This is a genomic window from Streptomyces sp. NPDC096013 (assembly GCF_044763565.1).
Taxonomy (GTDB): domain Bacteria; phylum Actinomycetota; class Actinomycetes; order Streptomycetales; family Streptomycetaceae; genus Streptomyces.
In genome coordinates, this window is record NZ_JBIWGK010000006.1 from 55,880 (window position 1) to 109,992 (window position 54,113).

Consider the following 54,113-nt stretch of genomic DNA (forward strand, 5'->3'; position numbering starts at 1 on the left):
TTCGCCAAGCTCGACCTGTCCCCCACGGACCAGGTCGACCGACGGGTCGCGGCGGTCCTGCGCTATCTGGAGGACCTACGACGGCAGGGGTGACCGGCCTTCGGGCCACGGCCCTCGGTACAGCAGGCTGTACGGCGGACCGGCCCGTGCGCTGGATCGATCACGGCGTGCCGTCTTCCTAGGTTGGTGAACACACCGAGAGTCCGGAGCGCCTGAGCACCGGAGCCCGGAGCCTCGGACCACCAACTCCAGCGGAGGCAGCTCATGTTGATGCACCGTCACCTCATTGCCCTGTCCGCCCTGGCCGCGCTGACCGCCGTAGGGCTGGGTCTGGCGACGCCCATGGCGAGCGCCACGGAGTCCCGGCACCGAAGCACGCTCCAGCAGAGCGTGGACGCCATCGAGAAGACCGGAACCGTCGCCGTCGTGGCCCAGTCGACGGGTCCGCACGGCCGGCGGTACGCCACCACCGGGGTCTCCGACACCGCGACCGGCCGGGCGGCCCGGGTCACCGACAAGTTCCGGATCGCCAGCAGCACCAAGGCGTTCGTGTCGACGGTGATGCTCCAACTGGTCGGCGAGGGACGGGTGTCACTGGACGACACGGTCGAACACTGGCTGCCCGGCCTGGTGGACGGCAACGGGAACGACGGAAACGCCATCACCGTACGGCAGTTGCTGAACCACACCAGCGGACTGTTCAACTACACGGCGGACTTCCCGGTGCTCACGACGGCGGCGGGCTTCGAGGCCGACCGCTACACGACGTGGACCCCGCGGCAGCTGGTGGGCATCGCGCTGCGGCACGCCCCGGAGTTCGCGCCGGGCACGCGGTGGGAGTACTCCAACACCAACTACATCGTCGCCGGGATGATCATCCAGAAGGCGACGGGCCACACCTGGCAGCAGGAGGTGACCCGGCGGATCATCCGCCCCCTGTCCCTGCGCGACACCTCCGCACCCGACACCTCCGCCCGCATCCCCGGCCAACACCTGCACGGATACTCCGACTTCGGCGAGAGCGGCCCGGTCATCGACGTCACCGACTTCAACCCGTCGGCCGCGGGTTCGGCGGGCGCGATGATCAGCACGACGGGTGACCTGACGCGCTTCTTCTCGGCCCTCCTCGGCGGCAGGCTCCTGCGCCCGGCCCAGCTCGCCGAGATGAAGACGACCGTACGAGCCGCCTCCCTCGACCCCGTCTGGCCCGGCGCCCGCTACGGCCTCGGCCTGATGGAGATCCCCCTGACCTGCGGAGGCGTCTACTACAGCCACGCCGGTGACCTCTCCGGCTACTCCACCCGCGACGGCGTCAGCGCGGACGGCCGCCACGCGGTGGTGCTGGAGGCCACGGGGGACGGGGCGTCCGATCTGTCGACGGAGGTGGCGCAGAACGCGCTGATCGACACGGAGCTGTGCGGGGCCGGGGGGAAGTCGGGGTCCTAGGGGATGTGGGGGTGCTCGGGGATGTGGGGGTCCTCGGGGAGGTCGGGGTCGTAGGGGATGTAGGGGTAGCCGGGACCGTCGGGGCCCCAGGGGATATCAGGGGCCTAGGGGTAGCCGGGGCCGTAGGGGAGGTCGGGGTCGTAGGGGATGTCAGGGCCCCAGGGGATTTCGGGGTCCTAGGGGGACGGGTTCGGCGGGCGGCGCCCAGTGTTTGGGGGCGCCGCCCGCCGCGTTCGGCTGCGCTGTGCCACCGGCTCGATGACGCCCTTCGCGGGTCACCGCAAGGGCGTCATGGAGGTGCGACGGTGCTGGCGGCTGAACCGGCGGCTGAACCGGCGGCTGCCTGAACGCATCCTGCGTGCCGCGGGGCGCCGTCTTCGTCTACAGTTCGGCAGACCGTCTACATGACTGTAGTCACCATGGTCACGGCAGTCAGCACAGGGAGGACCATGCGCCCGGCCATCCTGGTCGTCGAGGACGATCACACCCTGCGGGACGTGCTGATGCGCGGGCTGCGCGACGAGGACTTCGACACCGTGCCCGCGCCGGACGGGGCGACCGCGCTGCGGCTGGCCGGAGCGGGCATCGCCGCCGCCGTGCTCGACATCGGGCTGCCCGACGCGGATGGGCGGGACGTGTGCCAGGCGATGCGGGCGAACGGCTTCCGCTCCCCCGTCGTCTTCCTGACCGCCCAACACCGCCTGCACGACCGGCTGTCAGGGTTCTCGGCGGGCGGCGACGACTATCTCACCAAGCCGTTCCATCTCGTCGAACTCGCGGCCCGGCTGCGGGCGGCGCTGCAACGGACCGCGCGTCCGCCCGCCGCGCCGGAGGAAGAGATGCAGGAGGGAGACCTGGTCCTGGACGCCGTCCGGCACGCGGTCGGCGTCCGGGACACCCGGGTCGGGCTGACCCCGACCGAGTTCCGCCTGCTGGCCGCGCTCATGGCGGCGTCGGGCGGGCTCGTGGGCCGCCGCGAACTGGTCCGCGCGGCCTGGCCCGAGGGCGCGCGCGTCCACGACAACACCCTCGACCAGTACCTGACCCGCCTCCGCCGCAAACTCCGCGAGGCGGGCAGCACCCGCACGATCGGCACGGCACGCGGGATCGGGCACCGCCTGTCATGAGCGGCGCCCGCCCGGGCCCACTCGGCACCGTGACCGCCCTCTCCCGTCGACCGGCGCCCCGCATCCTCCGCGCGCTCCCCCAGCGCCTCACCCCCCGCACCCTCCGCGGCCGTCTCTCCCTCGTCGCGCTCACCACCGCCGCCCTGCTGATGCTCGTCCTCACCGTCGCCTTCAACTCCGTCGCCGGGCACCGGCTTCAGCACCAGGCGGACGACGAGCTGCGCACCCGGGCCGCCGCCGTCGCCACGACCGTGGACACCGGCGGACCGGCCGTCCGCGTCCTGGAGACCTCGCACGACGCCCTCCTCGACGCCAACGCGTGGATCTACGACGGACGCCGGCTGCTGGAGGGCCCGCCGGGCGACGGCCCCGTGAACCGGGTCGCGGACGCGCTCGCCGCGCGGAGCGGACAGCACTGCGTCACCGCCGACCTGCACGGCCCCCTGCGACTGTGCTCCCAGCCGGTGCCCGGCGGGCGGAGCGCGGCCACCGTGGTCACCGCGCTGGACCTGTCCCCGTACCGGAGTTCGGCCCACACCCTGCTCATGGGCTCGCTCGCGCTGGACGCGATCATGCTCGCCTGCGCCTACGGCCTGACCCGGCTCGCGGTCGGCCGTGCGCTGCGGCCCGTGCGGACGATGACCGAGCAGGCCGCGCTGTGGAGCGCCGTGGCGTCCGGGGAACGGTTCGGCGGCATGCGGCAACCGGCCGAACTCGCCGCGCTCGGGGCGTCGTTGGACTCCATACTCGACCGCATCCGGTCCGTCCTGCGCCACGAACGGCAGCTCACCGGGGAGCTGTCGCACGAGCTGCGCACCCCGCTGAGCCGGATCGTCGCCGAACTCGACTGGTGGCGGACGCGCCCACGCACCGCCGACCAGACCCGCGCCACCCACCAGATCATCGGGGACGCCGCCGAGTCCATGCGGACCATCTGCGACACCCTCCTGGCCGACGCCCGCGAGGACACCCCGACCGCTCCGGGCAGCGCGGAGGTCCTGCCCACACTGCACCGGCTCGTCGAACTCCTGGATGTGCCAAGCCACTTGACGGTCGTCGTCGACGGACCGCCGCTGACGGCGGGCATCCCGCCCGCCCGCCTCGAACGCATCGTCAGCCCGCTCCTCACCAACGCCTGCCGCTACGCCCGCACCACCGTCACCCTCCGCGCGCACCGCGCACCCGACGGCCTACGCCTCGACGTCCTCGACGACGGGCCCGGCGTACCCCCCGCGTTCACAGGGCAGCTCTTCGAACCCGGCCGCCGCGCAGACCCCGGCGACGGCCATACCGGCGCGGGCCTGGGGCTACCCCTGGCCCGCCGCCTGGCCCGCTCGGCGGGCGGCGAGGTCTCCTACGACCCCGGGCACACACCCGGAGCCCGATTCGTGATCACCCTGCCGACGGGGTAGCGGCGCCACCGTCGGGCGGCACCGGGGAGCACCCCGTCGCAGCGCCCGGCGAAGCGCCCGGCCGTGACGCGGCCCCGAACTCCCTGGCTCTGTACGGCGGATGGCCCGCACGGGCCGCTCGGGCCAGGCGGACCGGTTGGGCCGGGCGGACCGGTTGGGCCGGGCGGACCGGTTGGGCCGGGCGGACCGAACGAGCCGGGAGGACCTGTTGGACCGGCTGGACCGGTTGGACCGGACGAGCCGGTTGGACCAGGCGGACCGGACAAGCCAGTTGGGCAGGGCGGGACGAACGGGCCGGGCGGACCGGTTGCTCCGCGAGGGCCGGTTGAACCGGGAGGACCCGGAGGACCCGGAGGACCCAGAGGACCGGGCGGACCGGGCGGACCGGGCGGACCGGGCGGACCGGGCGGACCGGTTGAGCCATACGAGCCGGTTGCGCCGCGCGGGCCGGTTGGGCCAGGCGAGCCGGGCGGACCGGTTGGGCCAGGCGGACCTGGCGGGCCGGTTGGGCCGGGCGGGCCGGAGAAGTCGGGTGGGCCGGGCCGGCCGGACAGGTCGGTTGGGCCGGGTGGGCCGACGTCGTGCCGCCGTGTCACACCGTGGCGTCCCGCCGTACGTCCTTGCCCGAGGCCGCCAGGTATCCGACGAAGCCGAGGATCGCCACCGTCCAGGCGGCCGTGACCGGGCCGAGGCCCATCGCGAGCCCGCCCCGGGCGTGGCTGAGGGCCATCCAGTCGGCGACGGAGGCGCCGAGCGGGCGGGTGATGACGTAGGCGGACCAGAAGGCGAGGACCGCGCCCATCCGGCCCGAACGGTGGGCTACGGCGGGGACGGCGATCGCGACGGCGTACAGGACCGCGGAGCCGAGGTAGCCGAGGCCGATCGTGGCGGTGAGGTCACCCGCGGCGGTGCCGAGCGCGAAGGTGGCGAGGACGGCGGCCCAGTAGAAGGTCTCGCGGCGGCGGGTGGTGATGCTGTGGATGGACAGGGTGCGCTCGCTCGCGTACCAGAGCGCGAAGACGGCGGCCAGCGCGATCATGAAGAACGGCGTGGAGAGGGCGTACGGCACCCCGAGCCCGACGTGCAGCACGTCCGCGGCCATCGTGCCGAAGACGCTGACCATGACGATCGCCGTCCAGTAGATCCAGGCGACGTAGCGGCGGGCGGCGAACTGGACCACCAGCGCCGCCACGAAAGCGAGCCCGCCGAGACCGACCGCCGGGATCGGGCCGAACATGTGGGCGAGGAAGTCGGAGGCCGTCTCGCCCATGCCGGTGGTCAGCACCTTGATGATCCAGAAGTAGACGGTCACCTCCGGAACCTTGCTCGCCGCGTGCGGGATGCGGCGCGGAGGCCGGTTGTGGGTGAGGTGATCTGTCGTCATGGCGGCACCCTGACACGATCTCCAACCCTGCCCCCAGCCCCCTTTGCCAGAGTTTTTACGCTTCCGGTGCATGAATTGCCCAAGGCCCGCACGGACCTGAAAGCAACCTGAACGGGACCACGGAAGCGCTGGTCAGCGGCGCGTGCGGGGTGCTATCTGCGCCCGCGGACCGCCTCTGCCGTCCGAGTCGGCCCGGCCAACCTCCCCTAGGGGACAAGCAACTCCACCTGACTCCACCCCACCTCCTCCACCCACTCCGCCCACTCCGCACGGTCGCCCGGAGTACAGAACACGCAACTCTCATCATGAGAGTGGACTTGCATAAAGAGAGCCGACCCCCTACCTTCATGAGAGCCAGCTCTCAGCACGCGAGAACACGAGAACAAGCGACAAGGACCCCACCATGACCACGCCTGCCTCCAGCCCCGCATCCACCCCGGCCTCCACCCGCACTGTCGCCCTCCCCGGCGGCCTCTCGGTCACCGTCCAGGAGTTCGGCGAGAACACCGAGGGCACCGGCGTCCTGGTGCTGCACGGCGGCGCCGGCCCGCGCACGGTGGCCGGCATCTCCGCGGCCCTGTCCGAGCACGTCTACGTCGTGGCGCCGACCCACCCCGGTTTCGACGGCACGCCCCGCCCGGACCGCTTCGACTCGATCGCCGACCTGGCCATCGCCTACCTGGACCTGCTCGACGCGCTGGACATCAAGGACGTCATGGTGATCGGCAACTCGGTCGGCGGCTGGATCGCGGCGGAGATGGCCCTCCGCGACAACAAGGGCCGCATCGGCGCCCTGACCCTCCTGAACGCGGTCGGCATCCACGCCCACATGGTCGAGAACCGTGTCGTCGACCCGCGCACCATGGCCCCGGCCGACATCAGCCAACTCTCCTTCGCCAAGGCCGAGTTCCGCCCGGACTTCACCTCCTTCACCGACGCCCAGCGAGCCACCACCGCCGCCAACCAGCAGACCCTCGCGATCTACGGCGGCGACCACTTCACCTACGACCCGAAGCTCCGCGCCCGCCTCCACCGCGTGACCGTCCCCGTCCTGGTCGTCTGGGGCGAGGAGGACGGCATAGCCCCCCTCAAGTACGGCCGCGGCTACGCCGACGCCTTCCCGAACAGCACGTTCGCCCCCATCCCGGACGCGGCCCACTTCCCCCAGATCGAGGCGCTCGGCGCGACGCTGGGAGCGATCGGCGAATTCGTGAGCACGGTGGTGAAGCCGGGGTCGACGGACTGAAGTTGCTCCAGCCGCACGACCGAGGCCCGGGTCATCGACCTGGGCCTCGCCGTCCTGAACGGGCGGACGAGCGGGCCCCGTCGGAACTCCCCTGTCGGAACTCGTTCATCCGCAGACGCCGGGACGCCACGCCACACCACGCTCGCCACGCTCGCCCACAACTTCGCCTCCCCGTACCGCATTTGAGCGGCACAGAGGGTCAGGTCCACAAGGTTGGTCATACGGCGTGCCACGGCAGTCGGCGCGTGATCAGCTTGTGGCGTGGAGACCATCATCGCCAGTGGCATAGCCGTCCTGGGGACTCTGCTCGGTTCGGGGATCACGCTGGCGTTCCAGCAGCGCACCACCGACCGGAGCCACGAGTTCGCGCGCCGCGAGAAACTCCGGCAGGAGCGACTCGACGCCTACTCCGTCTACGCCGGGGCGCTGCTCAACTACCGCCGCTGCCTGGTCCACCTCTGGTTCTGCGAGCACGAACAGCCACCACCGGAGGACGCCGACGCCGTCCGCATCCGGGCGTACGACCTGCGTTCCCACGCCCAAGAGGCCCTGTTCCGGGTGCAGATGCTCACGGATGACGAGGCGCTGAGCAGGACCGCGGAGGACGTCCTCGCCGACATCACCGTGCTGCCCAAGGCCGCCGACCAGGTCGAGTTCGACGCGCTCAGGGCGCGAACTCGCGATGCCATCAGCCGACTTGTCGGTCAGGGCAAGCAACACCTCTGAGGCGTACGCCGGACAAGGAGCGCGCCGACCCCTCTCACCGGAACGCCCCCACATTGCGCTCCGCCCACTCGGCGAACGAACGCGGTGCTCGCCCCAACACCCTTTCCACGTCGGGGCTGATGTGGAGTTCGGCCGGGGTGGGGGCGCCGAGGATGGCGAGGGTGTCTTCGGCCAGCTCTGGGGGCATGGCCTGGGACAAGGCGGACTTGGCCTCGGCTCGGGTGAGGTCGTGGAAGTGGACCGGGGTGCCCAGGGCGGCGGCGATGGCGTTCGTCTGGGCGCGCGGGGTGATCACCTCCGGGCCGGTCAACTCGCACGTCTTGCCGGTGTGTTGGTCGGTCAGCAGGCAGGCCGCCGCCACCTCGGCGATGTCCACGGGGTCGATGATCGGTAGGCCTACGTCGCCGAAGGGCGCGGCCACGACTCGTTGGGTGCGGACGGACTCGGACCACCACAGGGCGTTGGAGGCGAAGCCGCCGGGGCGGAGGATGGTCCACTCCAGGGTGGAGTCCCGTAGGACGTCCTCCAGGGCGCGCATCGCTACGCGGGTCGCACCGAAGGGCCTGGTCGAGACGCCCTGGGTGGAGAGGAGGACGACGCGCCGGACTCCGGCACTGTCGGCCGCGCGAATGATGTCGGCGGGGTTGGAATCAGGGGCGTGCAGGTCGCCGGAGAGCAGGAGGAACAGTGCCTTCGCTCCGGTCAATGTGTCTGTCAGGCTTGCCGGTTGGGCCAGGTCGGCGACCACGTGGCGGACGCCGTCCGGCACGGTTGCCGTGTGCCTGGACACCGCCGTCACCTCCTGGCCCGCCTCCGCCAACACCCTGGTCAGCGGCCTGCCGATGTTGCCGGTGGCCCCGGTCACCACGATCATGTTCAGCTCCTTGTCGCCCGTACTTCTGTGGGCCTCACGCTAGGAGCCGGGCTAACTTTCGGTAAGGACATACCCCGAGGTAAGCTCCCGACGTGACTGAAGGCTTCCAGCGCAGACAGGTCGAGGCCGGGGCTCGGTATGAGGTGTTTCACACCGACTGCCTCGCGCGGGACATGGTCGACCACGTCACCAGCCGGTGGGGGATCTGGGTGCTGATCTCCCTGCGCCGCAACAGCCTCCGCTTCTTCGAACTGCGGGAGAGCATCCAGGGGATCAGCGAGAAGATGCTCGCCCAGACCCTGCGCGCCCTGCTCGCCGACGGCCTGATCTGGCGCGAGGTCGAGCCGACCACCCCACCCCAAGTCACCTACGGCCTCACCGAGTTCGGGCGCGACGTCGGCGAACCGCTGTCGGAGCTCTTCGACCGGATCACCCGGCGCCTGTCGGAGCGGGACGCGCAGAACACCTAGGGCCTGCGGCTCGCTGCACCTACAGCCCGCCGCCCCGGATGCGCTGACCGATGAAGAACGCGGCCCGGTCCAGCGCCTCGTCCGCCTCGTCCAGGACGCCCGCGAAGGCCTGGAAGACGTGCGGGACGTCGGCGGTGATGTCCAGGACGACGTCCACCCCGGCCTCCCTGGCGCGCGTGGCCATGCGGGTGGAGTCGTCCAGGAGAACTTCGTTGGTGCCCGCCTGTAGAAGCATCGGGGGGAGGCCGGTCAGGTCGGCGGAGACGGCGGGGCTGAGCAGGGGGTGGTGGGGGTCCTGTCCCGCGCGGTACATCGCGCCGGTGTACTCCAGGCCCTCGCGGGTGAAGTACGGGTCGGCGCCCGCCTTGGTGTCCATGCTCTCGCCGGTGCGGGTCGCGTCGAGGCCGGCGGAGAACGCGACGATCGCGGCGGGCAGGGGCAGGCCCGCGTCGCGGGCGGTGAGGCAGGTGGTGACCGCGAGGCCGCCGCCCGCGGAGTCGCCGGCGACCACGATCGTCGTAGGGTCCTCGCCGCTGTCGAGAAGTGCGCGGTACGCGCTCAGGCCGTCGTCGATCGCGGCCGGGAACGGGTGCTCGGGGGCGAGCCGGTAGTCCAGCGAGTACGACCTGAACCCGGTGCGGGTCACCAGGTTCCCCGTAAGGGACATCGCCGTCTCCGGTGAGCCGACCACGTAGGAGCCGCCGTGGAAGTAGAGGATCGTGCCGGATCGCCGGGTGCCGGTCGGTTCGACCAGCAGGGCGGGGCGGTCGCCGAGGGTCGTGGTGCGCGTGTCGAGCCCGGCCGGGACGAGCATCTCGGCCATCAACACCCGGAATCCGGCCCGGAGTTCCTCCACCGACGCCGGGGCCTCCGGTTCGGCGCCCGCTGGCCGGGGCCGCCGTACCATCGCGTCGATCTTCGCGCGCTGCTGCCTGCTCATGGTCGCCTCCGTCGCACGTACAGCCCAAGAACCGCATGCCCAGGAATTACCTTCCTGGGCATGTAGATTAGACTATATGCCATGGCATCCAAGTCAAGCCGTGACCCGGTCGACCTCCCGGGCTTCTTCTCCGACCTCGTCCGCTGCGAGACCCGCCTCTACAACGCGCTCAACGACCGCCTCCGCGAGCGGCACGGGATCGTCACCTCGCAGTACGAGTCCCTGCGCTTCCTGCGCGACCACCCCGGGTCCCGGGTCGCGGACCTCGCCACCGAGTTCGCCATCGGCATCGGCGCGAGCAGCAAGGCGGTCGACCGGCTGGAGAAGCAGGGGTGGGTCGTACGGCGGACCAATCCGTCGGATCGCCGCTCGTCACTGCTGGACCTGACCGCCGCGGGGCGGCACCTCGTCGAGGCGGCGGAGGGCACCTTCACCACGACCCTGACCGAGCTGACCGCGGACATCCTCGTCGGCTCGTCGGGAACGGCCGCCGTGCAGGTTCTCTCAGAACTCCGGGCCACCCTCGAACGCCACCAGGTCGGGCTGCCTACGGGCTGATCGGCGCGCCCGCCCTGTGCGACCGCCCGTTCCGATGGCGAGCGAGACGGCGGCCGAGTGACCGGCTGACTGACATTCAGTCACATTACCTAACCGTAACCTACCGACGGGTATCACGAGTAACTTACCCGTAGGTAAGTTCAAGACGAACCACTTCCCCAGCGGCGCCGGCGCACCCGTGGGACGCGGGTGCGCCGGCGTGCCGCCGCTTCCTGCCGGCCGCTTCACAGGAGGTTCGTCATGCCCACCCCACCTGTCATGACCACCACATCAGCCGAGCCCACCCCCTCTGCCGGGCCCGCACGCCAACGGCGCCTGCTCGGCGCCTCGTTGACCATCGCCGTCTGCCTCACCGCCCAGGCCGTCGCCCTCACCAGCGCCACCGCCGCGACCGACGCATCCCCCTCCGCCACGGCCGACGTCGTGTCCCGGGGTGTCACCATCCCCGAGTTCTACGACCCGCCCGCCACCCTCCCCGCCGCCGACGGCGCCCTCGTCCGCAGCGAGCCGCTCCCCCTCGCGCTGAGCCTGCCGGGGCTCGACGGCTCCACGCTGCCCGGCACCGCGACCCGCCTGATGTACAAGTCCACGGACTCGAACGGGCAGCCCGTCGCCGTCACCGGCGCCTACATCGAGCCGTCCGCCGACTGGTCGGGCAGCGGTCCGCGCCCCCTCGTCGCGGTCGCCCCCGGCACCCTGGGACAGGGCGACCAGTGCTCCGCGTCGATGGGGCTCGAACACCCGCTGTCCCTCAACAGCCAGACCGTGACCGTGGGTTATGAGGATCTGGCGATCTACCGGCTCCTCGCCAGGGGCGTCGCCGTCGTCGTCACCGACTATGTCGGGCTGGGTGCGACCGACCGGCTGCACACCTATGTCAACCGGATCGACGAGGCGCACGCGGTGCTGGACGCGGTGCGTGCCGCGCGGTCGGTCGGCGGGGCCTCGGTCACCGCCGGATCGCCGGTCGGGCTCTACGGCTACAGCCAGGGCGGCGGGGCGACCGCGGCCGCCGCCGAACTCCAGGCGTCCTACGCCCCCGACGTCACCCTCGCCGGGACCTACGCCGGTGCCCCGCCCGCCGATCTGACCTCCGTCACCAAGGCCATCGACGGCAGCGAACTCGCGGGCGCGCTGGGCTGGTCGCTCAACGGGTTCCTACAGTCCGACCCGTCCCTGAGGCCGCTCGCCGAGGCGCATCTCAACGACGCCGGGAAGGCCGCGCTCACCGACCTGTCGACCATGTGCGTCGGCGACGCGCTGTTCGGCTACGCCTATACGAAGAGCACCAGGTGGACCACGGACGGGGAGTCCCTGAGCGAGATCATCGCGTCAACTCCCGCGCTCCAGAGGTTCCTCGACAGTCAGCGCATCGGCACGACGAAGCCGTCGGGCCCGGTCCGGCTCGCCACCGGCGTCAGCGACAACCTCGTCCCGCACGCCCAGGCCCGCCAACTCGCCCTCGACTGGTGCGCGAAGGGCGCCGACGTCACGTACAAGCCCGTCGTCCTGCCCAGTGTCGGCAGCGCGCTCCTCAACCACTTCGCGCCGCTGCTCACCGACCAGGGCGCCGCCATCTCCTGGCTCACCGACCGTCTCGCCGGCAAGGCCACGACCTCCAACTGCTGGACCATGCCGGTACAGCCCTGACCGGCCGGCCTCGACCCGAACTAGGCCCAGGTCACCGGGAGTTCCCGCAGCCCGTACACGATCGCGTCCTGGTTGTACGTGAGCCGGTCCGCCGGAACGGCCAGGCGCAGGGCGGGCAGGCGGCGGAGCAACGTGGTCAAGATGATCTGGAGTTCCACCCGGGCCAGGGTCTGGCCCAGGCACTGGTGGACGCCGTAGCCGAAGGCGAGGTGGCGGCGGGCGTCGCGGGTGAGGTCGAAGTCGGCGCCGGACGCGAAGAGTCGCTCGTCGCGGTTGGCCGTGGACAGCATGCAGATCACGCCCTCGCCCGCCGGGATCGTCACCTCGCCCACCCGCACGGTCTCGGTCGCCGCCCGGCCGAGACCGAGGTGGATGATCGTGAGGTGCCGGAGAAGTTCTTCCACGGCCCCGCGCACCAACTCCGGTTGCGCGCGCAGGAGTTCCGCCTGGTCGGGGCGGCGGAGCAGGGCCAGCACGCTGACGGCGGTCATGTTCGCGGTCGACTCGTGCCCGGTGACCAGCAGCAGGAAGCCGAGTGACGCGGTCTCCTGGTCGGTGAGGTCGTCCCGGGCGACGAGCCGGCTGAGGATGTCGTCACCGGGCTCGCGCCGCTTCCGCTCCGCCAACTCGGCCAGATAGCCCATGAGTTCGGCGTGCGCCCGCTCCGCCTCCGGGCGGCTGGTGCGGTTGTCGAGAAGGGTGCGGCTGAGCGACTGGAACAGGTCGTGGTCCTCGTACGGCACCCCGAGCATCAGGCAGATGACCAGCGACGGGATCGGCAGCGCGAAGTCCGCCACCAGGTCGGCCGACTCGCGCCCCTCGGTCATGCGGTCCACGGCGCGGTCGACGATGGCCTGGATGCCGGGGCGCAGTTCCTCGATCCGCCTGACCAGGAAGTCCTTGGTGACCATGCGGCGCAGCCGGGCGTGCTCGGGGTCGTCCATGCGGATGAAACTCGGCTTGGCGGTGGCCAGTTCGCGCTGCCCGGCGGAGAGGAACGGGAAGCCCGGGGTGCGCGCGTCCGCGCTGAAGCGGGCGTCGGCCAGCACGGCACGGACCTCGTCGTAGCCGGTGACCAGCCAGCACGCGGTGCCGTCCGGGAGCGTGGCGCGGGAGACGGCGGCCTCGCGGGCGGCGGCGGTGTAGGCGGGCGGCGGGTCGAAGGGACACCTCCCGTAGGGGGCGGGGAGGGTGAGGGCGGGCAGCGTGGTGGCGGTCATGAGTGGGCGGTCTCCTCGTGGTCGACGAGTGTGATGGCGCCGCTCGGGCACAGGTCGGCGGCGAAGCGCACCTCGTCGGCGTAGCGCGCGTCCGGGTCCGGGACGAGCAGGGTGACCCGGCCGTCCGACGCGTCCTGCTCGAACACCTCGGGCGCCACGTCCACGCACTGGCCCGCGCCGCGGCAGCGGTCCCGTTCCAGGAGCACGGTGAGCGAGGGCTGCCGGTCGGAGGGGGTGCGGAGGGTGTTGAGCGTCGTGCACATGGTGGCGGTCTGGCCGGCCAGGACCAGGAGTTCGACGAGTTGCTCGGGGGTGAGGGAGCGGGCCAGTCGGTCCCACAGGCCGCCGGGGATCGGGGAGTTGGCGGCCAGCAGGTCGGCCGCCTCCAGGAGGGCGCGGTCCTCCGGCTGCCAGGGGTGGACGGCCAGGTCGGCCGCCGTCGCGTCGATCTCCACGCCCGTCAGCCCGGCTTCCTCGGCCGGGACGCGGTGGCGCCCGTGGACGTAGGGCGCGTCGAGCCGGTGCGCGACCCGCAGCACGATCAGCTCGCGTCTTCGATGGCCGAGGGTGCCCTCGTGGGTGAGGACACGGGCGAGGGAGAGCCAGGCGTGGGCGAGGACGGGGTGGTGGGCGAGCGTGCCGAACAGGTTCTCCCGGCCGGGACCGTCCTGGCGGGAGTCGGCGAGCAACGACCGCAGGACCGGGGGCCATTGGGCGGGCGGGAGGGGAGGGATGCGCGGGGTGCGGGTCGCGGTCATGTGGCTCTCACCTTCTTGCGGTGCCGGAGTCTGGGGAACTGTCGTGGTTGCCGGGCACCTTCACCAGCGGCACACGACCACCCCCGCGCTCGCCCCGCTCGCGAAGCCGAACATGCCCACCAGATCGCCGCGTTGGAGGCGTCCGCTGTCGAGGGCGGCGGCGAGCTGGAGCGGGATGGTGTTGGTCGCGACGTTGCCGTGGGTGGGGAAGGTGGCCAGGATGCGGCCCGGGTCCACGCCCACCCAGTCGCAGACGACCTTGGTGAACGGCACCGACGGCTGGTGCACACAGACGAGGTCGAGGTCGTCGCCCTCGACGCCCAACTCCCGCAGCGCGCCCCGCACTTTGCCGGGCAGCCCGTCGAATGACCCGACCAACTCGGCCGAGTCGATGCGGAGATGGCCGAGTGTGCGGTGCTGCGCGTACGGGTTGGGGAGGGTCGCCGCGCGCCAGCCCCAGGAGTTGGCGAAGAACCGGGAGCCGAGGATGCCGGGCCGCTCCCCCGCCTCCACCAGCAGCGCCGAGCCCATGTCGCCGGTGCTGAGGCTGGGCAGCGCGGTCGACAGGTCGGCGGGGTCGTCCAGTTCCCAGCGGCTCTCCCGGGTGCTCACCTCGGCGGTGGTCACCAGCACCCGCCGGTACTGGCCGCTCCGGATGAACGCGTCGGCGACCTCCAGCGCGTTGAGGACGCCGTTGCACGCGTTCTTCAGGTCGAACACCGGGCAGCCCAGGCCGAGTTTGTCGGCGACGACATGGGCGGTCGCCGGCTCCTCCATGTCGGCGAGGATTCCGGCGTAGAGCAGCAGGTCGACGGCGCCCGGGTCGGTGCCGGTGTCCGCGAACAGGCGCCGGGCCGCGTGGGCGGCCAGGTCGGAGGGCTGCTCCAGGTCGTCGGCCACCGTGCGCTCGGCCAGCCCATACATACGCTGGAGCACGCCTCGGGAGAGCGGAACGCCGGGGCTGCCCGCGCGGAACCGGTCCTCCACCGCGGCCACGGTCTGGCGTCCCTCGGGGACGTGGACGGCGGCGTGAACGATCCTGCTGTGAACGGTCATGGGTCCCTCCTCGGTCGTGGTCGTCGGTCCTGGGTCCTGGGTCCTGGGTATCGGCCCCCGGCGATCGGTGATCAGCCCCGGGTGTCAAGTCCCCGGCGTTTGCTCCCCCGTGTTCAGTCCTCGCCGGTGAGGACCAGCACCACGTTGTGGCCGCCGAAGCCGAAGGAGTGGCTGGCGGCGGCCCGGACGCGCTGGGCGCGGGGGCGGCCCGTGACGCAGTCCAGGTCGAAGGGGAGGGCGGCCGGGGTGAGGTTGGCGATCGGCGGGACGGTGGCGCGGTGCACGGTCAGGGCGGTGAGCGCCGCCTCGATCGCACCGGCCGCGCCGAGGCTGTGCCCCAGAACTCCCTTGGCGGCGGTGACACTCGGCCGGTGCGGCAGCACCCGCTGGATCAACTCCGCCTCGGTCAGGTCGTTGAGCGGTGTCGAGGTCCCGTGCGCGTTGACGTGATCGATGTCCCCGGGCCCGAGCCCCGCCTCCGTGAGCGCCGCCCGCAGCGCCGCCTCGGCGTGAACTCCGCCCGGTGCGGGGGCAGTCGGGTGATACGCGTCGGACGTCTGACCGACGCCCGCGAGACGGGCGTAGCGCCGCTGTCCACGGGCGCGGGCGTCCGCCTCGCGTTCCAGGACGAGGATCGCGGCGCCCTCGGAGATGACGAAGCCGTCCCGGTCCGCCGCGAAGGGGCGTGAGGCGGTCTCGGGGGTGTCGACGCGGGACGACAGCGCCCCCATCCGCTGGAACCCGGAGGTGATCACCGGGGTGACGGCCGCCTCCGTACCGCCCGCCACCGCGATGTCGCACAGCCCGGCGAGCAGCAGTCCCCGCGCCACGGCCAGGGCGCTCGCGCCGGAGGCACACGCGCTCTCGGTCGCGAGGGACGGGCCACGGGCGCCGAGGTCCAACAGCACTTCCCCGGCAGCCATGTTGGAGATCAGCATGGGCACCAGCGCGGGCGACACCAGCTCGGGTCCGCCCTGGTGGTGGCGGAGGGTCTGGTCCTCCAGATGCGCGGCTCCGGCGAGCCCCGAACCGATCACCACGGCGACCCGCGCGCCGTCCCATCCGGCCGGGTCGAGTCCGGCGTCGGCGACGGCCTCGCGCGCCGCGAGTACGGCGAGCTGGCTGAACCGGCCCATGCGCCACGCCTTGCCGCCGCCGATCCGGGCCTGCTCCGGGGTCATCAGCGGGGTGCGGCAGGACAAGTCGACGGCGCAGCCCTTGAGTTCGGGGTCGGTGGCGGCGGTGGACCGCCCGCTCAGGACCCCCTGCCAGGTCTCCTCGCGGCCGACCCCGGCCGGGGTGATGAGCCCCAGGCCGGTGACGGAGACGGGAGTGCGGGAGGCCTGCATCACGCGCGCTTGGCGTTCAGCGTGGCGACCAGCTCGCCCACGGTGCTGTGCTTGGCGGCCTCGTCCTCCGCCACCGGAACCCCCAGCGTCTCCTGGAGCGCCAGGGCGAGTTCGGCGAGCGCGAGCGAGTCCAGGTCGAGGCTCTCCAGCGTGGCCTCGGAACGGATGTGCTCGGGGCTGACCTCGAACTTCTCGGTGAGTACGGCGGTCACGGCGGACTGGACGGGGGACATGGGGTTCCTTTCGAGGGGTGGGGTCGGCGGATGGATCGGCGGATGGGAAAAGTGGCTGAATCGGGGGGCTGGATCGGGGGGCTGGATCAGCGGGCGGGATCGGTGGGCGGGCGGATAAACGGACAGCGGAACGAGGTCGTCCGACCTGTTTCGCGCGTATCCGGCGCCGAGTGCCGGGGGGCGGCGTCGCGCCCCGGCACCGGCAAGGGTTCGGGCGGGGTTTCCGGCGAAGGTTCGGGCGGGGTCTCGTGCGGTGCTTCGGACGTGCGGCGGTTCGGGTGTGCGGTGATTCGGACGTGCGGTGTCTCAGGCGACCGGGGTCGCCCGTGGGGCGGGATGATCGAGATCGTCGATCCGGGGTACGGCCGGCAGCTCCGGCCAGACCAGGGCCGCCGAGCCCCAGGTGAGTCCGGCGCCGAAGGCGGTGAGCAACACCCGTTCGCCGGGCCGGAGTTCACCTCGCGACTGGGCGTCGGCGAGGGCCAGCGGGATGGAGGCGGCGCCGGTGTTGCCGACCCGCTCGATGTTGGTGACGTGCCGTTCGCCGGGGACCGGGATGCGGTCGCCGACGGCGGACAGGATCCGGGCGTTCGCCTGATGGGCGCAGAACCGGTCCACATCCTCGGCCGCCCAGTGCGCGCGCTTGAGCACGGTGTGGGCCGACTGGGTCATACGCGAGACCGCGTGCTGGAACACCTCACGTCCCCGCATGCGGAAGTAGCGGTCGTCCGGGCCGTAGTCGGCGGGGCGGGAGCGTTCCCGCGCACCGCCGCCGGGCACCTGGATCAGTTCGTCGCCGGAGCCGTCGCCGCCGAGGTCCAGGGCGAGGACGGCGCCGGGTTCGTCCCGTTCGCCGCGCCGCAGCACGACCGCCCCGGCGCCGTCCCCGAACAGGATTCCGGCGGAACGGTCCTGCGGGTCGAGCAGTGTCGAGTACACCTCGGCCGAGACCAGCAGGACGCGGTCGGCGCACCCCGAGGTCAGGGCGCCGACGGCGGCGGCGAGGCCGTAGACGAAGCCGCTGCACGCGGCGGAGACGTCCCAGGCGGCGATCTCGCCGAGGCCGAGGCGGTTGGCGAGGCGGGGGGCCATGGCGGGCATCGGGCGGTCGGGGGTGGAGGTGGTGACGATCACGGCGTCGACCAGGGGGTCCCCGGCGACGGCGAGTGCGCGGGCGGCGGCCGTCAGGGCGAGGTCGCCGGTGGTGACGCCGGGTGCGGCGCGGCGGCGTTCGCCGATGCCGGTGCGTCTGCGGACCCAGGCGTCGTCGACGTCCCACGCGACGGGCAGGGCGTCGTTCGACACCGCGTCCGGGGGGACGAAACCGGCGAGACCCTCGAGGACGGCCGTCTGCGGCGTCTTCAAGGGCGGGGCTGCGCTGGGCAGTCGGAAGGTCACACACGCCTCGATGGGAAGTGATCTTGGACGAGCGGCACGACTGTAATTCGGATCACGTGGGGGGCGTGGGCGTGACGCGCTTCGAATACGTGCGCAGTTTCGCGCGCTCGTCCGCAAAACCCCAGCTCAGCGACCGAAGTGAGGAAACGTTACGTCTGTTATGCCGTCCCGAGATCACCCGAAAGGGGGCGCTGGGGGCGGCCGTTCGACACACAACCGCCCCCGGGGTCATGTCAGTTCGTGAAGTCGAGCGTCAAGTGCCCCGGCGCCAGCGAGGTGAGGAAGTCGCGCGGGTCCGCGAGGGCACCGGCGGTGACCACCCCGGACGGCCGGTGCGGGTCGGCGAGCACACGGCGGGCCGCCTCCACCACGAGGGGCGCGGTGACGGCGTAGATGTCCTGGCCGGAGGCGACGGCACGGCGGGTCTCGCCGTCGCGGGTCGCCACGACCTCGACGAGGAAGGTCTGCGCGGAGCGCCCGGACTCGTCCACGGCGACGGGCCCTGATGGGTCGGCAGAGCGCAGGTCGTCCACGGCGGACACCGTCATGCAGGTGTCAATGTCCTTTACGGCCAGGTGAGTTGGGATGGTCGCGCTGTCGGCCATGGTGAACTCGCCCACGACGGGCCGGGTTCCGATCGGGTCCGGGAACGTCCAGTCGGCGCGGGGGGCGTCACCGGACCGGGTCCGCAGGCGGCCGTCCGCGTAGAGGATGCGGCCGCCGGAGCGCCGGGCCGACGACACCTGGCCCGTGATCCGCGTGCCGTCGGTGGGGCGCCAGCCGCTGAGGGCGTAGGCGATGCTGATCCTGTCCACGGCGGTGCCCGTGTCCGCGTCTCCGGTCGTCCAGTCGCCGGCCGCCGCCGTCGCGAGGAGGTCGCCGAGGCCGCCGTAGAACGCGACCGCCGGGACGATCAGGCCGCCGGCCGCGCGGGCTCGGTCGCCGTAGGCGGCGAGCGTGTCGAGGACCACCTCGGTCTCCGCCGTGACATCGAGATACGGCACGTGCGCGCGCAGGGCCGCGTCGATCACCGGGGCCGCCGTCGAGGCGAACGGGCCCGCGCAGTTGATCACCGCGGAAGCACCGGCGAGAGCGCGGTCGAGGGAGTCGGGGTCGTCGACCGTGGCCGGGCGGGTCTCCAGGTCCGGGTGCAACTCTCCCAGTGCGGCGAGCCGTTGGGGGGTGCGTCCGGACAGGATCGGTACGAGGCCATGACGCCGGAGTTCCGCGACGACGAAGCGGCCGGTGTGGCCGTAGGCCCCCATGACGGTGACGCGGGCGGGGGTCGCGGGGGTGGCGTGCGGCCGGGTGCGGTGATCGGTGGTCATGGGGCAAGGTTCGCGGTCGGGCGCCCCGCGCTCCAGTGGCCGGAACGACGATGCCCGTACAGTTTCGGACATGGGTACGGACGGAAAGCCCGCGGGACACACGGTGGCCCTGGCCGTCGCGGACGGCACCCCGCTCTTCGAACTCTCCTCCGCCTACGAGGTGTTCGGCGTGGACCGGGGGATCGCCGAGCCCTGGTACGAGCTGACCGTGTGCGGTCCGGCCGCGGCCGGGGTCGGGGGGTGGCTGCGGGCGGACACCCGGCACGGGCTCGACGCGCTGGCCACGGCCCGGACGGTCGTCGTCCCGGCCTGCCACGACGTCGACGAGGAGCCGATGCCCGCGCTGGTGGAGGCGGTTCGGGCGGCGCACGACGCGGGCGCCCGGATCGTCTCGCTCTGCACGGGTGCCTTCGTGCTGGCCGCCGCCGGACTGCTGAACGGGCGGCGCGCCACGACCCACTGGGCGCACACCGACGTCCTGGCCGCCCGCCATCCCGAGGTGCGGGTCGAACCCGACGTGCTCTACGTCGACGAGGGCACCGTGCTCACCTCGGCGGGCAAGTCGGCGGCGATGGACCTGTGCCTGCACGTCGTCCGCACCGATCACGGCGCCGCGGTGGCCAACACGCTCGCCCGCACCCTGGTCGTACCGCCCCACCGGCTGGGCGGGCAGGCGCAGTTCATCCCGGCACCGGTGTCGCACGGCACGCGCGACGGGACGGAACACGTCCTCACGGAGGTGCTGGCCTGGGCGGCGGCCCGCCTCGACGAGCCGCTCACCGTCACCGCTCTCGCCCGGCGCGCGGCGATGAGCCCGCGCACCCTCACCCGCCACTTCCACGCGGTCACCGGCACCAGTCCCCTGCGATGGCTTCTGGCCCAACGGGTCAACCGCGCGCAGGAGTTGCTGGAACGGACCGACCAGGGCATCGACCAGGTCGCCGCCGGCTGCGGGCTGGGCAGCGGGGCGACGTTGCGGCGGCACTTCAACCGGGTTCTGGGGGTGCCGCCGGAGACGTACCGGCGGACCTTCCGGGAGGGTCTGCGGCCCTGAGGACCCACCTGCTGAACAATGGGCCCCATGAGCATCGTCAAGATCAACGTACTCACCGTCCCCGAGGAGCAGCGCGAGACGCTGGAGAAGCGGTTCGTGAACCGGGCCGGGACGGTGGACAGCTCGGACGGGTTCGAGTGGTTCGAGCTGCTGCGTCCCGTCGAGGGCACCGACACCTACCTCGTGTACACGCGCTGGCGTGCCGAGGAGGACTTCCAGAACTGGATGTCCGGCATGGGGGGCCGCGCCGCCCACCGGGGCCCGGCCCAGGAGGGCGGCGCGCAGGGTTCCGCTCAGGATTCCCCGCAGGGTGAGCGGCCCCGGCCCGCCGCCACGGACTCGACGCTGTGGACGTTCGAGGTGGTGCAGCAGGCGGGGCCCAGGGAGAGCTGAGGACCGTGGGGCGGCTCAGGTCCTGACCGTCAGGTAGAGCCAGCCGCCCCAGGTGGTGACGTTGGTGGTGTCCTGCGCGCTCGCCACGTACTCGGTGCGCACCCGGAACTTCTGCCCGACCGCGTTCGTGAGGCTCAGGCGAGTCACCCCGACACTGTCCGGGGTCATGGAGAAGCAGCTGGACGTGGTGAGCGTGTGCCAGGCGCTGTGGACGTACTCCTGGGCCTGGAACCGCATGCACTGCCCGGACTTGGCCGGCGACACCGTGCCGGACACCTGCGGCTTCACCGTGTGGTGGTAGACGCGGTAGGTGACCGTGCCGTACTTGGTGCTGGTGTAGTAGCCGCCCAGCTTCTCCGCGATGCCGACCTGGCCGTGGACGGTACGGGTGGCGGTGGCCGGGGCGTAGCGGTAGTCGCCCGCGAAGGACGCCGTGAACGTCGTGTTGCGGGTGGTCCTGAAGGTCGCCTTCAGGTTGCCCTTGCTGTCCACGGCCGCTGTCTTCACCAGCGTCTTCCTGCCGCCGGCGGGCGTCGCGTAGATCGACACCGTACGGCTGTTGTACGTCGTGCCGAGGTGCGCGGTGACGGTGGCCGTCGCGCCGTAGGCGTACGTCGACGCGTCGCTGGTGACGGAGACGGCCGTCGCGGCGCGGGACACCTGGACGGTCGCCGAGGCCGTGGCTGCCTGGTGCGCGGCGTCGCCCGGGTAGCTCACGGTATAGGTGTCGGCGCCGCCGGTGGTCGGGGTGTCCTTGACGGTGATCCCGCCGTCGGTGCCCACAGGAACCGTCCAGGTGACGGGAGTTGTGGTGTGGGCCGCGTCCTTGCGGGACACGGTGACCGTCTCGCCGGTGGGGTAGGGGCCGTCGCCGAGCGTGCCGCCGAAGGTGAGGGCGGCGGCGCGGGTGGCGGTCGCCGGGGGCTTGAGGGCGAGGGCCGGGGCGTACGGCGCGACCTGCACGGACGCGTCGGCGGCGGTCAGGTCGTGCGTCGCGTCGCCCGCGTAGAAGAGGTGGTACGTGAACCGGCCCGCGCTGTGCGGAGCGTCGGCGACCGTGAACTCCGTCGTCGCCGGATCGACCGCGACGGACGGGAGTTGGACCGTCTGCTGGGTGTCCTCGTCGGTCCGGGACACCTGGACGCTGGTGCCCTGGGGGAGGCTGCCGAGGTGGGACTCGGTGATCAGCGATCCTGTGAAGACGACCGAGTCGGGCGTCGCCGAGCTGAGGTCCGGGCCGGTGATGCCGGTCGACAGCAGTGCCACGTGCACCGTCAGCGAGAGCGTCGCGGGCCGGTGCGTGGCGTCTCCGTCGTACGACACCGTGTACGTGTACGCGCCCGCGTCCGGCCGGGTGTCGCTGACGGAGAACGTGCCGTCCGCGCCGACCACGGCATCCGGCAACTCGGCGCCGTCACGGGTGACATGGAGCTTCGCGCCCGTCGGCAGGAACCCGTCGGTGGTCAGCGAGCCCGCGATCGTGAACTGCTGCGTGGGGACGGCTCGCTGAGATGCCGTCAGCCACACGCGGCTGTCGGTGAGTTTGGCGTCGCCCAGTACGTGGAGGAGGTAGGCGCCCGAGGAGGGGTCCCGCGCGACGGCGTAGAGCGTCGTGCCGTCGCCCGCCCACGCCAGGCCGTCCGGGGCCAGGGTCCGGGACGGGAAGACGTAGTGGTGCTCGGCGGCGGTGGAACCGGCGTAGAGGTACACCTGCCCGTCCGCACCGGCCGATCCGCTGACCGCGATGGTCCCGTCGGTGTCCAGGGCGAGCGCGCCGGGCGCGGAGTTGCCGCCACCGGTGTTGTACACGGCCGGTGCGGCGGAGAGCAGGTCCGAGGTGCGGAAGGCCCGCAGTGCGGGCTGCTGCGGCGCCGCGAGCAGCACCTCGGTGCCGTCGCCGGTGACCTGGAAGCCGGTCGCCGTACCGCCGTAGACAGTCGTGTTCGCCTTGACCGTCGCCGTTCCGGAGGACACGTCGAAGGTGGCCACATGGCTGAGGCTCTGCTGCGGCTCCTCGGCCGCGAGCACGCCGCCGCCCGTCGCGAGCAGCGGCGCTCTCCCCCAACTGGCCATGCCGGACTGGGGTGTTGCGACCGGTGCGGCGGCGGCCGGGTCCACGGACCCGATGCCGCCCCCGCCGTCCGCCGTGTATCCGTACCAGAGCTTCCCGCCCGCCACCGCGACGGAGACGGGCCCGCTGCCGGTGCCGGTCGCGTAGCGCGCGGACTCGGTCAGCGTCGCCGTGTCGATCGCGGCGACCGCGTCACCGTCCGTGAGCGCCGCGTACAGGGTGGCGCCGTCCGGGGACAACGCCAGCCCCGTGGCGCCCTGTTCGCCGGTGAGGGTGGTGACCGGGTCGCCTGCCAGGTCCGTCACCAGGATGCCGGTCGAACCGGCGCCCTGGCTGAAGAAGAGGTGCTGGTGGGCGCTGTCGACCAGCATGTGCGCGTAGTGGGACAGCGGCAGCGCGGCCGTACTGTCGGCCCGGGCGGCGGTGCCGGTGAGGCCGACGGTCGCGGTGGCCAGCCCGGCGACGACCGATATCGCCGCCGTGAGCGAGACCTGCTTGAGGCGCATGAAGCTCCTGTGAGAAGTGTGAACAAGCAGATCGGACGATAACTCCCCGCGCGCACCGGGCTGACCTGCCGGAATTCCATCTCCTGGCAAAACCGTCGCTACGACGTCCTCGCGCGGAGCCCGCCCGCGCCAAAAAAGAGGCGCTCCCGATGTTTGGATCGCCGGGAAGCGGTCAGGCGAGCCGAATGCGTGCTTCTCCCACCGCCTCCACAGGGGGCTCCGCCTCCGCCGGGGCCCTCGGCTCCGCCCGGCCCTCCCCCGCGCCCGCCGCCGTCCCCCCGGCGGAGCGCACCCCGGGAAAGCAACGCGACCCGTTCTTCGACAACGCCAAGTACCTGGCGATCGTGCTGGTGGCGATCGGCCACTCCTGGGAGCCGCTGCGGTCGGGCAGCCGTAGCGTCACCGCGTTGTACACGCTGGTGTACGCGGTGCACATGCCGGCGTTCATCGTGATCTCCGGGTACTTCTCGCGGAGCTTCCGGGCGACGCCGCCGCAGATCCGGCGGCTGCTGGGGGGAGTCGTGGTGCCGTACGTCGTCTTCGAGACGGCGTACACGCTGTACACGCGGTGGACGGACCACCAACCCGACCGCGCCATCAGCCTGTTGGACCCGCTGTATCTGACGTGGTTCCTGGCGGCGCTGTTCGTGTGGCGGCTGACCACGCCGATCTGGAAGCACATACGGCAGCCGCTGCCGGTGGCGCTGGTGATCGCGATGCTGGCGACGCTCTCTCCCTCCATCGGCAACGACCTCGATCTGCAACGGGTGTTGCAGTTCCTGCCGTACTTCGTGCTCGGGCTGTGTCTGAAGCCGGAGCACTTCCAGCTCGTACGGCGGCCCGAGGTACGGCAGTTGGCGGTGCCGGTGTTCGCCGTCGCGCTCGCGGTCGCGTACTGGTCGGTGCCGCGCTTCGACTACTCCTGGTTCTTCCACAACGCGAGCGCCGAGCAACTCGGCGCGCCCGCCTGGCAAGGGCCGCTGATGACGCTGGCCCTGTTCGCCTGCTCGACGCTCCTCGTCGCCTGCTTCCTGGCCTGGGTGCCGCGCCGCCGCACCTGGTTCACCGCGCTGGGCGCGGGCACGCTCTACGGCTATCTGCTGCACGGGTTCGTCGCCCAGGGCGCCAAGTCCTGGGGCTGGTACGACCCTTCGTGGATGCATGGCCCCCTCGGCGAGGTCACGGTGACGGTGGTTGCCGCCGTCGTCGTGACCGCGCTGTGCACCGCGCCGGTGCGGCGGGTGTTCCGGGGCGTGATGGAACCGGAGTTGCGGTGGGCGTTCCGCCGTGCCGCGGACGAACTGGCCCGCACCCCTTAGCGAGGGTTGTGGTGGATCAGCGGGCCAGTTCATGAATTCGCGCTGAATCACGGCTGACACTTCGCGGCGATATGCCACCCGGACGCAAGGACGCACAACCAAGAACAGCGAGGGAGGGTCAGACGATGTGCCGGAATCCGGATTCCTCGTTCTGACCCAACTCCCCATACGTTCCACGGAGGTTGTGCCATGTCTTCTCGTTCCGCCCGTCGCCGTACCCTGCGTTCCGCCGCGGCGCTGACGCTCGCGGCCGGCACCGCGCTGGTCGCCCCGCTGCTCCTCGCCGGTACGGCGGGCGCGGCCACCGCGCCGGCCACCGCCGCGCTCGACTCCGGCGGCCAGCAGGTCGTCTACACCGCCGCCGCGGGCCAGGCCAACAAGGTGGCCGTCACCGCGACCTGGGTGACCGGCACCGGCAACATCACGTACGTCATCGACGACGTGGTCACCATCAAGCCGGGCGCGGGCTGCGCGTACCCCAGCGCCTCGGACCACACCAAGGTCTCCTGCACGGTCACCACGCTGGACAGCCAGGACCCTTACCCCACCCTTCAGTTGACGCTCGGCAACGGCAACGACACGCTCGCCTACCACAACAGGACCGGGCAGACCTACTACTTCGCCTCGGCCAACCTCGGCGCGGGCAACGACAAGGCCACCGACGACGGCAGCGTCGACGGCAACTACATCGCGGGCGGCACCGGCAACGACACCCTCACCCTCGGCAAGTACTCCGTGGGCTGGGGCGACGACGGCAACGACACCCTCAAGGGCGGCGCCGAGACCATCGCGCAGGGCGGCAACGGGAACGACACCATCACGACCTCGGGCGCCGCGGCCGACGGCGGAGCGGGCAACGACGTCATCACCGGTGGCGCGGCCGCCCAGAGCCTGACCGGCGGCGCGGGCAACGACAGGATTCACGGCGGCGCCGGAAACGACTTCATCTACGGCGGCACGGGCAACGACGTCCTCTACGGCGACGCGGGCGCCGACACGATCTACGGCAACTCCGGCAACGACACCCTCTGGGGCGGCGCGGGCACGGACGTCCTGTCGGGCGGGCCGGGCCGCAACGTCGTCCACCAGAACTGACGTAGACAGACGTCCCAGGACCGGCTCAGGGCGTGGTGCGGGACACCACGACCCGGGCCGGTACACGGCGTCGTACCGGGTGGACAGTTCCACGGGGACGGGCACGTCGGCACGGCCGGTCGACGTGACCCGGGCGGCGCCCTCCCGGCGGCCTCCCCCGTGACAAACTCCTTTCCCCACTGTCACAGGCATGTCATAGGCTGCTCCGAGCAGCCGCGCCCCGCGCGTCACCGCGTCTCTCATCCGCGGTCATGTCCGGGTGCTGCGCGGCGCTCTCAACTCCCGGTCCCCGGACCGGTTTTCCTTGTGGGGGGAACAGCTCGTGCGGATGCGCAGCATCTCGACCGCGACAGCGCTCGCGGTCCTTTTCGGTTCGGCGGCGCTCAGCGTCGTGGCGACGGGTACGGCCTCGGCCGCGCCCGCCAACATCACCTCTCCCGGCGGGCTCGTCGCGGACGGCGCCCTCAAGCGGGTGTTCGTCGGCGACAGTTCGACCGGCTGGGTCGTGGGCACCGACTACTCGGGCAATGTCGTCGCCTCGGTGAGCGGCATCAGCGGGGTCAGCGCCCTGACCGTCTCCGACGACGGAACCACCGTCTACGCGGCGGCCCAGGGCACCCACGAGATCGTGGCGCTCGACGCGACCACCCTCGATGTGAAGGCCCGCTACCCGGTCGCCACCGGCCAGGGCCCGCGCAATCTCGCCTTCTCCGCCGGCAAGGTGTGGTTCACCTACGGCGACCAGTCGGGCGGCGGCCTCGGTTCCTTCGACCCGGCGACGGACCCGGCGAGCGGCACCGACCCGGTCACGCTCGGCCTGATGCCGGACGGCGTCTCGATCTACGGCATTGGGCTCCTCGACACCGCCGCGTCCCGGCCGGGCGTGCTGGCCGTCGGCGAGACCGGCATCTCGACGGACTCGATGGCCGTCCTGGACGTCTCGGGCGCCACCCCGCAGAAGATCGCCTATTACCACGGCGACTACACGCTCAACAGCGGTATCTGGGACATCGACCTGGTGCCCGGCGCCGACGAGGTGCTGGTCAACGGCTCGGTGCGGGACGCCTACGCAGGCGGCACGTTCACCGGGGCCGGGACCTACCCGGGCGGGTTGCCCGCCGACATCGCCCCGGACGGGACGGTCGCGGTGGCGAGCGGCACCTCGATCGCGACGTACAAGCCGAACGCCACGAAGGCGATCCGCACCTACGCCCTCGGCACGTTCGACATGGCCGCCCTGACCTGGGCGCCGGACAACTCACGGATCTTCGCGCTGGTCGGGAAGTCCGGCGGCGGCTACACGCTCAAGGCGCTGACCGACCCGGAGAAGAACGTGCCGACCCTCACGGTCAGCGCCCCCTCCTCCGCCGCCCGCGCCAAGAAGCTCACCGTCACCGGCAAGCTCTCGGCGACGGTCGCGCTGCCCGCCGGAGTGAAGCTCCAGGTCACGCGCACCGACCTGGAGTCCACCAAGGGCAAGGCGCTGCCCAGCGTCACGGTGAAGGCGAACGGCACCTACTCCTTCACGGACACCCCGCCGGTCGGTGGCACCGTCACGTACAAGGTGAGCTACGCGGGCGACGCCGGGCACGCGGCGGTCAGCGCCTCCGACAAGGTCGCCGTCTCCCGCGCGGCCACGACCCTGAGCCTGAACAACAACGGCAAGCTGTACGGCTACGGCGCCGACGTGAAGTTCACCGCGCACCTCGGCACGACCTACAAGAACCGCACGGTCGCGATCTACTCGGACCCCTTCGGCGGCGACAAGCCGAAGAAGCTGGTCAAGACCGGCAAGGTCAACTCCAGCGGCAACATCTCCGTGACCGTGGACATGACCCGCGACACGGCCGTCTCCGCGGTCTTCGCCGGTGACGCCCGCTACGCGTCCAAGACGGTGAAGGTCACGGCGTACGCCAAGGTCAAGGTGTCCACCGCGATCAGCAGGCACTACAAGACGGCGAAGATCGGCTCGACGTCGTACTACTGGTTCCACAAGAACTCGGCGCCGGTCGTCACGACGACGATGACGTACTACAAGAACCGCCAGGAGCGGCTCGACCTTCAGGTCTACTACAACGGCAGGTGGTACGACTCCGACTCGGAGTACTTCGCCCTGGGCACGAACGGCAAGGTCGCCGTGGACCTCGGCGCCCCCGGCCAGTCCGGGATCAAGGCCCGCGTCCGGTCCGCGTACATCAACGGTTCGTCCGGGGACACGGTCAACTCGACCACGTACACCGGGTGGAAGTACCTGTACTTCTCCAACTGAGTGTCAGGTCCCTCCCCCATCGAGCGTCAGGCGTAGGGCAGCCCGGTCATGAGCTGCCCGTACGCCCGCTCCGCGGCCGTCACGGCATCGGCGTACGCCTCGTCGGCGGTGCGTCCCGACGTGATCGTCCGCCAGTTCTCCTGCCCCAACTCCTGCTGTACGGCGATCAGATGGGCCGCGGCCAGGTGTCTCACGACGGGTGGGGTGCCGCCGGGGTCGTGCGGATCGGCCGGGAGGGCGTCGGCGAGTGCGTCGACGTCCTCGCTGGTGTAGCGCAGGCGCATGCCGATGCGAAGGCTGGGCGTGCGGTAGATGAGGTCCTGGAAGGAGAGGACCTCGGGGTGGTCGTTCAGACCCGTGATCGGATCGCGGGCGGCCAGGCCGGCCAGGAAGTGGTCGCGCAGGGCGGCCGTCGGGGTCACACCGGCGGGGCGCGCCCGCACCACCCGGGCCGCCTCGCCGAGATGGTCGGCGAAGCGGTGCAGGACCAGGTCCTCCTTGGTCGGGAAGTACCGGAACAGCGTGGCCTTGGAGACCTCCGCCGCGGCCGCGACCTCGACCACGGACACCTCGTCGAAGCCCTGCGCACGGAAGAGGCGTAGGGCTTCCTGCGCGATGAGATTCCGCGTGCGTTCCTTTTTCCGCTCGCGCAGGCCTGCGGGTTCGTCCATGCCGGACAGTCTACACGAGAGGTGAGTCTCGGGCTCGAATGAGGCCAGGAAACCTTTGATACCAAGACTCTCATGAGTCCGGGGCACTTCTGAGGTCGAGAAACTTCTGAGACCTGGTTGCATTTTCTCGTCGGACGATGTTCCATGGACGCACGACGACGAGAGGGGCCGCCATGACCGACGGCGTGGCACGGGACGAGGATGTGCTGATCGTGGGCGCCGGGCCGACCGGGCTCACGCTCGCCGTCGAGCTGGCCCGGCGCGGTGCGGGGGTGCGGATCGTGGACGCGGCGCCGGCCCCGCACCGGGAGTCCCGGGGCAAGGGGCTCCAGCCGCGCACGCTCGAGGTCCTGGAGGACGTCGGCATCACCGAGGGCGCCCTCGCCGCCGGGACGACCCGGCTGCCGTTCCGCAAGTACTTCGACGGCGCGCACGTGAACGACACGGACCCCTTCGCCGACGCCCGCCCCACACCGGACGCGCCGTACGAGCGGGGGCTCCTCATAGGGCAGTGGCAGGTGGAGCGGCTCCTGCGCGAGCGGCTCGCGGAGTTCGGCGTCGGCGTCGAGTCCGGCACGGAGGTCACCGGGTTCGAGCAGGACGAGGACGGTGTCACGGCGCTCCTCGCCGACGGCGGGCACATCAGGGCCGGTTACCTCGTCGGCTGCGACGGCGGGCGCAGCCGGGTGCGCAGGGCGATGGGGGTGCGCTTCGACGGGACGACGGACGAGACCCAGTCGATGGTCGTCGGCGACGTCGAGGCCGAGGGGATCAGCCGGGACGTCTGGCACCAGTGGTTCGCGTCGGACGGGGCCGGTGTGATGCTCTGCCCGATGCCCGGCACGAACTCCTTCCAGTTCCAGTCAGGACCCGAACTCGACGCGGACGGCGAGCCGTTGCCACCGTCGCTGGAGAGCTTCCAGCGGATCTTCGAGCGGTACGCGGGCGTGCCCGGCGTCACGCTCACCAACCCGACCTGGCTCTCCGTCTGGCGGGTCAACGTCCGCATGGCCGACCGGTTGCGCGTCGGCCGGGTCCTCCTGGCCGGGGACGCGGCCCACATCCACCCGATCGCCGGCGGCCTCGGCATGAACACGGGCATCCAGGATGCCTACAACCTGGGCTGGAAGCTCGCCCTCACGGCCGCCGGACTGGCGGACCCCGGGCTCCTGGACACCTACGAGGAGGAGCGCCTCCCGGTGGCCGCCTGGACCCTGGGGATCAGCACCGATCTGTACGCCCGGGTGCGCGAGGCGGTCAGGGAACCCGGCACCGGCGTCGAGGCCGCCGCCCCGCCGCCGATGGGCACGGGGTACCGCTGGAGCTCCCTCGCCCGGGGTTCCCTCGCCGATCCCGTCGCCGCCGATCCCGCGACCGTCGGTGACCCCGACGTCCTGCGCCCCGGCGACCGCGCCCCGGACGCTCCGTGTCTGGACGCCGCGGGCGACCCGGTGCGGCTGTTCCAGGTGTACGCGGACCCGCGGTTCACGCTGCTCGGCTTCGGTGCCGAAGTCGCGGGCGCGGTGGGCAAGTTGGAGGCCGAGCACGAGGGGCTGGTGCAGGCGTTCGCGGTGGACGGCGGTGACCTGCGGGACCACGAGGGGCACGCGCATCGGGCGTACGGCGTCACCGACCCGGCGCTCGTCCTGGTCCGGCCCGACAACCACGTGGCACTGCTGACCCGGGACCCCGACGAGGTGAAGGAATACATGACCCGAATCGCACAAATTACGCCCAAAGAGTGATACTCGGAGTATGAGCATGGCAACGTACGAAGTACTGGCCGCGTCGCACAACACGCTCGACGTGGGCGCTGCTTTTCTCGGTGGCCTGCTGATCGCAGGCGCGCTGGTCTGGGCCATCCATTTCGGTATGAAGGTCCGGGACCAGGAATCCCCCCGGCCGCTCCCCGAGGAGCAGCCCCACCTCCCCGTGGGCGGGGCCGTCCGCGAGGTGCGCGAGATGCGCGAGCCCGACGAGATGCCCGTCGCCACCGAGGAGGGGGAGCGGCTGATGCCCTACCAGCTCCATCCTTCCGGGACGAGAACGGGAAAGGACCAGAGCCGGTTGCGCTGGCTGCCGGGACGAAGCGGTTCCTTCGGGGGCGGCGGCATAGGCCACGTGTGACGGGTCGGCCCGCGGGGTGACAGGCGGCCCCGCGGGTGACGGCTGGGCTCGCGAAGTACGGGGTTCGGCTCACCGAGTCACCGGTGGGCTCAGGCCCCCGCGGCCGTTCACCGGTGGGCTCAGGCCTCCGCGGCCGGGCTCAGGCCTCCGCGGCCGGGAGGATGACCTCGAAGCGGCAGCCGCCCGAGACGTTCCGTACGGCGGCCCGGCCCTCGTGGGCCTCGACGATGCCGCGCACGATCGCGAGGCCGAGACCGGCCCCGGCCGGTGGAGTTCTGGCGTGGGTGCCGCGCCAGCCGGTGTCGAAGACCCGGGGCAGATCGTCCTCGGGGATACCGCCGCAGCCGTCCGTGACGGAGAGGACGACCCCGTCGGCGGAGCGTTCGGCGGCGATGGCGACGGTGCCGTCGGCGGGGGTCCGACGAATGGCGTTGACCAGCAGGTTTCCCAGGACGCGGCTCATCTCCTTGCCGTCCACCTCGACGGGCACCGGTTCGATGCGGTCGCCGACGAGCCGGACGCCCAGCTCGCGGGCGAGGGGGTCCGCCCCGGCGAGGGCGTCGCCGATCAGGTCGTAGAGGGACATGCGGGAGCGGGTGAGGGCGAGGGAACCCGCGTGGATGCGGGAGAGTTCGAAGAGGTCGCCGACCATGTCGTTGAGGCGTTCGACCTCGGTGCGGATCTGGCGGAGGTAGCGGTCGGGGTCGGCGGCGACGCCGTCCTCCAGGGCCTCGGACATCGCACGGAGACCGGCCAGCGGGGTGCGCAGGTCGTGGGAGATCCAGGCGACGAGTTCACGGCGGGATGACTCCAACGCCCGTTCGCGGTCGCGGGATTCGGCGAGCTTCGCGCTGGTGGCGGCCAACTCGCGGCTGAGGTCGGCGAGTTCGGCGGTGGCGGGGCCGACCGGGGCGGAGAAGTCACCGCCGTCGCCGAAGTCACGGGCGGCGAGGGCGAGTTCACGGCTGCGGGCGACGACCCAGCGGCCCAGCAGGAGGGCGGTGAGGAGGGAGACGACGGCGGCCATCGCGACGACGGTCGTGACGACGGACAGATCGTGCGAGGAGAGGAACATGGCCTGGGCCACCGCCAGGGTTCCGGCGAGCATCGCGGTCACGGCGACGGCGGCGACCACGGCGACGGACGCGGTCAGCGAGCGCCGGCGCAGCAGCCACAGGGCACCGGCGCCGAGCACCCCGGCGGCGGCGGCCCCGAGGAAGGCGAACAGGGCGATGAGCAGGGCGTCGTACATCGGTCAGCCCTCGTCGCTCTGCTGGGGGTCGAAGCGGTAGCCGATGCCCCACACGGTCTGGATGTAGCGCGGGCGGCCGGGATCGTCCTCGACCTTGCCGCGCAGCCGCCGCACATGCACGGTGACGGTCGACAGGTCGCCGAAGTCCCAGCCCCACACCTCGCGCATCAGGTCCTCGCGTCCGTAGACCCGCCCCGGGTGCCGGAGGAAGAAGGTGAGGAGGTCGAACTCGCGGTGGGTGAGGGAGAGCGGGACACCGTCCTTGCTGGCGCGGCGGGCGGCGGGGTCGACGGCCAGGCCGCCGGCGTTCAGCGGGGCGGCCGAGCCGACCGGGGTGCGGGAGCGGCGCAGTACGGAGTCGACGCGCAGGACCAGTTCCCGGGGGCTGAAGGGCTTGGTGACGTAGTCGTCGGCGCCGACCTCCAGGCCCAGGATGCGGTCGTCCTCGTCGCCCCGGGCGGTGAGCATGATGACCGGGACGGGCCCGCGGCCCCGCATCCGGCGGCAGACCTCCAGGCCGTCCATGCCGGGCAGCATCAGGTCGAGCACCACCAGGTCGGGCCAGTGGGCGTCGGCCCGGGCCAGTGCCTGGGGGCCGTCCCCGGCCCGTTCGACGATGTATCCGGCGCGGTCGAGATATCCGGAGACGACTTCGGCGACGGTCGGGTCGTCGTCGACGACCAGCACACGGGCGCCGCCGGCTCCGCCGGGCTCACCCGTGTCCTCGACCCGTCCGGCCTTCCCGGGCCTCTCCTGCGGCTGCTGCATGCTGCCAGCCTCGCACCCCGCCGACCTCCGGTGCCGCCCCGCACCGGCTCAGGGCGCCGGACGTCCCCAATTCGTAAGAACCGTCCGGCGCCCCGCACCGTCCCGCTCACCGCGTCGCCCGCCGACCGGCCCGCTGGCCCGGCCGGCCCGCTCACCGGTGTGCTTACTGGCGTACGCCCGCCCGCTCCGGGTTGTACGTCGCCAGGGCCCAGATCACGAACACGTCGACCGCGATCATGATCACCGACCAGACCGGGGCGTACGGCAGGAACATGAACTGGAGGATGGCGCTGAGGCTGGCGAGGACGATGCCGCAGACGCGGGCCCAGCTCATGCCGCGCAGGATGCCCCAGCCGGTGACCACGCCGACGGCGCCGAGGCAGAGGAAAATGACGCCCCAGCCGGTGAGGTTGATGCTGTAGACGTACGAGCCGACGCGAGTGTAGACGTCGTCCTTCGCGAGGGCGGATATGCCCTGGAGGATGGCGATGACGCCGTTCATCAGCATCAGGACGCCGGCGAAGACCGCGCCGCCCATCGCGAGGCCGCCGCCGGGCGGGGGCGGGACGTGGCCCCGGGTGCCGGGGGCCTGACCGGAGTCGTTCCAGACCGGAGGCGTCTCCTGGCCGGGGGCCGTCGAGTGCGGCTGCTGCGTCGAATGCGGCTGCTGGGTCATGGCCGTGCCCCACCTCTCTGTGGTGTGTGGTGCTTCGACCATCCGGCCGCGTCACCCCCGCCACCAGGGGGGTTACGCCAAACGGGTGACACCCGACGCGGCCCCCGGCCCCGGGTCCGGTCCGGGATCGGCGCGGTGCGGTGCGGTGCGGTGCGGTGCGGTCGGTGGCCGACGGTGCCGCGGGCGCCGCTCCGCCTCCAGTACGGCGACCCGCGCCCGCAGCCGTTCCAGTTCCCCGGCGCCGCTGTCCGTCACCCGCTCCTCCTCCGCCGACGCCGACACCCGTGACTGCCGGGGCCCTTCAGTGCGGCCGGACCTTCGCGAACTCCCGTAGGAACAGCGCCTCCACGTGCGCCATGTGCTCGATCTCGGTCGGGTCGACGCTCTCGTTCGGGGCGTGGATGAGGCAGCGCGGTTCCTCGACGCCCATGAGGATGATCTCGGCGCGGGGGTAGGTCTCGGCGAGGACGTTGCACAGCGGGATGGAGCCGCCCTGACCGAGGTAGGCGAGGGGTTTGCCGTAGACCTCCTTCATCGCGGTGCCGAGCGCGGTGTACGCCGGGCCGTCGGTGGCGGCGCGGAACGGGGAGCCGGTGCCCTCCGTCTCGACGGTGACCTTCGCGCCCCAGGGAGCCGCGCCCTTCAGGTGCCTGGTGAGGGCCTCGCGGGCCGCTCCCGGGTCCGTGCCGGGCGGGACGCGCAGGCTGACGCGGGCGCGGGCGGTCGCCGGTACGGCCGCCGCCGAGCCGACCACCGGCGGGCAGTCGATGCCGAGGACGGTGACGGCGGGGCGGGACCAGAGGCGGTCGGCGACGGTTCCGGTGCCGGTCAGGTGGACGCCGTCCAGGACGCCCGCGTCCGTGCGGAACTGCTGCTCGTCGTAGCCGACGCCGTCCCACGTGCCCTCGCAGTCAAGGCCGTTGATCATCGTGGCGCCGGTCTCCGGGTCGCGGAGCGAGGCGAGGAGCTGGATCAGCGCGGCGAGCGCGTCCGGGGCCGGGCCGCCGAACATGCCCGAATGGACCTCGCCCTCAAGGGTGTCGACCGTGACGACGACGTTGGCGAGGCCGCGCAGGGTCGTGGTCGCGGTGCCGACGCCGACCGCCGCGTTGCCGGTGTCGCACACCAGCAGGGCGTCGGCGAGGAACTTCTCCGGGTGCTGGGCGACGTACTGCTCAAGTCCGCCCGTGCCCTGTTCCTCCGAGCCCTCGGCGACGAACTTCACCCCGACCGGGAGGTCCTCGCCGAGTGCGCGCAGGGCGGTGAGGTGCATGACGATGTTGCCCTTGCAGTCGGCGGTGCCGCGTCCGTACCAGCGGCCGTCGCGCTCGGTGAGCGTGAAGGGCGGGGTCGTCCAGGCCTTGTCGTCGAGCGGGGGCTGGACGTCGTAGTGGCAGTAGAGCAGGACGGTGGGGGCGCCGGGCGGGGGCGGGCGGTGGCCGATGACGGCGTGGCTGCCGTCCGGGGTCTCCGCGAGGTGCACATCGCGCAGGCCCGCCTCGGTGAAGGCGTCGGCGACCCACTGGGCGGCCTTGTGGCACTCCTCGGGCGGGTACTGGCGGGGGTCGGCAACGGACGGGATCGCGACGAGTTCGGTCAGGTCGGCCTGGGCGCGGGGCATCAACGCGGCGATACGGGAAGCGAGTTCGGTCATCGTGGTCACTGCCTCACCGTGTTGTCGGTCTTCAGGTCGTCGACCTTGTCCTGGATCTTGTGCAGCTTGTCGGGGCAGTAGATCTCCAGGATCTTGATCTCGGCGCGCAGCGCGGCCGTGTCGCCGATGACCGGGCGCTGGCCGACGAACGCGGCGCCGTTGGAGACGTTGATCTTCCACAGGGCCGACTTCAGGGCGCTGCCGGGGCTCTTGCAGACGATCCCGCCGTCGGTGCCGAGCGCGCGGGCGATCGTCTTGGTGTCGGGCCGGGGATAGCCGGCCGCCACCGCCGCGTCGGTGAGCTGGTTCGCCTTCTCCGTGGCCCTGTTGGTGGTTTTCACGCTGTTGTACTGGATGACGCCGACGACGGCGAGCGCGACCAGCAGGACGACCGCGCCGACGTAGATCCACCGGTGCTCGGAGGCGAACTTGGTGGGGCTCATGCGGCACCACCGGCCGTCGCGTCCTCCGTGGGCGCCTCTGTGCGCCAGCCCGGTTTGCGGAAGGTGAGGAACGCCCACGGGATCAGCAGCCCGAGGATGACGAGCCCGCCGCCGATGATGCCGATGTACGCCCAGATGCTGCCGCCGCCGAACTGCGAGGGCGGGACGAAACCGATCGCGAGGGCGGCGATCGACGCCAACAGGCCGACCGTGCACAGGAGATGGAGCGCGGGGACTCGGTAGCCGCGCGGATGGTCGGGCTGGGTCTTCCGCAGGCGCATGGCCGCGACGAACATCAGCAGGTAGACGATCAGGTACACCTGCGTGGTGATGGTCGAGAAGATCCAGTACACGTTGGAGACGTTGGGGAGCAGCGCGTAGCCGAGGGCGATGACGGTGGTCACGATGCCCTGGGTGACGAGGATGTTCTGCTGCACCCCGAACTTGTTCAGCTTCTGGAGGAACGGCGGGAGATAGCCCTCGCTGCGGGAGATCTCCAGCAGGCCCTTGGACGGTCCGGCCAGCCAGGTGAGCATGCCGCCCAGCGAGGCGGAGACCAGCATCACGGCGGCGATGGGGGTCATCCAGCCGATGTGGAAGTACGAGAAGAACGCGTTGAACGCCTGCATCACACCGGCGGTGAGGCTCGTCTGGTTCGACGGCACGACCCAGCTGATCGCCAGGGCGGGGAGGATGAAGATGAGCAGCACCAGCCCCATCGCCAGGAACATCGACTTGGGGTACTCCTTCGCCGGGTCCTTCAGCGAGGAGACGTGGACGGCGTTCATCTCCATGCCGGAGTAGGAGAGGAAGTTGTTGACGATGAGGACGAGGCTCGCGAGGCCCGTCCACTCGGGCAGCAGGTGGCTCGACGTCATCGGGGCGGCCGACGGGTTGCCCTGGGCGAGGAAGACCATGCCGAGGACGACAAGGATCGTGCCCGGTACGAGCGTTCCGATGATCAGGCCCCAACTGGACAGCCCCGCGAGGGCTTTGGTGCCACGCGAGGACACCCACACGCCGGTCCAGTACAGGACCATGATGACGATCGCGGTGTAGAGGCCGTTCGAGGCGAGGGCCGGGTCGATGACGTACGAGATGGTGCTCGCGACGAAGGCGAGCAGGCTCGGGTAGTAGAAGATCGTCATCGCGAACTGGCACCACACGGCGAGGAATCCGAGCGGTTTCGACAGCCCCTCGCTGACCCAGCGGTAGACGCCGCCGCTCCAGCCGGAGGCGAGTTCCGCCGAGACCAGCGCGGTCGGCAGCAGGAACACGATCGCCGGGACGAGGTACAGGAACACGCAGGCCAGGCCGTACACGGCCATCGTCGGGGCGGCCCGCAGGCTGGCGACGGACGAGGTCGTCATGAGCGCGAGGGTGACCCAGGTCAGCGTGGGCGCGGGCCGCGTTCTCGCCGCCGTGCGTGCCGAAGGCACCGGTTTCGGCAGGTCGGCGGGGACGTCCATCGAGGCCACAGGCCCTCCCTGGGGATGACTTCCGGGTGGTGTGGCCAGGCTCTGCGGTGGTCGCGGCGGACGCAGGTCGGGTGGGCCGTCCGGGTGAGGTGCGGGCGCCCGGGGTGCCGGTGCGGCGGGGAGCGTCCAGGCTGGTCGGGACCGTGGTCTCGGTATCCGCGGGATACGCGAGGGAGGCGGTCGTGGAGCATCCGCGCACAGCCGCCTCGCTCGACGAACTCACCCTGTTCCTGGCCCGGTTGACCCGGTTGCTGCTGCGGTCCAGTGGTGAGGGCGCCGAGTTGATCGAGGACTCGGTGCGCTCGGCGGCCCGGTCGCTCGGCGGGGAGGCGTCCCTGCTGCTGGTGCCGGACGCGGCGGCGCTCACGGTCACCGCCGGGGGCGGGACCCGGACCGTGACCGTGCGCGGGTTCCCGGAGGTGTTCCGGCTCGACCAGGTCACCGCACTGAAACCCCTGCTCACGGACGTGCGGGAAGGCCGCCTCGGCGTCCTGGAGGCCGACCGGCGGCTGACCCGCATCGAGCACGCGCCCGCCCCCTACCCCTGGCCGCTGAAGCTGCTCGGCATCGTCCTGTTCGCGCTCGGCTTCGCGCCGCTGATGCAGCCCACCTGGTACGAGGTGGGGTCGACGGCCGTACTGGCCTCCATCGCCGCCGTGCTGGCGATCGCGGCCGACCGGCTTCCGCGCCTGGAGAAGGTGTTGCCGCTCGTCGTCTCGACGACCGTGTCCGTCGTGGCACTTGAGGTGTTCGCCCGCGAACCCTCGCACGGCGGACCGGTGTTGCTGATGCTGCCCGCCCTCTTCTTCTTCGTCCCCGGCGACTATCTGAGCGCCGCCACCGCCGAGTTGGCCGCGGGACTCATCACCACCGGCGCGATCCGGCTCGTCTACGCCGTGTTCCTGCTGGTGCAGCTGTACCTGGGCGTGATGCTGGGCGTGTTCGCCACCGGCACCTCCACCCACGCGCTCTGGGACATCACGGCCGACTCCGACATGGCGCGCTGGGCGCTGTTCCTCGGCTGGATCGTGTTCACCTTCGGCACGGTCCTCGCCTTCGCGGTCCCGCTCCGCCTGTTCTGGCCGCTGCTCCTGCTGGTCTACGTCACCGTCGGCGTGCAGTCGCTGTTCACCAAGCTGGTGGGGGAGGTCGGCGGCACGTTCGTCGCGGCGGCGGTGCTGGCGGCGGCGGCCACCCTGCTGGCCCGCGCCGAGCACCGCCCGCCCCGCCTGGTCCTGCTGCTGCCCGGCTTCTTCACCCTGACCGTCGGCTCCCTGGGCATGCGCGGCCTGACGACGCTGGCGGGCGGCCACGTCATCGAGGGCTTCCGTGACCTGCTGAAACTGGTCACGATCGGCACGGCCATCGCGGTGGGGCTGGTGTTCGGGGCGGCGCTGACCGAGCGCCGGGGCCGGCGGCGAACGTAGGCATACGCCGGTCGGTCCCCTCCGGACGCGGTCAGGCCATCCAGAAGAAGACCGCCGTCATGCGCTTCTCCTCCAGCGTGCTGCCGTGGTAGCCGGTCGCGCTGTGCACGAGGTTGGCGTGGTAGAGCAGCAGGCTGTTGTAGCGGTGGGGCACGCGGACGTCCTCCTCGAAGGCGTCCGGGGCGACGAAGCGGGTGCCCAGGGCCTCGACGAGGTTGTTGTGCGGGGCCTGCACGACGTTGCCGCCGAGGCGTCCGCCGGGGAGGTGCTGGCGGTAGAAGCTGGTGCCGCAGTCCTTCGGCACGGACGGGTTGAGGTACAGGACGGCGGCGTACCGGCACAGGGAGCGGGAGTCGGTGTGCGGGCGGGGTTCGCTCTCGCCCTTCCCGACGACCTGGACGCAGTTGTGGTTGAGGGTGCCGCCGCCGGGCGCCTGCTGCACCCAGAGTTCCTTGGCCCCGGTCGCCTGCCTGACCAGCCGCTCGATCCGCCCCATCTCGGACGGTTCGAGCCCGGGCATCGTCCGCAGCCCCGGCCAGGTCTCCGACGTGTACGGATACCCCTTGACCCAGTCGTCCTTCGCGAGACACCGCTTCCGGACGGCGTCCACGTCCGGGAGCACGTCGTTCAGCACCCAGTAGTCACGGCCCTTGGTGGGCTTGCGGTACGGGAGGACGGGCAGGGGGGCCTGCTGCCGTCCCCGCTGGGGGTGTGGGGGGAGTGGTGGCATGGGGCCGAACGTATAGCCGGGGTTCACCAATGCTGTGCCATACACGGGTCAACATTCCGTCAACGAAGGGGAGTTGACCACCGGGGCACGGCGGGGCCGCGCGGCGAGATCCAGGTCACAGAACGCCGCTGTCACATTCGGGAGGAGTCGTTCCGTCAGTGCTGTGCAGGCATCGATCACGGCAGTACACACGACAGAACAGAGGAGCCCATCATGGGTGCTCGTTTGAACGCCTTCGCCAGCCCCGTCGCCGGGAAGGCCCTGAAGCACTTCGTCGCGGCAGGCAAGGTCGTCGAGGACTCGCCACTGCCCGCCACCACCCAGGAACTGGTGAAGATCCGGGCGAGCCAGATCAACGGCTGCGGGTTCTGCACCGACATGCACACCAAGGACGCCGCCGCGGCCGGTGAGACGTCGCTGCGCATCAACCTGGTCGCCGTCTGGCGCGAGGCCACCGTGTTCACCGACGCCGAGCGGGCCGCGCTGGAGCTGACCGAGGAGGGCACCCGGATCGCCGACGCGGCGGGCGGGGTGCCGGACGACGTGTGGGCGAACGCGGCCAAGCACTACGACGAGGAGCAGCTAATGGCGCTCGTCACGCTGATCGCCCTCATCAACAGCTTCAACCGCATGAACGTCATGCTGACGATGCCGGCCGGCGGCTACGAGCCCGGCCAGCACATGTGACCCGGCCCGGCAGCGAACGCCGGGCGCCGTTGCAGGCGGGTACGGCGGGTGGCGACCGGTTCCGGTCCGCCACCCCCGAACCCGCGCGCGAACCGGAGGACCAACCCGTCACTTGTGACGCGCCCCACTCCGGCTTTACCAAAACCAAAGACTTCGCGTGCTTCCCCGATCCGTATCCCTGACTGTCCGTACCGCCGACGGGCGGTCCACGACACAGGAGGTACGGTGCGCTTTTCGCGGAACGCGACGGGAACCATGGTTGTGGGAGGTGCCCTCAGCCTGACCCTCGTCGCACTCGCCTATCCGGCAATGCTGGGCGTCAACACGGTCTCCAGCGCGCCCTCACGCGTGATCGCCAACACGCAGTGGGGGCCGCTGACCGAGGCCGACCGCGACTTCGTGGTCAAGGTGCGAGCGGCAGGGCTGTGGGAGTACCCCGTCGGCCAGATGGGCCTGAAGAAGGGGGCGAGCCCGGCGGTCATCACCGCGAGCAAACACCTGATCGACGGCCACGCGGCGCTGGACGCCAGCTGCCGCAAGATCGCCCCCATGCTCAACATCACCATCCCGAACCAGCCCAGCCCGCAGCAGCAGGGGTTCATCAACACCCTGAACGGCGACAGCGGCAAGCAGTTCGACACGGACTTCGCCAACATCCTGCGCGTGACGCACGGTTCGATCTTCAACACCATCGCGAAGATCCGCTCCACGACGGAGAACACCCTCGTGCGCATCCTCGCCAACCAGGCCAACGCGACGGTCCTGGACCACATCACGGTGATGGAGGAGACCGGCCTGGTCAACTTCAGCCAGGTCCTCTTCCAGGAGACGACCCCGCCGAAGCTGCCCGCCACGGACCTGACCCCGCCTCCCCCGCCGGCCGGCCAGCCGGAGGTCGTGCTCACCCCGCCGGTGAACAGCACCACCCAGCCGCCGCTTCTGCCGGGCGAGTCCCCCACGGCCAGTGCGGGCAACCCGAGCCAGACACCGACCGTGGGGTGAACTCCCTACACCCCGAGCCACACCGTCGTGTCCGGCGCCAACCGCCGCTCCCCCGCCGCCGGTTCACTGCTCAGCAGCAGTTCCCCCGGCGGCAGGGCGACCGGCACGTCCGACAGGTTGGTGACACAGCGCCAGCCGTCGGAGCGGGCGAAGTGCAGCACCCCGGGCGGACTGTCGGCCCAGGTCAGCGCCTCCCCGTCGAGCAACTTGCGGCGCAGTCGCAGCGCGGTGCGGTACAGCTCCAGGGTCGAGCCCTCGGTCCCGTCCTGCGCCTCGACGGAGTACGCCGCGAAACTCGCCGGCTGCGGCAGCCACGCGGGCCCCGCCCCGAAGCCGTACGACGGCCCCGCCGTGGTCCACGGCAGGGGGACCCGGCAGCCGTCGCGCCCCTTGTGGGTGTGGCCCTGCTGTTCCCAGATGGGGTCCTGGAGGACCTCGACGGGCAGGTCGGCGACCTCGGGCAGACCGAGTTCCTCGCCCTGGTAGACGTACGACGAACCGGGCAGCGCCAGCATGAGCAGGGTCGCGGCCCGGGCGCGGCGCAGGCCCGCCGCCGGGTCGACCGATGGCGTGCGGCCGTTGGAGAGCAGCCAGGTGTTCGGGTCGGTGCCCGGCGGGAGCATCAGGCGCGAGGCGTGCCGTACGACGTCGTGGTTGGAGAGCACCCAGGTGGCCGAGGCGCCTGCCGCGCGGGCCGTGGCGAGCGAGCCGGTGATCACCTCACGCAGCTGCTCCGCGTCCCAGCCGGCCTCCAGGTACTCGAAGTTGAAGGCCTGGCCGAGTTCGTCCGGGCGGGCGTAGAGGGCGCGGCGGGCGGCCGGTACCCAGGCCTCGGCGACCGCCATGCGGGGCGGGGTGTAGGCGTCGAGGACCGTCCGCCGCCAGTCGCGGTAGATCGCGTGGACCTCGTCGCGGTCGTAGTACGGGTGGCTGCCGGGCGGGATGGAGTCGAGGACGTCCTCCGAGTTCGCCGCGATGGGGCCGATGTCGCGGAGCGGCTCGGTGAGGTCCTTGGCGAGGGCGTGGGCGACGTCGACGCGAAAACCGTCGACGCCCCGGTCGGACCAGAAGCGCAGAGTGGTGCGGAAGTCCTCCCTGACCTCCTCGTTGTCCCAGTCCAGGTCGGGCTGTTCGGGGGTGAAGAGGTGCAAGTACCACTGCCCGTCCGGGACTTGACGCCACGCGCTGCCGCCGAACACCGACGGCCAGTCGGTGGGCGGGAGTTCACCGTGCTCGCCGCGGCCGTCCCGGAAGACATAGCGTCCGCGGGCGGCGGAGCCGGGCGGGGCGGCCAGCGCCTCCTGGAACCAACTGTGCTGCCGCGAGGTGTGGTTGGGCACGATGTCGACCATGACCTTCAGGCCGAGCCGGTGGGCTTCGGCGACCATCGCGTCGAAGTCGTCGAGCGTGCCGAGGCGCGGGTCGACGTCGCGGTAGTCGGCGACGTCGTAGCCGCCGTCGGCGAGTTCGGACGGGTAGAACGGGCTGAGCCAGAGCGCGTCGACGCCGAGCGCGGCGAGGTGGCCGAGGCGCTGGGTGATGCCCTTGAGGTCCCCGAGTCCGTCGCCGTCGGCGTCGGCGAAACTGCGCGGATAGACCTGGTAGACGACGGCTTGACGCCACCAGTTCGGGTCACGGGAGGACAGGTCGGTCACGTGGTCTCCTTATGAATTCCCGCTGCGCTTGCGGAAGTTGACAGTCAACTTCCGGTAGACCCACGATGTGCACACGCTGTGGCGCATGTGACCGATGAGCCCGGTGTCACTGAGCTTCTTCGCCTCTCCGCCTGCGTGCTCCACCACCCTCCACACCTCGCATCGCCAGATGGGATCAGTATGTCCATAGCCAGTCGTGTCACCGTGCGCCGTCTGTTGGGGACGGGCGCCGCCTCCCTCGCCCTCACCGCCGCCTCCGTCGGCGCGGCGTCCGGGGCCTGGGCCCATGGCGCCGGCGGTGACGGCTGGGGCTCCGGCCACTACCGGCCGGGGTCCGGCGCCGGCACGGTCACCGAGACGGAGGGCTGCCAGTTCTCGCTGAACGGGACCGACTTCTTCCCCTCGGTGAAGGTCGACGACCAGAACCTGAAGCCCACCGACGACGGCAAGATCCACATCAAGGTCCGCACCGCCGGCGACGCCTCCACCTGCACCGCCTCGCTCGCCTCGTACACCGCGCACGGCCCGACCTTCGCCACCTCCGGACAGCAGGTCTTCGTCGACTTCGACACGGCGACCGTGAAGAAGGGCCAGACGGACTCGCTGGACATCTCGGTGCCGGACGAGGGCTGCTTCGCGCAGATCGACCTCTACCGCGGCGCGGTGAAGTTCGACGGCAACCCCGCCGCCGGTGACGGTCTCGTCCACGGCGACCTGCCCAAGGGCCCCGACCACACGGTCATCAAGGACAAGCTGATCGCGGCCTGGAACGGCGGCACGAAGGACTGCACGACCAAGGAGTCCCCGTCCCCCTCGGCCCCCGCGTCGGTCCCCCCGTCGGCCCCGGAGTCCACCCCGCCCGCCTCCGAGTCCTCGACCCCGACCCCGAGCGCGTCCGAGTCGACCCCGGAGTCCACCCCGACCCCGGCCGCCTCCGGCTCCAGCAGCGCCCCGGCCGCGGCGCCCTCCCCCAACGGCGGTGGCGGCGGTGACCTCGCCGAGACGGGCGGCGGCAGCAACACCGGTCCGCTGGTCGGCGGGGCGGCGGTGCTGCTGGCGGGCGGCGCGGCGATCGTGGTCGCGACGCGGCGTCGGCGGGCTTCGCACTCGTAGCGGCACGGTCGTCCACGGCGGGTGGCTCGCAGGATTCCCCGAGCCGCCCGCACGCGGGTCGGGGATGCACCCCTAGGAGCGCATCCCCGACCCGGCCGCTACCCGGCGACTGTCTCCAGCCACAGCTTCACGTACCGCTCCACATCCACGTCCAACCCGACGTCCACCAGGGCCTGTTCGCGCAGGCCGTCGTGGATCTCGGACTCGCCGTGACGCGCGCGCCGGTCGACGATGGTCTGGCCGCGGGACGGTCCCGGGGCGAGGGAGACCTCGACGGGGAGGAGGCGGGTGGTGAGGCCGCCCGGGTCGGCGACCGCGCAGACCGCGCCCGCGTCGCCGAGGCCGCCGGTGGGGGTGGGGCCGGCGGTGACGGCCGGGTCGCGGTGGGCGAGGAGGGCGCCCGCGAGCTTCAGCCGGGGCTCCGGGCTCTCCCGCAGCCGCTGGATGTCGGCGGCCTGGACCTGGACCCGCTCGAAGACGTCCAGGCCGTACATCGTGATCGGGACCCCGGCGGTGAGCAGGATCGCGGCGGCCTCGGGGTCGTGCCAGACGTTGAACTCCGCGACCGGCGTGGCGTTCCCGACCGCGACCGCGCCGCCCATGAACACGATCCGCTCGATGTTGCGGGTGACCTCGGGAAACGTGCGCAGGAGCAGCGCGATGTTGGTCAGGGGAGCGGTGGGGATGAGCGTGACCGGGCGCGGCGAGGCGAGGATCTCGCGGCGCAGCAGGGTCACCGCGTCCACGTCGACGGGCGTGCGGGTGGAGTCCGGCAGCCCCATGTCGCCCATGCCGTCCTGGCCGTGGACGTGGGCGGCCGAGCGCGCCGGTTCGATCAGCGGGCGGGCCGCGCCGCGGGCGACGGGGATGTCACCGGCGCCCGCGTGGTCGAGGACGATCAGCGTGTTCCGTACGACCTGGTCGACGTCCGTGTTCCCGGCGACGCACGTGACCGCGCGCAGGTCGAGGCCCGGGTGCCGGACGGCGAACAGCAGCGCGAGGGCGTCGTCGACCCCCGTGTCGCAGTCGATGATCACGGGAATGGGCTGACCGGTCACGTCAGGCTCCTCTCTGGGACGGTTCGGCGTTTCGGCGCATCAAGGCAGTCAGAGCAGTCAGAGCAGTCAGGGCCGTTCAAGGGTGACCTTACGCATCCGCCCACAGCGCGGTGCCGCGCGCCTCGACCCGGGCGCCGATGTGGTGCAGCAGTTCGGCGGGCGCCAGCGGCCCGATCCGCCGCCCGTCCCGCAGCCGTACGGCGACCAGGCCGTCGGCGGCCTCCCGTTCGCCGATCACCGCCTGGTACGGGGTGAGGCGGGCGGCCCGGACACGGGCGCCGAGGCTGCCGTCGCCGGGAGCGGCCACCTCCGCGCGGAGCCCGCTCTGCCGGGCCCGACGGAGCAGCTCGTGGGCCGGGCCCGCCTGCGCCTCCGACACCGGCAGGACGGCCAGCTGCACGGGGGCGAGCCAGGCCGGGAACGCGCCGCCGTGTTCCTCCACGAGGTGGGCCACGGCCCGTTCCACGCTCCCGATGACGCTGCGGTGCACCATGACCGGCCGGTGTTTTCCGCCGTCGGCGCCGATGTAGTGCAGGTCGAAGCGTTCGGGCTGGTGGAAGTCGATCTGGACGGTGGAGAGGGTGGCCTCGCGGCCGGCCGCGTCGGTGATCTGGACGTCGATCTTCGGGCCGTAGAAGGCGGCCTCGCCCTCGGCGGACTCGTACGCGATGCCGGATTCGTCGAGGACCTCGCGCAGCAACGCGGTGGCCCGGCGCCAAAGGGCTTGATCCGCGACGTACTTGCCGCCCTCGCCCGGCAGGGACAGACGGTGGCGGGAGGCGCGGATGCCGAGGTCGACGTAGGCGCGGGTGATGAGGGCGAGGGCTTCGCGGGCTTCCTCGACGACTTGGTCCAGGGTGCAGAAGATGTGGGCGTCGTTGAGCTGGATGGCCCGGACGCGGGTGAGGCCGCCGAGGACGCCGGAGAGTTCGGAGCGGTACATCGCGCCCAACTCGGCGATACGGAGGGGTAGTTCACGGTAACTGTGGGAGCGGGAGCGGTAGATGAGGGCGTGGTGGGGGCAGAGGCTGGGCCGCAGTACGACGTCCTCTGCCCCGAGCTTCATCGGCGGGAACATGTCGTCGCTGTAGTGGGACCAGTGGCCGGAGATCTCGTACAGCTCGCGTTTTCCGAGAACGGGCGAGTACACGTGGCGGTAACCGGCGGCCCGCTCCAACTCCCTTACGTACTCCTCCAGTTCATGCCGGACGAGCGCACCGTCGGGAAGCCAGTACGGCAGTCCCGCGCCCATCAGGGGATCGGTGTCGAAGAGGCCGAGTTCACGGCCCAGGCGGCGGTGGTCATGCATGGCGGGGTTCCTCGCTCTGCGGCTGGCGGGGCGAGGAATCCGGCGACGTCGAAGCCCCGGGGCACTCGCCCCGGGGCTTCGACATGAGTCAGTGGTCAGCACGCCGGGACAGGGTCCGGCGTCGTCGTCCAGACGGACGGGAACGGCTTGGCGCGCTTCATGCGGGGACCGTAGCAGTGGTGGGTTGGTTCCGGCGACGGGATTTGCCGGGCGGGGACGGTCTGCCGACGCGGTGGCCTCCGGCGGTTTTGCGGGTGCGGGTTCGGTGGGGGCCGGTCGCGCAGTTCCCCGCGCCCCTGGGGGGTGACGCTCCGCGGGGTTTGAGGGGCTGGCTTCCTTGCGGTTTTCGGGTGCGGGTTCGGTGGGGGCTCGTCGCGCAGTTCCCCGCGCCCCTGGGGGGTGGGGCTTGGGGCGACCTGGGGGGTGGCCCCCTAGACGAATGAGTCCCATGTCTGGCGGGCTCGTCCCGCGGGTTCCTTCCGGCCGCCCATCGATGGCTTCCCGGTCCCGCAGCGGGGGCGTGGCCAGGCGGGACGGCCTGCGGAGTGGTATTTAGGACCGGAACTGACCTAGATGGGAGTTAGCGTCATCGCCGCGTTGAGGCACTCGCACGCACCCCAGGAGGCAGTCAGATGTCCGTCAAGCCGGTTCCCCAGGGCTACAGCACCGTGACGCCATGGATCATCTCGCGCGACACGGTGCAGCTCATCGACTACATGAAGAGGGCCTTCGGCGCGGAGGAGCTCGCGTGCCTTGCGGGCAAGGACGGGGCCATCGAGCATGCGGAGGTACGGATCGGCGACTCAGTGGTGATGATGTTCGACGCGCGGCCGGAGTGGCCGCCGACCCCTGGCTTTCTCCGCCTTTACGTCGAGGACGCCGACGCCGTGCACCAACAGGCCGTTGCGGCCGGCGGCACCTCGGTCACCGAGGTCACCCATCTGTTCTTCGGAGACCGGGTCGGGCGGGTACGCGATCCGCTGGGCAACCTGTACTGGATCCAGACCCGTGTGGAGGATCTGAGCCCGCAGGAAATGGAACACCGCATCGCCGACCCGGAGTTCACCAAGGCCATGGAGTACGTCCAGAGCGCCGACTTCTTCCCCGCCCGAGAATCCAACCTCGGTTGACGTTCAGGAGCGAGAAGAGGATGGCCAAGATCGTTGTGTGGCGAACGAGAACTTGGATACCTTGCTGACCGCACTGTATGTGAAGATCGATGACGAGCAGGGGACCGACCGATGGATGGGCAGGCCGCCACGGCTGACGGACTCTGAACTCATCTGCCTGGCGGTGGCACAGGCCCTGCTCGGCTTCACCTCCGAGGCACGCTGGCTGCGGTACGCACACGCACACCTGGCTTCGATGTTCCCGTATCTGCCGCAGCAGTCCGGGTACAACAAGCGACTGCGGGCCGCATTGCCAATGGTCAAGAAGGCGATACGGACGCTGGCGGCGGACACGGACTTCTGGTTCGACAACCACTGGATCGTGGACTCCACCCCCGTGGAGTGCGGGCGTTCGCGGTCGACGGCGAATCGGTCGGAAATGGCTGGCTGGGCCGGATACGGCTACTGCGCCTCCCACTCCCGCTTCTTCTGGGGCCTACGGCTGTACCTGGTCTGCACGCCGACCGGAATGCCGATCCTGTGGGCGCTGGCGAATCCGAAGCTGGACGAGCGAGAGGTACTCCAGGCCATGCTCGATGTCGAGGAGGACCTGATCGCCAGTCGGCCCGGCCTGCTGCTGATCGCCGACAAAGGCTTCGCCTCCAATGAATTCGAGAACGACCTGGCCATGCGCGGGATCGAACTGCTGCGGCCGTCGTTCAAGCGGGAGAAGAAACACAAGGGGGAGCCTCTCCTGAAGCCGGTGCGGCAGCTGATCAAGTCTGTGAACGACACCCTCAAAGGGCAGCTGGACCTCGAACAGCACGGCGGACGCACCTTCGAGGGCGTCGACGTCCGCGTCGCTCAGCGAGTCCTCGCGATGGCCGCCGCGATCTGGCGAAACCACAAGACCGGCGCCCCCGCCATGCGGTCGCTGGTCGCATTCGATCACTAAACACATCGGACTCATTCGTCTAGGGCGCGGGGAACTGCGCGACCAGCCACCCACGGACCCGCACCCGGCATCCCTAGGGGACGGGATCGGCGCTGTGGTCGAGGGTGCTCGCCGCGTCGGTCAGGGCGGTTCGGGCCAGGGAGCGTAGCCAGATGTGGGCGGGGTCGGTGTCGTAGCGCTGGTGCCAGGAGAGGTACACCGGGGCCGGCGGGAGGTCGAGCGGGAGGGGGAGCAGGACCAGGCCGAGGTCCGCGACGGCCGAACGCGTCGTGGCCTCGGGCGCCGTGATGACGAGGTCGGAGCCCCGCGCGAACTCGAACGCGGCGCTTTCCGTGGGCGCGGTGACCACCACACGTCGCGCGAGACCGAGGCGCGCGAGGGCGTCGTCGAGGACGTTCGCGAGCCTGCCGCGCCGCGAGACGCTGATGTGATCCGCCGCGGCGTACCGCGCGGCGGTGACGGCCTCGACGCGGGTGAGCGGATGCCCCCGCCGTACGACGACGACCTGCCGGGTCTCGGCCACTCGTTCGGCGTGGATCTCGGGCGCGGTCGGTCGCCCGGCGTCCGAGGCGAGGTCGACCTCGCCGCGCCGCAACTCCGGTGTGTCGACGCTCGATTCCGCGATGAAGCGCAACCGCACACCGGGTGCCTGCTCGCGCACGGCGGCCAGCAGCGCGGGCCCGCCGAGGGCGACCAGCGCGTCGTGCCAGCGGAGCGTGAAGGTGCGTTCGAGCGTCGCGAGGTCGAGTTCACGGCTCGGCGCCAGCACCCCCCGGACCTGCTGAAGCAGATCGTGCACCTGCTCCCGCACGGCGATCGCGTACGGCGTCGGGGTCATCGTGCGTCCGGTGCGCACCAGGATCTGGTCCCCCGTCGTACGCCGGATCCGGCCGAGGCTGCGGCTCATCGCGGGGGCGGTGACGTGCAGGCGGTCAGCCGCACCGGCCACGCTGCCTTCCTCCAGCAGCGCGTCGAGCGCGGCGAGCAGGTTCAGATCCAGTTGCATGAGAGTAATCCTAGCCGTGCTTTACATGCACTTGATGTTAACGATGGCCTCTCCTACCTTCGAACTGCGGGCGGGAACGCACCAGGTTCTCGCCCGGTCGACCTCGATCCCCGCAGCTCAGACAGGAGCACCGCCATGTCCGAATCGATCCAGGACCGCGCCACCACCTCCGACGCCGACCTGCTCGCCCAGACCGAGATCGCCGTACGTACGGCGGGTGCGGCGCTGCGGGACCGCTTCGGGGACGTGGTCCCCTACCGGACCTTCGACGAGCTGATGCACGCGCTCGCCGCCAACGACGACGCGGTCCTCGACATCCTGCGCCCCCGCCTCACGACCCTGCGCCCGGACGCCCGCTGGGTGGAGGAGGAGTTGGACGGCGGCGCTCTCCCGGCCGGCGAATGGTGGGTGGTGGACCCGGCCGAAGGCAACGTCAACCATCTGCACGGCCTGTCGGACTGGGCGGTGACCGCGACCCTCGTACGCGACAACCAGCCGGTGCTCACCGTGGTCCACCTGCCGATGACCGGCGAGACGTACACCGCGCTCACGGGCGCCGGCGCCCACCTCGACGGCCGGGCACTGCACGTGTCCCGGACCCCGGAACTCGGGCTGAGCATCGTGGCCACGAGCCAGGCCAGGCCCGACGAGGACGAGAAGGTCGTACGGCGGGTCGGGGCCTCGATCACCGAGATGCTCGTCGACGCCCTCGTGGTGCGGACATCCGTGCCCGCCACCCTGCATCTGCTGAACGTGGCCGCCGGCCGGATCGAGGCCTTCTGGCAGTTCGCCGGAGCCCGCGCGGACCTGCTTCCCGGGGTCCTGCTCGTCACCGAGGCCGGCGGGCGGATCTCCGACGTCGAGGGCCGCCCCTGGACTCCGGAGAGCGAGAGTTTCCTGGCCGCCGCACCCGACGTGCACGCCGACGCGGTCGCCACGCTCTCCCGCTGAGCCCCTCCGGCACCGAGGAACAACCGAGGAACGACCGAGAAACAGAAGGAACGGATCGACATGAGTGACATCACCATTCTCGGCGGCGGCCGCGTCGGCAGCGGCCTGGCCACCGCCCTCACCCGGGCCGGACACGACGTGACCGTGGCGCCCCGCTCCCCGGACGCCACCGCGGACGCCGTACGGACGGCGCACATCGTCATCAACGCCACCCCGGGCGCGGGCTCGCTGGAGCGCCTCGCCGCGCTGCGCACGGAACTGCGGGGCAAGATCCTCGTGGATGTCTCCAACGCCACCGTCGACGGACCGGACGGACTGCCCGCCGACCTGCTGTACCCCGGTTCGAGCCTCGCGGAGCAGCTTCAGGAGGCGTTGCCCGAAACGCTCGTCGTCAAGACGCTCAACACGATGCTCCACACGGTGATGACCGAGCCCTCCTCGCTCGCCCAGCCGCCCACCGCGTTCCTCTCCGGCGCGGACCCGGAGGCCAAGCAGGTCGTCCGCGCGCTTCTCGTGGACCTCGGATGGCGGCAGGAGTGGATCACCGACCTCGGCGGGATCGAGACGGCGCGGGCCACCGAGGGCGCGATCCTCTTCGTACCGCATGTCATCCGATCCAGCGGATTCGCGCCCTTCGCGATCTCGATCGCCCGCTGATCAGGGCCCAACTCCAGGCCGCACGGCCCGAGTTCGCCCACTGATCAAGGCCCACCTCCAGGCCGAACGGCCCGAGTCCCGCGAGGAGGGCATGGCCCGGCTCTCCCCGCTCAAGCCCCGTCGGCGATGGCGTGGACAGCGGTCCAGAAGGCCTCCCCGTTCGCTGTGGCCTGGGACAGCAGTGCCCGCCGGACCGCGCGCGCGTGAGCGGGCCGGGCGGCGGCCAGGGTGCTGCGGCCGGCGTCGGTGGCGGTGATGACGCGGCGTCCGCCCGGCCCGTCCTCCCGGGCCAGCAGACCCCGCTCTTCCATGCGGGAGAGCTGACGTGACAGCCGGGCCCGCTGCCAGTCGAGCATGAGCCCCAGCTCCTGCTGCGGCATACGGCCGCCGCCGTTCTCGATCACTCTCGACAGGACCGAGAAGTCCGGCACGGACAGGCCGGAAGCGCTGTGGATCTCGGACGCCACGGCGGCGCTGACGGCGTCGTTGGCCCGCTTCCAGGCGACCCACTGCGCCATCTCGGCGTCATCGAGGGGTGTGGTCATGTGCTCACCGTACATGCGGGTTGCCATGTAAACACGCAGGAGGCATGCTGTTTACATGGAAACAGCAGAGAGAACGACAGAGAGAACAGAAGCGGGAACAGAAGCGGGAACTGGAGAGGAAGCGGCGGAGATCGTCCACAACGTCCTGATCACCGGCGGCAGTTCCGGAATCGGCCTCGGCCTGGCCAGGCGCTACCTCGGGGCCGGACACCGTGTCCTGGTCACCGGTCGCAGCCCTCGCAAGCTGGCCGCTGCCGCCGAGGAGCTGCCCGGCCTGGAAACTCTGGTCAACGACATCGCCAGGCCCGAGGGGCGCGAGGAACTGGCCGCCCACACACGGCAGTTCATGCCCGATCTCGACATCGTGATCAGCAACGCCGGAATCCAGCGGCGCGTGGGGATCGCCGAGGACGACGCGCCGTGGACCGAGGTCCAGCACGAGATCGACATCCTGCTCGCCGGGCCGGTCCACCTCTCCCGGCTCCTCGTGCCGCAGCTTCTGGAGCACGGCCGCCCGAGCGTGTACGTCAACGTCACATCCGGCGGCGCCTTCCTGCCCCAGCCCTTCGCACCGCTCTACAGCGCGGCCAAGGCAGCCGTGCACAGCTACACCGTGAACCTGCGCCACGCGCTCCGGGACACCCCGTGCCGAGTGGTGGAACTGATCCCGCCGGCCGTGGCCACCCAGCTCGCCGGACCCGGCCCGAACCACGGGGCCGACCCGGACGAGTTCTGCGACACGGTCCACCCCTTGCTGGACGGAACGCACCCCGCCGTCGGCTTCGGCGCGACCGCGCAGCCGGACTTCACCGAACGCCTCGCCACTGAGCACCGTGCCTTCGAACGTGCCTCGACCCGCTTCGATGTGCCGCTCTACGGAGGTGACGGCACCGTCGCCGCAACACGCTGACGTGGCCTCACCGCCCGCCACCCGCGCACCGGCGAACCGCTCTCCGCCGCCGCTCCCGCCCGCGGCCACGGCGTCAGCACGGGCGACCGCAACGCGTGAGGCGATATCGCGGCGAACCGGGGTAGCCGCCAGACACACGGCGGTTGGACGCCCCCTTTCAAGGAGAGCCATGTTCGCACTCACGGCCCGTCGTCTGCGCGGCACAGCCCGACGAGTCTTCGGCTGGCAGCACCTGCGCCCGGCCCAACTGAGCGCGATGAAGGCCGTGATGAAGGGGCGTGACGTACTCGCCGTCATGCCGACCGGCGCGGGCAAGTCCGCCGTGTACCAGGTGCCCGCGGTCCTGCTCGGCGGTCCGGTCGTGGTCGTCTCGCCGCTGATCGCGCTTCAGCGGGACCAGATGCAGAGTCTGCTCGGCTCCGGCGCGCTGCGTACCGCCGCCGTCAACTCCGCGCAGCGCAAGAGCGACAACGAGACGGCCTGGGCCCGCATCAGCGCCTCCTCGGTCGACGTGGTCTTCCTCGCTCCCGAGCAGCTCGCCAAACCGGACGTCACGGACCGGCTCGCCGCCGTCCGGCCCCGGCTGCTGGTGGTGGACGAGGCGCACTGCGTGTCGTCCTGGGGGCACGACTTCCGGCCGGACTACCTACGGCTGCGCCACGCGCGCGAACGGCTCGGCAACCCGCCGGTGCTCGCCCTGACCGCGAACGCGGCCGCCCCGGTACGGCGGGACATCGCCGAACGCCTCGGCATGCACGACCCGGTGGAGATAGTCGCCGGCTTCGACCGTCCCAACATCCGCCTGGAGGTGTCGTCCTTCCAGGACGCCGCCGCAAAGGAGCGGTTCGTCGTGGAGCGGGCGGCCGTGGAGGAGAAGCCGGGAATCCTGTACGCGGGGACGCGCAAGGCGGCCGACAGCTACGCCGAGCAGTTGAGCGACCTCGGACTGGCCGCCGCGAGCTACCACGCGGGCCTCTCCGCCGCCGAACGCCGGGCGGCCCAGGACCGGTTCAGCTCCGGTGAACTCGACGTGGTCGTGGCCACCTCGGCGTTCGGGATGGGCATCGACAAGGCGGACGTACGGTTCGTGCTGCACGCGTCCGTCCCCGGCTCGCTCGACGCCTACTACCAGGAGATCGGCCGGGCCGGCCGCGACGGGGCACCGGCCAGGGCGATCCTCGCCTACCGCCCGCAGGACCTGGGCCTGCAACGCTTCTTCGCCACCGGCGCTCCCGACGCCGAGGCGCTGCGCCGCGTCGCCGAACACCTGCGCGGCGAGGGGGCCGCGGTGAGCGCGACCCGGCTGCGGGCCGAGTGCGAACTCGGGGCGACGGCACTGTCCGCCGTGCTGAACCTGCTGGAGGAGACCGGGGCCGTCCGTACCGGACGGGACGGCAGCCGCTACGTCGGCACGGATGACGATGTCGACGCCGTGGTGCGGAGCGCCCTCGACGTCCACGCGACACACGTCAAGCTCGAACGGTCCCGGGTCGACATGATGCGCGGATACGCCGAGGCGACCGACTGTCGACGACGTTTCCTGCTCGGATACTTCGGCGACTCCGGCCCCGTCCCGTGCGGGGGATGCGACAACTGCACGGGTCCGGTGACCGCGCCTGCGAGCGGGCCGGGGCGCGAGCGGGCCGGGGACACCGGCCGGCCCGGCAAGGCGACCGCACGGCAACGCCGGTGGCCCCGGACCGGTGCCCGCCCGACCACCACGGCGGGCGCGGTCCGCACGGCCGAGCCCGACGCACCCGACCACGCCTATCTGCCGGGCGTCCGTGTCCGGCACGACCAGTGGGGCCAGGGCGAAGTCATGAGCGAGGGCGACGGCAAGATCACCATCCTGTTCGAGTCGGTCGGCTACCGCACCCTGTCCCTGGCCGTAGTAACAGACAAACAACTACTCGTCGCCCTGCCCTAGAGATGCCGGGTGCGGGTCCGTGGGGGGCTGGTCGCGCAGTTCCCCGCGCCCCTAGGGGACCACCCCCCAGGTCGCCCGAAGCCCCACCCCCCCCCCCCCCCCAGGGGCGCGAGGAACTGCG

At 71.5% G+C, this 54,113-nt stretch carries 51 protein-coding genes (1 of these 51 cut by a window edge); 26 read left to right on the forward strand and 25 right to left on the reverse strand.

The annotated features are described in order from the left end of the window. The 4 genes from ACIRB1_RS21060 to ACIRB1_RS21075 form a co-directional block, all read left to right on the forward strand. Window positions 1-93, forward strand: the 3' portion of a protein-coding gene (locus tag ACIRB1_RS21060; RefSeq protein WP_403466546.1) for a response regulator transcription factor. Its footprint begins 567 nt before the window's first position; only the last 93 of its 660 coding nucleotides appear in the window; its start codon lies off the left edge, out of view; its stop codon occupies window positions 91-93. Between the two features lie 171 nt (window positions 94-264). Further along, window positions 265-1,446, forward strand: coding sequence for a serine hydrolase domain-containing protein (locus ACIRB1_RS21065; protein ID WP_403466547.1), 1,182 nt, complete (start codon window positions 265-267; stop codon window positions 1,444-1,446). Window positions 1,447-1,895: 449 nt separating this feature from the next. Next, window positions 1,896-2,573, forward strand: coding sequence for a response regulator transcription factor (locus tag ACIRB1_RS21070; protein WP_352180034.1), 678 nt, complete (start codon window positions 1,896-1,898; stop codon window positions 2,571-2,573). Between the two features lie 29 nt (window positions 2,574-2,602). Continuing rightward, window positions 2,603-3,985, forward strand: coding sequence for a sensor histidine kinase (locus ACIRB1_RS21075; RefSeq protein WP_403466548.1), 1,383 nt, complete (start codon window positions 2,603-2,605; stop codon window positions 3,983-3,985). A 592-nt stretch (window positions 3,986-4,577) separates the two neighbouring features. On the opposite strand, the gene ACIRB1_RS21080 is transcribed toward ACIRB1_RS21075, so the two are convergent. After that, window positions 4,578-5,369 carry a hypothetical protein gene (locus ACIRB1_RS21080; RefSeq protein ID WP_352180032.1) on the reverse strand — a complete coding sequence of 264 codons (792 nt, stop codon included), beginning with the start codon at window positions 5,367-5,369 and terminating at the stop codon, window positions 4,578-4,580. A 403-nt stretch (window positions 5,370-5,772) separates the two neighbouring features. On the opposite strand from ACIRB1_RS21080, the gene ACIRB1_RS21085 reads away from it, so the two are divergent. Together ACIRB1_RS21085 and ACIRB1_RS21090 are read left to right on the forward strand one after the other, a co-directional pair. Beyond that, a complete protein-coding gene (locus ACIRB1_RS21085; RefSeq protein ID WP_403466549.1) occupies window positions 5,773-6,615 on the forward strand; it encodes an alpha/beta fold hydrolase in 843 nt (280 codons plus the stop codon). 261 nt (window positions 6,616-6,876) lie between these two features. After that, window positions 6,877-7,341: a hypothetical protein gene (locus tag ACIRB1_RS21090; protein WP_403466550.1), complete on the forward strand. Its 465-nt coding sequence runs from the start codon at window positions 6,877-6,879 to the stop codon at window positions 7,339-7,341. 34 nt (window positions 7,342-7,375) lie between these two features. Here the strand turns inward: ACIRB1_RS21090 and ACIRB1_RS21095 are convergent, their stop codons facing one another. Beyond that, window positions 7,376-8,215, reverse strand: a complete 840-nt coding sequence (locus ACIRB1_RS21095; protein ID WP_403466551.1) for an SDR family oxidoreductase — start codon at window positions 8,213-8,215, stop codon at window positions 7,376-7,378. A gap of 92 nt (window positions 8,216-8,307) precedes the next feature. Here ACIRB1_RS21095 and ACIRB1_RS21100 point away from each other — a divergent pair, with 92 nt between their 5' ends. Further along, window positions 8,308-8,685, forward strand: coding sequence for a winged helix-turn-helix transcriptional regulator (locus ACIRB1_RS21100; RefSeq protein ID WP_403466552.1), 378 nt, complete (start codon window positions 8,308-8,310; stop codon window positions 8,683-8,685). 19 nt (window positions 8,686-8,704) lie between these two features. On the opposite strand, the gene ACIRB1_RS21105 is transcribed toward ACIRB1_RS21100, so the two are convergent. Then, window positions 8,705-9,625 carry an alpha/beta hydrolase gene (locus tag ACIRB1_RS21105; RefSeq protein WP_403466553.1) on the reverse strand — a complete coding sequence of 307 codons (921 nt, stop codon included), beginning with the start codon at window positions 9,623-9,625 and terminating at the stop codon, window positions 8,705-8,707. A gap of 81 nt (window positions 9,626-9,706) precedes the next feature. Here ACIRB1_RS21105 and ACIRB1_RS21110 point away from each other — a divergent pair, with 81 nt between their 5' ends. Together ACIRB1_RS21110 and ACIRB1_RS21115 are read left to right on the forward strand one after the other, a co-directional pair. After that, window positions 9,707-10,183, forward strand: coding sequence for a MarR family winged helix-turn-helix transcriptional regulator (locus tag ACIRB1_RS21110; RefSeq protein WP_403466554.1), 477 nt, complete (start codon window positions 9,707-9,709; stop codon window positions 10,181-10,183). A 258-nt stretch (window positions 10,184-10,441) separates the two neighbouring features. Then, the gene (locus tag ACIRB1_RS21115; protein ID WP_403466556.1) at window positions 10,442-11,833 is read left to right on the forward strand and encodes an alpha/beta fold hydrolase; all 1,392 of its coding nucleotides are present in this window, start codon (window positions 10,442-10,444) and stop codon (window positions 11,831-11,833) included. A gap of 20 nt (window positions 11,834-11,853) precedes the next feature. Here the strand turns inward: ACIRB1_RS21115 and ACIRB1_RS21120 are convergent, their stop codons facing one another. The 7 genes from ACIRB1_RS21120 to ACIRB1_RS21150 all read right to left on the reverse strand — a co-directional run bounded on the left by ACIRB1_RS21120 (window position 11,854) and on the right by ACIRB1_RS21150 (window position 19,175). After that, entirely contained in the window at window positions 11,854-13,053 is a 1,200-nt protein-coding gene (locus tag ACIRB1_RS21120) for a cytochrome P450 (RefSeq protein WP_403466557.1), read from the reverse strand. Continuing rightward, window positions 13,050-13,811 (reverse strand): ferredoxin, encoded by a 762-nt coding sequence (locus ACIRB1_RS21125; RefSeq protein WP_403466558.1) that lies wholly within the window; start codon window positions 13,809-13,811, stop codon window positions 13,050-13,052. Before ACIRB1_RS21125 ends, ACIRB1_RS21120 begins: the two co-directional genes overlap by 4 nt. 60 nt (window positions 13,812-13,871) lie before the next feature. Then, window positions 13,872-14,867 carry a 3-oxoacyl-ACP synthase III family protein gene (locus ACIRB1_RS21130; protein WP_403466559.1) on the reverse strand — a complete coding sequence of 332 codons (996 nt, stop codon included), beginning with the start codon at window positions 14,865-14,867 and terminating at the stop codon, window positions 13,872-13,874. A 113-nt stretch (window positions 14,868-14,980) separates the two neighbouring features. Continuing rightward, the gene (locus ACIRB1_RS21135) at window positions 14,981-16,216 is read right to left on the reverse strand and encodes a beta-ketoacyl-[acyl-carrier-protein] synthase family protein (protein ID WP_403466560.1); all 1,236 of its coding nucleotides are present in this window, start codon (window positions 16,214-16,216) and stop codon (window positions 14,981-14,983) included. Beyond that, the gene (locus tag ACIRB1_RS21140; RefSeq protein ID WP_352180020.1) at window positions 16,216-16,449 is read right to left on the reverse strand and encodes a phosphopantetheine-binding protein; all 234 of its coding nucleotides are present in this window, start codon (window positions 16,447-16,449) and stop codon (window positions 16,216-16,218) included. Before ACIRB1_RS21140 ends, ACIRB1_RS21135 begins: the two co-directional genes overlap by 1 nt. Window positions 16,450-16,755: 306 nt before the next feature. Then, the gene (locus ACIRB1_RS21145) at window positions 16,756-17,847 is read right to left on the reverse strand and encodes a beta-ketoacyl-ACP synthase 3 (protein WP_403466561.1); all 1,092 of its coding nucleotides are present in this window, start codon (window positions 17,845-17,847) and stop codon (window positions 16,756-16,758) included. 233 nt (window positions 17,848-18,080) lie between these two features. Then, entirely contained in the window at window positions 18,081-19,175 is a 1,095-nt protein-coding gene (locus ACIRB1_RS21150) for a saccharopine dehydrogenase family protein (protein WP_403466562.1), read from the reverse strand. A 70-nt stretch (window positions 19,176-19,245) separates the two neighbouring features. Here ACIRB1_RS21150 and ACIRB1_RS21155 point away from each other — a divergent pair, with 70 nt between their 5' ends. Together ACIRB1_RS21155 and ACIRB1_RS21160 are read left to right on the forward strand one after the other, a co-directional pair. Beyond that, window positions 19,246-20,229, forward strand: coding sequence for a helix-turn-helix domain-containing protein (locus ACIRB1_RS21155; RefSeq protein WP_403466563.1), 984 nt, complete (start codon window positions 19,246-19,248; stop codon window positions 20,227-20,229). A gap of 27 nt (window positions 20,230-20,256) precedes the next feature. Next, window positions 20,257-20,622 (forward strand): antibiotic biosynthesis monooxygenase, encoded by a 366-nt coding sequence (locus ACIRB1_RS21160; RefSeq protein ID WP_352180016.1) that lies wholly within the window; start codon window positions 20,257-20,259, stop codon window positions 20,620-20,622. Between the two features lie 15 nt (window positions 20,623-20,637). Here ACIRB1_RS21160 and ACIRB1_RS21165 read toward each other — a convergent pair whose 3' ends face one another. Further along, a complete protein-coding gene (locus ACIRB1_RS21165; RefSeq protein WP_403466564.1) occupies window positions 20,638-23,199 on the reverse strand; it encodes a hypothetical protein in 2,562 nt (853 codons plus the stop codon). Between the two features lie 185 nt (window positions 23,200-23,384). Between ACIRB1_RS21165 and ACIRB1_RS21170 the strand changes: the two genes are divergently transcribed. The 3 genes from ACIRB1_RS21170 (at window position 23,385) to ACIRB1_RS21180 (ending at window position 27,882) form a co-directional block, all read left to right on the forward strand. After that, window positions 23,385-24,518 carry an acyltransferase family protein gene (locus ACIRB1_RS21170; RefSeq protein WP_403466565.1) on the forward strand — a complete coding sequence of 378 codons (1,134 nt, stop codon included), beginning with the start codon at window positions 23,385-23,387 and terminating at the stop codon, window positions 24,516-24,518. A gap of 189 nt (window positions 24,519-24,707) precedes the next feature. Next, complete coding sequence (locus ACIRB1_RS21175) at window positions 24,708-25,613, forward strand: calcium-binding protein (protein ID WP_352180013.1); 906 nt, start codon at window positions 24,708-24,710, stop codon at window positions 25,611-25,613. A 328-nt stretch (window positions 25,614-25,941) separates the two neighbouring features. Beyond that, window positions 25,942-27,882, forward strand: a complete 1,941-nt coding sequence (locus ACIRB1_RS21180; protein ID WP_403466566.1) for a YncE family protein — start codon at window positions 25,942-25,944, stop codon at window positions 27,880-27,882. A 26-nt stretch (window positions 27,883-27,908) separates the two neighbouring features. Here the strand turns inward: ACIRB1_RS21180 and ACIRB1_RS21185 are convergent, their stop codons facing one another. Further along, the gene (locus ACIRB1_RS21185) at window positions 27,909-28,553 is read right to left on the reverse strand and encodes a TetR family transcriptional regulator (protein WP_403466567.1); all 645 of its coding nucleotides are present in this window, start codon (window positions 28,551-28,553) and stop codon (window positions 27,909-27,911) included. 173 nt (window positions 28,554-28,726) lie between these two features. Between ACIRB1_RS21185 and ACIRB1_RS21190 the strand changes: the two genes are divergently transcribed. Together ACIRB1_RS21190 and ACIRB1_RS21195 are read left to right on the forward strand one after the other, a co-directional pair. Continuing rightward, window positions 28,727-30,298, forward strand: a complete 1,572-nt coding sequence (locus ACIRB1_RS21190; protein ID WP_403466568.1) for an FAD-dependent monooxygenase — start codon at window positions 28,727-28,729, stop codon at window positions 30,296-30,298. A 10-nt stretch (window positions 30,299-30,308) separates the two neighbouring features. After that, window positions 30,309-30,680 carry a DUF6479 family protein gene (locus tag ACIRB1_RS21195; RefSeq protein WP_403466569.1) on the forward strand — a complete coding sequence of 124 codons (372 nt, stop codon included), beginning with the start codon at window positions 30,309-30,311 and terminating at the stop codon, window positions 30,678-30,680. A gap of 139 nt (window positions 30,681-30,819) precedes the next feature. Here ACIRB1_RS21195 and ACIRB1_RS21200 read toward each other — a convergent pair whose 3' ends face one another. From ACIRB1_RS21200 to ACIRB1_RS21230, 7 genes are all read right to left on the reverse strand, one after another. Further along, entirely contained in the window at window positions 30,820-31,932 is a 1,113-nt protein-coding gene (locus ACIRB1_RS21200) for a HAMP domain-containing sensor histidine kinase (protein ID WP_352180008.1), read from the reverse strand. Between the two features lie 3 nt (window positions 31,933-31,935). Next, window positions 31,936-32,700: a response regulator transcription factor gene (locus ACIRB1_RS21205; RefSeq protein WP_352180007.1), complete on the reverse strand. Its 765-nt coding sequence runs from the start codon at window positions 32,698-32,700 to the stop codon at window positions 31,936-31,938. 163 nt (window positions 32,701-32,863) lie between these two features. Further along, window positions 32,864-33,376 (reverse strand): hypothetical protein, encoded by a 513-nt coding sequence (locus ACIRB1_RS21210; RefSeq protein WP_403466570.1) that lies wholly within the window; start codon window positions 33,374-33,376, stop codon window positions 32,864-32,866. Window positions 33,377-33,448: 72 nt separating this feature from the next. Continuing rightward, window positions 33,449-33,631: a hypothetical protein gene (locus tag ACIRB1_RS21215; protein WP_403466571.1), complete on the reverse strand. Its 183-nt coding sequence runs from the start codon at window positions 33,629-33,631 to the stop codon at window positions 33,449-33,451. Window positions 33,632-33,677: 46 nt separating this feature from the next. Next, the gene (locus ACIRB1_RS21220; RefSeq protein WP_403466826.1) at window positions 33,678-35,030 is read right to left on the reverse strand and encodes a dipeptidase; all 1,353 of its coding nucleotides are present in this window, start codon (window positions 35,028-35,030) and stop codon (window positions 33,678-33,680) included. Between the two features lie 5 nt (window positions 35,031-35,035). After that, complete coding sequence (locus ACIRB1_RS21225; RefSeq protein WP_403466572.1) at window positions 35,036-35,473, reverse strand: hypothetical protein; 438 nt, start codon at window positions 35,471-35,473, stop codon at window positions 35,036-35,038. Then, complete coding sequence (locus ACIRB1_RS21230; protein WP_403466573.1) at window positions 35,470-36,951, reverse strand: APC family permease; 1,482 nt, start codon at window positions 36,949-36,951, stop codon at window positions 35,470-35,472. The genes ACIRB1_RS21225 and ACIRB1_RS21230 overlap by 4 nt, the downstream gene beginning before the upstream one ends. Window positions 36,952-37,133: 182 nt before the next feature. Here ACIRB1_RS21230 and ACIRB1_RS21235 point away from each other — a divergent pair, with 182 nt between their 5' ends. Next, window positions 37,134-38,378 carry a threonine/serine exporter family protein gene (locus tag ACIRB1_RS21235; RefSeq protein ID WP_403466574.1) on the forward strand — a complete coding sequence of 415 codons (1,245 nt, stop codon included), beginning with the start codon at window positions 37,134-37,136 and terminating at the stop codon, window positions 38,376-38,378. A gap of 31 nt (window positions 38,379-38,409) precedes the next feature. Here the strand turns inward: ACIRB1_RS21235 and ACIRB1_RS21240 are convergent, their stop codons facing one another. Continuing rightward, window positions 38,410-39,108: a DUF6445 family protein gene (locus ACIRB1_RS21240; RefSeq protein WP_403466575.1), complete on the reverse strand. Its 699-nt coding sequence runs from the start codon at window positions 39,106-39,108 to the stop codon at window positions 38,410-38,412. Window positions 39,109-39,321: 213 nt separating this feature from the next. Between ACIRB1_RS21240 and ACIRB1_RS21245 the strand changes: the two genes are divergently transcribed. Further along, entirely contained in the window at window positions 39,322-39,795 is a 474-nt protein-coding gene (locus tag ACIRB1_RS21245; RefSeq protein ID WP_403466576.1) for a carboxymuconolactone decarboxylase family protein, read from the forward strand. Between the two features lie 261 nt (window positions 39,796-40,056). Further along, a complete protein-coding gene (locus ACIRB1_RS21250) occupies window positions 40,057-40,797 on the forward strand; it encodes a DUF4142 domain-containing protein (protein WP_352180108.1) in 741 nt (246 codons plus the stop codon). 5 nt (window positions 40,798-40,802) lie between these two features. On the opposite strand, the gene ACIRB1_RS21255 is transcribed toward ACIRB1_RS21250, so the two are convergent. Then, window positions 40,803-42,452 carry a glycoside hydrolase family 13 protein gene (locus ACIRB1_RS21255; protein ID WP_352180000.1) on the reverse strand — a complete coding sequence of 550 codons (1,650 nt, stop codon included), beginning with the start codon at window positions 42,450-42,452 and terminating at the stop codon, window positions 40,803-40,805. 180 nt (window positions 42,453-42,632) lie between these two features. Between ACIRB1_RS21255 and ACIRB1_RS21260 the strand changes: the two genes are divergently transcribed. Then, a complete protein-coding gene (locus ACIRB1_RS21260; protein ID WP_403466578.1) occupies window positions 42,633-43,565 on the forward strand; it encodes an LAETG motif-containing sortase-dependent surface protein in 933 nt (310 codons plus the stop codon). 98 nt (window positions 43,566-43,663) lie between these two features. Here ACIRB1_RS21260 and ACIRB1_RS21265 read toward each other — a convergent pair whose 3' ends face one another. Further along, a complete protein-coding gene (locus ACIRB1_RS21265) occupies window positions 43,664-44,623 on the reverse strand; it encodes a nucleoside hydrolase (RefSeq protein WP_403466579.1) in 960 nt (319 codons plus the stop codon). 88 nt (window positions 44,624-44,711) lie between these two features. After that, complete coding sequence (thrS, locus tag ACIRB1_RS21270; protein WP_403466827.1) at window positions 44,712-45,971, reverse strand: threonine--tRNA ligase; 1,260 nt, start codon at window positions 45,969-45,971, stop codon at window positions 44,712-44,714. Between the two features lie 593 nt (window positions 45,972-46,564). Between thrS and ACIRB1_RS21275 the strand changes: the two genes are divergently transcribed. After that, window positions 46,565-47,062 carry a VOC family protein gene (locus tag ACIRB1_RS21275; protein ID WP_403466580.1) on the forward strand — a complete coding sequence of 166 codons (498 nt, stop codon included), beginning with the start codon at window positions 46,565-46,567 and terminating at the stop codon, window positions 47,060-47,062. Window positions 47,063-47,126: 64 nt separating this feature from the next. Beyond that, window positions 47,127-47,996, forward strand: coding sequence for an IS982 family transposase (locus ACIRB1_RS21280; protein WP_403466828.1), 870 nt, complete (start codon window positions 47,127-47,129; stop codon window positions 47,994-47,996). A gap of 73 nt (window positions 47,997-48,069) precedes the next feature. Here the strand turns inward: ACIRB1_RS21280 and ACIRB1_RS21285 are convergent, their stop codons facing one another. After that, window positions 48,070-49,002 carry a LysR family transcriptional regulator gene (locus ACIRB1_RS21285; RefSeq protein WP_403466581.1) on the reverse strand — a complete coding sequence of 311 codons (933 nt, stop codon included), beginning with the start codon at window positions 49,000-49,002 and terminating at the stop codon, window positions 48,070-48,072. Window positions 49,003-49,137: 135 nt separating this feature from the next. Here ACIRB1_RS21285 and ACIRB1_RS21290 point away from each other — a divergent pair, with 135 nt between their 5' ends. Beyond that, a complete protein-coding gene (locus ACIRB1_RS21290; protein WP_352179995.1) occupies window positions 49,138-49,953 on the forward strand; it encodes a 3'(2'),5'-bisphosphate nucleotidase CysQ in 816 nt (271 codons plus the stop codon). Between the two features lie 60 nt (window positions 49,954-50,013). Continuing rightward, the gene (locus ACIRB1_RS21295) at window positions 50,014-50,610 is read left to right on the forward strand and encodes an NADPH-dependent F420 reductase (RefSeq protein ID WP_403466582.1); all 597 of its coding nucleotides are present in this window, start codon (window positions 50,014-50,016) and stop codon (window positions 50,608-50,610) included. A gap of 110 nt (window positions 50,611-50,720) precedes the next feature. On the opposite strand, the gene ACIRB1_RS21300 is transcribed toward ACIRB1_RS21295, so the two are convergent. Continuing rightward, window positions 50,721-51,155: a MarR family transcriptional regulator gene (locus tag ACIRB1_RS21300; protein ID WP_352179993.1), complete on the reverse strand. Its 435-nt coding sequence runs from the start codon at window positions 51,153-51,155 to the stop codon at window positions 50,721-50,723. A 55-nt stretch (window positions 51,156-51,210) separates the two neighbouring features. Between ACIRB1_RS21300 and ACIRB1_RS21305 the strand changes: the two genes are divergently transcribed. Beyond that, window positions 51,211-52,065: an SDR family NAD(P)-dependent oxidoreductase gene (locus tag ACIRB1_RS21305; RefSeq protein ID WP_352179992.1), complete on the forward strand. Its 855-nt coding sequence runs from the start codon at window positions 51,211-51,213 to the stop codon at window positions 52,063-52,065. Window positions 52,066-52,234: 169 nt separating this feature from the next. Continuing rightward, the gene (locus ACIRB1_RS21310; RefSeq protein ID WP_403466583.1) at window positions 52,235-53,992 is read left to right on the forward strand and encodes a RecQ family ATP-dependent DNA helicase; all 1,758 of its coding nucleotides are present in this window, start codon (window positions 52,235-52,237) and stop codon (window positions 53,990-53,992) included. The last annotated feature ends 121 nt before the right edge of the window (window positions 53,993-54,113 follow it).

Bases quoted from the DNA above. Each gene is read 5' to 3' on its own strand.
- ACIRB1_RS21175 (WP_352180013.1), top strand. From the start codon at position 24,708: ATGTCTTCTCGTTCCGCCCGTCGCCGTACCCTGCGTTCCGCCGCGGCG.
- ACIRB1_RS21310 (WP_403466583.1), top strand. From the start codon at position 52,235: ATGTTCGCACTCACGGCCCGTCGTCTGCGCGGCACAGCCCGACGAGTC.
- ACIRB1_RS21150 (WP_403466562.1), bottom strand. From the start codon at position 19,175: ATGACCACCGATCACCGCACCCGGCCGCACGCCACCCCCGCGACCCCC.
- ACIRB1_RS21170 (WP_403466565.1), top strand. From the start codon at position 23,385: ATGCGTGCTTCTCCCACCGCCTCCACAGGGGGCTCCGCCTCCGCCGGG.
- ACIRB1_RS21155 (WP_403466563.1), top strand. From the start codon at position 19,246: ATGGGTACGGACGGAAAGCCCGCGGGACACACGGTGGCCCTGGCCGTC.
- ACIRB1_RS21085 (WP_403466549.1), top strand. From the start codon at position 5,773: ATGACCACGCCTGCCTCCAGCCCCGCATCCACCCCGGCCTCCACCCGC.
- ACIRB1_RS21240 (WP_403466575.1), bottom strand. From the start codon at position 39,108: ATGCCACCACTCCCCCCACACCCCCAGCGGGGACGGCAGCAGGCCCCC.
- ACIRB1_RS21065 (WP_403466547.1), top strand. From the start codon at position 265: ATGTTGATGCACCGTCACCTCATTGCCCTGTCCGCCCTGGCCGCGCTG.
- ACIRB1_RS21200 (WP_352180008.1), bottom strand. From the start codon at position 31,932: ATGTACGACGCCCTGCTCATCGCCCTGTTCGCCTTCCTCGGGGCCGCC.
- ACIRB1_RS21225 (WP_403466572.1), bottom strand. From the start codon at position 35,473: ATGAGCCCCACCAAGTTCGCCTCCGAGCACCGGTGGATCTACGTCGGC.
- ACIRB1_RS21205 (WP_352180007.1), bottom strand. From the start codon at position 32,700: ATGCAGCAGCCGCAGGAGAGGCCCGGGAAGGCCGGACGGGTCGAGGAC.
- ACIRB1_RS21140 (WP_352180020.1), bottom strand. From the start codon at position 16,449: ATGTCCCCCGTCCAGTCCGCCGTGACCGCCGTACTCACCGAGAAGTTC.
- ACIRB1_RS21285 (WP_403466581.1), bottom strand. From the start codon at position 49,002: ATGCAACTGGATCTGAACCTGCTCGCCGCGCTCGACGCGCTGCTGGAG.
- ACIRB1_RS21300 (WP_352179993.1), bottom strand. From the start codon at position 51,155: ATGACCACACCCCTCGATGACGCCGAGATGGCGCAGTGGGTCGCCTGG.
- ACIRB1_RS21110 (WP_403466554.1), top strand. From the start codon at position 9,707: ATGGCATCCAAGTCAAGCCGTGACCCGGTCGACCTCCCGGGCTTCTTC.
- ACIRB1_RS21295 (WP_403466582.1), top strand. From the start codon at position 50,014: ATGAGTGACATCACCATTCTCGGCGGCGGCCGCGTCGGCAGCGGCCTG.
- ACIRB1_RS21165 (WP_403466564.1), bottom strand. From the start codon at position 23,199: ATGCGCCTCAAGCAGGTCTCGCTCACGGCGGCGATATCGGTCGTCGCC.
- ACIRB1_RS21070 (WP_352180034.1), top strand. From the start codon at position 1,896: ATGCGCCCGGCCATCCTGGTCGTCGAGGACGATCACACCCTGCGGGAC.
- ACIRB1_RS21105 (WP_403466553.1), bottom strand. From the start codon at position 9,625: ATGAGCAGGCAGCAGCGCGCGAAGATCGACGCGATGGTACGGCGGCCC.
- ACIRB1_RS21125 (WP_403466558.1), bottom strand. From the start codon at position 13,811: ATGACCGCGACCCGCACCCCGCGCATCCCTCCCCTCCCGCCCGCCCAA.
- ACIRB1_RS21180 (WP_403466566.1), top strand. From the start codon at position 25,942: ATGCGCAGCATCTCGACCGCGACAGCGCTCGCGGTCCTTTTCGGTTCG.
- ACIRB1_RS21095 (WP_403466551.1), bottom strand. From the start codon at position 8,215: ATGATCGTGGTGACCGGGGCCACCGGCAACATCGGCAGGCCGCTGACC.
- ACIRB1_RS21195 (WP_403466569.1), top strand. From the start codon at position 30,309: ATGAGCATGGCAACGTACGAAGTACTGGCCGCGTCGCACAACACGCTC.
- ACIRB1_RS21160 (WP_352180016.1), top strand. From the start codon at position 20,257: ATGAGCATCGTCAAGATCAACGTACTCACCGTCCCCGAGGAGCAGCGC.
- ACIRB1_RS21290 (WP_352179995.1), top strand. From the start codon at position 49,138: ATGTCCGAATCGATCCAGGACCGCGCCACCACCTCCGACGCCGACCTG.
- ACIRB1_RS21245 (WP_403466576.1), top strand. From the start codon at position 39,322: ATGGGTGCTCGTTTGAACGCCTTCGCCAGCCCCGTCGCCGGGAAGGCC.
- ACIRB1_RS21190 (WP_403466568.1), top strand. From the start codon at position 28,727: ATGACCGACGGCGTGGCACGGGACGAGGATGTGCTGATCGTGGGCGCC.
- ACIRB1_RS21115 (WP_403466556.1), top strand. From the start codon at position 10,442: ATGACCACCACATCAGCCGAGCCCACCCCCTCTGCCGGGCCCGCACGC.
- ACIRB1_RS21275 (WP_403466580.1), top strand. From the start codon at position 46,565: ATGTCCGTCAAGCCGGTTCCCCAGGGCTACAGCACCGTGACGCCATGG.
- ACIRB1_RS21305 (WP_352179992.1), top strand. From the start codon at position 51,211: ATGGAAACAGCAGAGAGAACGACAGAGAGAACAGAAGCGGGAACAGAA.
- ACIRB1_RS21185 (WP_403466567.1), bottom strand. From the start codon at position 28,553: ATGGACGAACCCGCAGGCCTGCGCGAGCGGAAAAAGGAACGCACGCGG.
- ACIRB1_RS21135 (WP_403466560.1), bottom strand. From the start codon at position 16,216: ATGCAGGCCTCCCGCACTCCCGTCTCCGTCACCGGCCTGGGGCTCATC.
- ACIRB1_RS21080 (WP_352180032.1), bottom strand. From the start codon at position 5,369: ATGACGACAGATCACCTCACCCACAACCGGCCTCCGCGCCGCATCCCG.
- ACIRB1_RS21120 (WP_403466557.1), bottom strand. From the start codon at position 13,053: ATGACCGCCACCACGCTGCCCGCCCTCACCCTCCCCGCCCCCTACGGG.
- ACIRB1_RS21220 (WP_403466826.1), bottom strand. From the start codon at position 35,030: ATGACCGAACTCGCTTCCCGTATCGCCGCGTTGATGCCCCGCGCCCAG.
- ACIRB1_RS21210 (WP_403466570.1), bottom strand. From the start codon at position 33,376: ATGACCCAGCAGCCGCATTCGACGCAGCAGCCGCACTCGACGGCCCCC.
- ACIRB1_RS21130 (WP_403466559.1), bottom strand. From the start codon at position 14,867: ATGACCGTTCACAGCAGGATCGTTCACGCCGCCGTCCACGTCCCCGAG.
- ACIRB1_RS21260 (WP_403466578.1), top strand. From the start codon at position 42,633: ATGTCCATAGCCAGTCGTGTCACCGTGCGCCGTCTGTTGGGGACGGGC.